At 38.5% G+C, this 48,352-nt stretch carries 50 protein-coding genes and 1 pseudogene; 11 read left to right on the top strand and 40 right to left on the bottom strand.

Features of this window, described 5'->3' with window-relative positions; all coding sequences use genetic code 11:
* Window positions 1-616: 616 nt before the first annotated feature.
* Window positions 617-967: a YuzC family spore coat inner layer protein gene (locus G8761_RS23240; RefSeq protein ID WP_166030330.1), complete on the top strand. Its 351-nt coding sequence runs from the start codon at window positions 617-619 to the stop codon at window positions 965-967.
* Between the two features lie 59 nt (window positions 968-1,026).
* On the opposite strand, the gene G8761_RS23235 is transcribed toward G8761_RS23240, so the two are convergent.
* Complete coding sequence (locus G8761_RS23235; protein ID WP_166030329.1) at window positions 1,027-1,773, bottom strand: HAD family hydrolase; 747 nt, start codon at window positions 1,771-1,773, stop codon at window positions 1,027-1,029.
* 150 nt (window positions 1,774-1,923) lie between these two features.
* Entirely contained in the window at window positions 1,924-2,385 is a 462-nt protein-coding gene (locus G8761_RS23230; protein ID WP_166030328.1) for an ATP-binding protein, read from the bottom strand.
* Between the two features lie 50 nt (window positions 2,386-2,435).
* On the opposite strand from G8761_RS23230, the gene G8761_RS23225 reads away from it, so the two are divergent.
* Window positions 2,436-2,633: a hypothetical protein gene (locus G8761_RS23225; protein ID WP_166030327.1), complete on the top strand. Its 198-nt coding sequence runs from the start codon at window positions 2,436-2,438 to the stop codon at window positions 2,631-2,633.
* On the opposite strand, the gene G8761_RS23220 is transcribed toward G8761_RS23225, so the two are convergent.
* The 5 genes from G8761_RS23220 to G8761_RS23200 form a co-directional block, all read right to left on the bottom strand.
* Window positions 2,630-3,058 (bottom strand): ASCH domain-containing protein, encoded by a 429-nt coding sequence (locus G8761_RS23220; RefSeq protein ID WP_166030326.1) that lies wholly within the window; start codon window positions 3,056-3,058, stop codon window positions 2,630-2,632. The two genes, G8761_RS23225 and G8761_RS23220, sit on opposite strands and share 4 nt — an antisense overlap.
* 10 nt (window positions 3,059-3,068) lie before the next feature.
* On the bottom strand, window positions 3,069-3,896 hold the full coding sequence (locus G8761_RS23215; protein ID WP_166030325.1) for an SPL family radical SAM protein: 828 nt from the start codon (window positions 3,894-3,896) through the stop codon (window positions 3,069-3,071).
* Between the two features lie 80 nt (window positions 3,897-3,976).
* Window positions 3,977-6,463, bottom strand: a complete 2,487-nt coding sequence (locus G8761_RS23210) for a bifunctional diguanylate cyclase/phosphodiesterase (protein WP_166030324.1) — start codon at window positions 6,461-6,463, stop codon at window positions 3,977-3,979.
* A 165-nt stretch (window positions 6,464-6,628) separates the two neighbouring features.
* On the bottom strand, window positions 6,629-7,420 hold the full coding sequence (locus tag G8761_RS23205) for an ABC transporter ATP-binding protein (protein ID WP_166030323.1): 792 nt from the start codon (window positions 7,418-7,420) through the stop codon (window positions 6,629-6,631).
* 221 nt (window positions 7,421-7,641) lie between these two features.
* Window positions 7,642-7,920, bottom strand: coding sequence for a hypothetical protein (locus G8761_RS23200; RefSeq protein WP_166030322.1), 279 nt, complete (start codon window positions 7,918-7,920; stop codon window positions 7,642-7,644).
* Window positions 7,921-8,211: 291 nt separating this feature from the next.
* Here G8761_RS23200 and G8761_RS23195 point away from each other — a divergent pair, with 291 nt between their 5' ends.
* The 4 genes from G8761_RS23195 (at window position 8,212) to G8761_RS23180 (ending at window position 12,252) form a co-directional block, all read left to right on the top strand.
* Window positions 8,212-9,246 (top strand): aldose epimerase family protein, encoded by a 1,035-nt coding sequence (locus tag G8761_RS23195; protein ID WP_166030321.1) that lies wholly within the window; start codon window positions 8,212-8,214, stop codon window positions 9,244-9,246.
* A gap of 938 nt (window positions 9,247-10,184) precedes the next feature.
* Window positions 10,185-11,081, top strand: a complete 897-nt coding sequence (cidR, locus tag G8761_RS23190; protein ID WP_166030320.1) for a cidABC operon transcriptional activator CidR — start codon at window positions 10,185-10,187, stop codon at window positions 11,079-11,081.
* Between the two features lie 265 nt (window positions 11,082-11,346).
* Window positions 11,347-11,865 (top strand): acyl-CoA thioesterase, encoded by a 519-nt coding sequence (locus G8761_RS23185; protein WP_166030319.1) that lies wholly within the window; start codon window positions 11,347-11,349, stop codon window positions 11,863-11,865.
* A 15-nt stretch (window positions 11,866-11,880) separates the two neighbouring features.
* The gene (locus G8761_RS23180) at window positions 11,881-12,252 is read left to right on the top strand and encodes a hypothetical protein (RefSeq protein WP_166030318.1); all 372 of its coding nucleotides are present in this window, start codon (window positions 11,881-11,883) and stop codon (window positions 12,250-12,252) included.
* A 201-nt stretch (window positions 12,253-12,453) separates the two neighbouring features.
* Here the strand turns inward: G8761_RS23180 and G8761_RS23175 are convergent, their stop codons facing one another.
* Window positions 12,454-12,663 carry a hypothetical protein gene (locus tag G8761_RS23175; protein WP_166030285.1) on the bottom strand — a complete coding sequence of 70 codons (210 nt, stop codon included), beginning with the start codon at window positions 12,661-12,663 and terminating at the stop codon, window positions 12,454-12,456.
* Between G8761_RS23175 and G8761_RS27420 the strand changes: the two genes are divergently transcribed.
* Together G8761_RS27420 and cspC are read left to right on the top strand one after the other, a co-directional pair.
* The gene (locus G8761_RS27420) at window positions 12,638-12,874 is read left to right on the top strand and encodes a CarD family transcriptional regulator (protein ID WP_338001022.1); all 237 of its coding nucleotides are present in this window, start codon (window positions 12,638-12,640) and stop codon (window positions 12,872-12,874) included. The two genes, G8761_RS23175 and G8761_RS27420, sit on opposite strands and share 26 nt — an antisense overlap.
* 1,220 nt (window positions 12,875-14,094) lie before the next feature.
* Window positions 14,095-14,295 carry a cold shock protein CspC gene (cspC, locus tag G8761_RS23165; RefSeq protein ID WP_010331195.1) on the top strand — a complete coding sequence of 67 codons (201 nt, stop codon included), beginning with the start codon at window positions 14,095-14,097 and terminating at the stop codon, window positions 14,293-14,295.
* Between the two features lie 390 nt (window positions 14,296-14,685).
* Here the strand turns inward: cspC and G8761_RS23160 are convergent, their stop codons facing one another.
* From G8761_RS23160 to G8761_RS23035, 26 genes and pseudogenes are all read right to left on the bottom strand, one after another.
* Complete coding sequence (locus G8761_RS23160; RefSeq protein ID WP_166030317.1) at window positions 14,686-15,912, bottom strand: Bcr/CflA family multidrug efflux MFS transporter; 1,227 nt, start codon at window positions 15,910-15,912, stop codon at window positions 14,686-14,688.
* 767 nt (window positions 15,913-16,679) lie between these two features.
* Entirely contained in the window at window positions 16,680-17,618 is a 939-nt protein-coding gene (gene mdh / locus G8761_RS23155; protein ID WP_166030316.1) for a malate dehydrogenase, read from the bottom strand.
* A 12-nt stretch (window positions 17,619-17,630) separates the two neighbouring features.
* Entirely contained in the window at window positions 17,631-19,235 is a 1,605-nt protein-coding gene (locus G8761_RS23150; RefSeq protein WP_166030315.1) for an amino acid permease, read from the bottom strand.
* A gap of 61 nt (window positions 19,236-19,296) precedes the next feature.
* Complete coding sequence (gene eutC, locus G8761_RS23145) at window positions 19,297-20,160, bottom strand: ethanolamine ammonia-lyase subunit EutC (RefSeq protein WP_166030314.1); 864 nt, start codon at window positions 20,158-20,160, stop codon at window positions 19,297-19,299.
* 11 nt (window positions 20,161-20,171) lie between these two features.
* Entirely contained in the window at window positions 20,172-21,533 is a 1,362-nt protein-coding gene (locus G8761_RS23140; RefSeq protein WP_166030313.1) for an ethanolamine ammonia-lyase subunit EutB, read from the bottom strand.
* Window positions 21,534-21,762: 229 nt separating this feature from the next.
* A pseudogene (locus G8761_RS23135) lies at window positions 21,763-22,011 on the bottom strand (BMC domain-containing protein); the annotation flags it as partial.
* A gap of 5 nt (window positions 22,012-22,016) precedes the next feature.
* Entirely contained in the window at window positions 22,017-22,289 is a 273-nt protein-coding gene (locus G8761_RS23130) for a EutN/CcmL family microcompartment protein (RefSeq protein WP_166030311.1), read from the bottom strand.
* On the bottom strand, window positions 22,289-22,927 hold the full coding sequence (locus tag G8761_RS23125; protein ID WP_166030310.1) for a hypothetical protein: 639 nt from the start codon (window positions 22,925-22,927) through the stop codon (window positions 22,289-22,291). The genes G8761_RS23130 and G8761_RS23125 overlap by 1 nt, the downstream gene beginning before the upstream one ends.
* Entirely contained in the window at window positions 22,924-23,571 is a 648-nt protein-coding gene (gene pduL / locus G8761_RS23120; RefSeq protein WP_166030309.1) for a phosphate propanoyltransferase, read from the bottom strand. The genes G8761_RS23125 and pduL overlap by 4 nt, the downstream gene beginning before the upstream one ends.
* Before the next feature lie 21 nt (window positions 23,572-23,592).
* Window positions 23,593-23,883 carry a BMC domain-containing protein gene (locus tag G8761_RS23115; protein WP_166030308.1) on the bottom strand — a complete coding sequence of 97 codons (291 nt, stop codon included), beginning with the start codon at window positions 23,881-23,883 and terminating at the stop codon, window positions 23,593-23,595.
* A gap of 50 nt (window positions 23,884-23,933) precedes the next feature.
* Window positions 23,934-25,451: an acetaldehyde dehydrogenase (acetylating) gene (locus G8761_RS23110; protein ID WP_166030307.1), complete on the bottom strand. Its 1,518-nt coding sequence runs from the start codon at window positions 25,449-25,451 to the stop codon at window positions 23,934-23,936.
* A 20-nt stretch (window positions 25,452-25,471) separates the two neighbouring features.
* Window positions 25,472-26,125: an ethanolamine utilization microcompartment protein EutL gene (gene eutL / locus G8761_RS23105; RefSeq protein WP_166030333.1), complete on the bottom strand. Its 654-nt coding sequence runs from the start codon at window positions 26,123-26,125 to the stop codon at window positions 25,472-25,474.
* A gap of 14 nt (window positions 26,126-26,139) precedes the next feature.
* Complete coding sequence (gene eutC, locus G8761_RS23100) at window positions 26,140-27,174, bottom strand: ethanolamine ammonia-lyase subunit EutC (protein WP_166030306.1); 1,035 nt, start codon at window positions 27,172-27,174, stop codon at window positions 26,140-26,142.
* Window positions 27,175-27,186: 12 nt separating this feature from the next.
* Window positions 27,187-28,551 carry an ethanolamine ammonia-lyase subunit EutB gene (locus G8761_RS23095; RefSeq protein WP_166030305.1) on the bottom strand — a complete coding sequence of 455 codons (1,365 nt, stop codon included), beginning with the start codon at window positions 28,549-28,551 and terminating at the stop codon, window positions 27,187-27,189.
* A 17-nt stretch (window positions 28,552-28,568) separates the two neighbouring features.
* Entirely contained in the window at window positions 28,569-29,993 is a 1,425-nt protein-coding gene (locus tag G8761_RS23090) for an ethanolamine ammonia-lyase reactivating factor EutA (protein WP_166030304.1), read from the bottom strand.
* A 93-nt stretch (window positions 29,994-30,086) separates the two neighbouring features.
* The gene (locus G8761_RS23085; RefSeq protein ID WP_166030303.1) at window positions 30,087-30,683 is read right to left on the bottom strand and encodes an ANTAR domain-containing response regulator; all 597 of its coding nucleotides are present in this window, start codon (window positions 30,681-30,683) and stop codon (window positions 30,087-30,089) included.
* Between the two features lie 6 nt (window positions 30,684-30,689).
* Window positions 30,690-32,126, bottom strand: a complete 1,437-nt coding sequence (locus tag G8761_RS23080) for a sensor histidine kinase (protein ID WP_166030302.1) — start codon at window positions 32,124-32,126, stop codon at window positions 30,690-30,692.
* A gap of 133 nt (window positions 32,127-32,259) precedes the next feature.
* Window positions 32,260-32,760, bottom strand: a complete 501-nt coding sequence (locus G8761_RS23075; protein WP_166030301.1) for a EutP/PduV family microcompartment system protein — start codon at window positions 32,758-32,760, stop codon at window positions 32,260-32,262.
* Between the two features lie 11 nt (window positions 32,761-32,771).
* Window positions 32,772-33,113: an ethanolamine utilization microcompartment protein EutS gene (eutS, locus tag G8761_RS23070; protein ID WP_166030300.1), complete on the bottom strand. Its 342-nt coding sequence runs from the start codon at window positions 33,111-33,113 to the stop codon at window positions 32,772-32,774.
* A 234-nt stretch (window positions 33,114-33,347) separates the two neighbouring features.
* Entirely contained in the window at window positions 33,348-34,361 is a 1,014-nt protein-coding gene (locus G8761_RS23065) for a histidinol phosphate phosphatase domain-containing protein (protein ID WP_166030299.1), read from the bottom strand.
* Entirely contained in the window at window positions 34,351-35,154 is an 804-nt protein-coding gene (locus tag G8761_RS23060; protein WP_166030298.1) for a DeoR/GlpR family DNA-binding transcription regulator, read from the bottom strand. The genes G8761_RS23065 and G8761_RS23060 overlap by 11 nt, the downstream gene beginning before the upstream one ends.
* Window positions 35,151-36,152, bottom strand: a complete 1,002-nt coding sequence (locus G8761_RS23055) for an ABC transporter ATP-binding protein (RefSeq protein WP_166030297.1) — start codon at window positions 36,150-36,152, stop codon at window positions 35,151-35,153. Before G8761_RS23055 ends, G8761_RS23060 begins: the two co-directional genes overlap by 4 nt.
* Before the next feature lies 1 nt (window position 36,153).
* Window positions 36,154-36,933 carry an ABC transporter permease subunit gene (locus G8761_RS23050; RefSeq protein ID WP_166030332.1) on the bottom strand — a complete coding sequence of 260 codons (780 nt, stop codon included), beginning with the start codon at window positions 36,931-36,933 and terminating at the stop codon, window positions 36,154-36,156.
* Window positions 36,934-36,935: 2 nt separating this feature from the next.
* The gene (locus G8761_RS23045; protein ID WP_166030331.1) at window positions 36,936-37,763 is read right to left on the bottom strand and encodes an ABC transporter permease; all 828 of its coding nucleotides are present in this window, start codon (window positions 37,761-37,763) and stop codon (window positions 36,936-36,938) included.
* Window positions 37,764-37,849: 86 nt separating this feature from the next.
* The gene (locus tag G8761_RS23040; protein WP_166030296.1) at window positions 37,850-38,680 is read right to left on the bottom strand and encodes an alkaline phosphatase family protein; all 831 of its coding nucleotides are present in this window, start codon (window positions 38,678-38,680) and stop codon (window positions 37,850-37,852) included.
* Window positions 38,670-39,767 (bottom strand): ABC transporter substrate-binding protein, encoded by a 1,098-nt coding sequence (locus G8761_RS23035; protein ID WP_166030295.1) that lies wholly within the window; start codon window positions 39,765-39,767, stop codon window positions 38,670-38,672. The genes G8761_RS23040 and G8761_RS23035 overlap by 11 nt, the downstream gene beginning before the upstream one ends.
* Before the next feature lie 1,008 nt (window positions 39,768-40,775).
* Between G8761_RS23035 and G8761_RS23030 the strand changes: the two genes are divergently transcribed.
* Window positions 40,776-41,546, top strand: coding sequence for a hypothetical protein (locus tag G8761_RS23030; protein ID WP_476638938.1), 771 nt, complete (start codon window positions 40,776-40,778; stop codon window positions 41,544-41,546).
* A 1,056-nt stretch (window positions 41,547-42,602) separates the two neighbouring features.
* Here G8761_RS23030 and G8761_RS23025 read toward each other — a convergent pair.
* The 5 genes from G8761_RS23025 to G8761_RS23005 form a co-directional block, all read right to left on the bottom strand.
* The gene (locus G8761_RS23025; RefSeq protein ID WP_166030293.1) at window positions 42,603-43,037 is read right to left on the bottom strand and encodes a S1 domain-containing RNA-binding protein; all 435 of its coding nucleotides are present in this window, start codon (window positions 43,035-43,037) and stop codon (window positions 42,603-42,605) included.
* A 431-nt stretch (window positions 43,038-43,468) separates the two neighbouring features.
* On the bottom strand, window positions 43,469-43,669 hold the full coding sequence (locus G8761_RS23020; RefSeq protein ID WP_166030292.1) for a hypothetical protein: 201 nt from the start codon (window positions 43,667-43,669) through the stop codon (window positions 43,469-43,471).
* Between the two features lie 86 nt (window positions 43,670-43,755).
* The gene (locus G8761_RS23015; RefSeq protein WP_166030291.1) at window positions 43,756-43,935 is read right to left on the bottom strand and encodes a hypothetical protein; all 180 of its coding nucleotides are present in this window, start codon (window positions 43,933-43,935) and stop codon (window positions 43,756-43,758) included.
* 100 nt (window positions 43,936-44,035) lie between these two features.
* The gene (locus G8761_RS23010; RefSeq protein WP_166030290.1) at window positions 44,036-44,308 is read right to left on the bottom strand and encodes a hypothetical protein; all 273 of its coding nucleotides are present in this window, start codon (window positions 44,306-44,308) and stop codon (window positions 44,036-44,038) included.
* Window positions 44,309-44,473: 165 nt separating this feature from the next.
* Entirely contained in the window at window positions 44,474-44,674 is a 201-nt protein-coding gene (locus G8761_RS23005) for a hypothetical protein (protein ID WP_166030289.1), read from the bottom strand.
* 477 nt (window positions 44,675-45,151) lie between these two features.
* On the opposite strand from G8761_RS23005, the gene hpaB reads away from it, so the two are divergent.
* Window positions 45,152-46,597, top strand: a complete 1,446-nt coding sequence (gene hpaB / locus G8761_RS23000) for a 4-hydroxyphenylacetate 3-monooxygenase, oxygenase component (RefSeq protein ID WP_166030288.1) — start codon at window positions 45,152-45,154, stop codon at window positions 46,595-46,597.
* Window positions 46,598-46,757: 160 nt separating this feature from the next.
* Here the strand turns inward: hpaB and G8761_RS22995 are convergent, their stop codons facing one another.
* Window positions 46,758-47,105: a hypothetical protein gene (locus G8761_RS22995; RefSeq protein WP_166030287.1), complete on the bottom strand. Its 348-nt coding sequence runs from the start codon at window positions 47,103-47,105 to the stop codon at window positions 46,758-46,760.
* A 455-nt stretch (window positions 47,106-47,560) separates the two neighbouring features.
* Between G8761_RS22995 and G8761_RS22990 the strand changes: the two genes are divergently transcribed.
* Window positions 47,561-48,004, top strand: coding sequence for an exosporium protein C (locus G8761_RS22990; RefSeq protein WP_166030286.1), 444 nt, complete (start codon window positions 47,561-47,563; stop codon window positions 48,002-48,004).
* Window positions 48,005-48,352 lie beyond the last annotated feature (348 nt).

Below are 48,352 nucleotides of genomic sequence, written 5' to 3'. Positions count from 1 at the left end.
ATAATATGTTGCTAGCTTCGTCAACCCCTTAAAAATAAGAAAGTTAATGAATCAGCGACATTTATTATCTTATCATACCTATTCGTTGGTGTCAACTTCTACGAAAAAGAAAAGAAATTGTTTTTCAACTTCAATTCGTTAACGAAGCAGCTAAATTAGAATACCACCTCAAAACACTCTCTTCAACCTGAAATTTTTCCCAATGAATTTGTATCAATACTTTATTATATAAGATATGAAACGCAGATAGGAAAGGGCAATACCTCTTCATCTGGTATCACCCTTTCCTTTTACAAGTTGTCTTTTGAATTATCATCCGTTATGACACGATCTCCTTTTTGTTCAATTAAATAAGAACCTAATTCCTGCTTTAATTGATCTTCAGATTTTTCTTCATACTTCTTGATAATACCATCCTCCCTTCACAACTTACTACCTCCTTCGTATCTACATTAAAAACAGACACTTACATTTCTTATACCTAATAATAAGAAATTTAAACAAGATAAGGATTTTTATCATCAAGATTTCATTTTATTTAATGTTTTATTTAACCTTGTCACTGTATGAAAAACGTAAGCATAAAAATAAAAGAAGAAGCAAGGAGGTGTTAAGGATGTACTACCATCAATATGTTTATTATCCAAATTACCTTTATCGGTTCCCCCCTCAATACCCGCCTATAAATATCGGCATATTTGAAAGCTCTATCAAAAGTATGCAAAAAATCGCCAGTGAAGCGGTGGTTTTACTTAACAGAATATCTGACCCTGGTTTTGCCCGCCGTATTATGAATGCAGCGCAAACGGGGAATAAAAAGGAAGTTGACCGGTTAATTAACTCGGCGGGAGTTAGTACTCCCATCACTATAAAATATACTCCTAGTGGAATTTTATTAACTCTTGTTTCAGTTGCAAAAGGGGGAAACTGCTGTTCATTAAGCATGCATTTAAAATGGGGGGATTAACCGGTTAATATTAATAGTAAATAAAAAACTGGATTCCGCAGTGGAAACCCAGTCAGTCATCAAACTACATTTTCGTTATATCTGCTATTATGAGTTTTAAAAATTCGTGGCAGATCCAGCAACGAATTCACCGTCAAGAATTCCCCTTTTGGAGCTATATCAATCTTTACGTTGTTATAACTCCATTCAATAGGTGAAGGAATATGAATGGCATTTATGCCATTTTCCAATGCCGGTCTTATATCTGTCTTTAATGAATTTCCAATCATCCAAGTCTTTTTGGGATCCGCCTTTATAGTTTGAAGAACTTGTCTTAAAGCCTCAGAATTTTTATGTTCATAAATAAATACTCGTTTACCAAAGTAAGCCTCCAGTTCTAATTGGACAATCTTACGATTTTGATTAGCTTTGTCTCCGCCTGTATACATAAATAAGTGGTGTCCATCCTGGCGCAAGGTATTCAATACTTCATACATATGAGGAAACGGCTGAACTTCTATCTCAAACACACCTTGCCCAATCCTTCTTAGTTCATCTACTTTGGTTTGTTCAACGGACTGATTATACTTTTCACTAAAATATAGATAAGTCGCAGCAAGGGACTCAGGAAAACGGGAAGAATGAAGTCCGTGTTCTGCAATACTTTTCATATCAATCTCGAGCTGCATTTGTTTAATTTGCTGAATAGTAAGCTCCGGAAACCACTGTTTCATTTGGGCAGCAAATTGATTAATGGTATCTCTAAAATATTTATTGCAGTGTATTAATGTATCATCTAAGTCAAAAATTAATGTAAGTTTCTCCATGTCTAAATATCTCCCTTTGATTTTGTAATCCGTGAGTACATATTAATACCCCTTTTTACGTCTTTTTAATTATGATATAAAAATTTAAGAATTTTAAAATTATTATAAATAAAAATAGACTGTTTACACTGTCTAATAAGAACTTTCGTTTTATATTTTTAATAAAATACTGTTTTCGTGTGATTTATTTAGTTTGTTCTTTGATTGCTTCTTATCATCAAAAATGGGAAAAGAAAGTGTAAACGTTGTCCCCACACCCACTTTACTTGCCAGATGAATAACGCCATTCATTCTTTTTATTATGTTAAAGGTTGTCATCATTCCCAGACCTGTATCTTTATCCCCTTTTGTACTAAAGAAAGGTTTTCCAATTTTCCTGAACTCTTCTTCACTAATTCCGATACCTGTATCAATTATATCAATTATTAATTTATCCATCTGATTATTTAAGCAAATAGTTAGAGTCCCTCCATCTTCCATTGCCTCTATCGCATTTTCGAATAAACAATTTACACTCTTGTCTATTTCTGAAGTTATATTAACAGTCACTGCAACGGAGAGGTTTTTGACGTTTTTTTTAATTTTAACTTGGGTGGAATAACTTAACGGCATATCTTGATATTTTAAACAAAAAATAAAGAAAGAAGATTAGGTGAATGTCTATGGTTTATAAAAAAATGAGTCAATATAAAGTCGCAAAAGGCCCAAAAGCTAAAGAATCTGGTCTTGAAGTAAGCTACGATAGAACAACAGGAAATCAGACAAATGGAAAAAACAGAAAAGTAAGAGAGACCTCCCTGCTTTTGCCTAATATAAAAAAAATGAAAAGGCGGCCTTTCCGCGTAAGGCCGCAAATCTAATTTAAATCATATTCCCATAATCCAAGTTTTCCTTTGGCAGGGATACATTCATTGAGCATCGTCATACCTTTGACCTGCCAGGCATAACAGCCTACACGGTAATCTCCAAGAAAGAAATCATTGTCCGAAACAATCTGGCCATCTTCCAGAACAGCCCATGTTTCATTGTATTCTGTTACCCTTAAACAATTTTCCAGCTCACATGTTGCTATAATTACCCCTGTAGGAAGACTTTCTACAGAGTAACCATGCTTTTTAAGCAAGTGTTGTATGGCTTTATGGGCACAAACTGCTTTATCAATTTTTTTACTTGTATGGATGGCAAGCGGCCCGCGATAATTTGTTCTCCACGTCCTTGTTTCAAACTTAGATTCTCTAAGAACAAAAAGGGTTGCCCAAGGCTGGATCATTGATAAAACCTTCATTGAATTCCTCCTAGTCAGGTTTAAACCCGCTTTTCGATACACCAAGTTCAATCGAAGTGTCTTTAATTTCTTCCTCAATCATTTTTAAAACTACTTTATATGCTGTGGGATTGTACCACTTCTCCAATCCCATATCTTCATATATTTTTCGTATGCCCAGTTTTTCTGTCCTTCTTCCTCCGCTTCCATCTCCCATCCAAAAATCATCAATGGTTATTCGGCCCGCTATCTCTTTCAGCTTTTCAGGAAAATCCTTTGAGCATGGAAGCAAGGGTGCAAGTGTTGCCTGTGTCATAATGCCTGCCTCAGTAATTTCTTTTAAAGACTTCATTCTGGCAGGGATTGGCGGAGCTGATGGTGAGAATGCCTTTCTCACTTCTTCCTTATCCGTTTCAATCGTCATCGATATTCTTATTTTCTCCCCAAATTGCTTAAATAAATCGATATCCCGCTTTACCAGGGGTGATCGTGTTTGAACGTGCAAAAAGTCCGGCATGTCTTCCAGCATGACTTGAAGTAATCTTCTTGTCAGCTTTGTTTTTGCTTCAAGCGGCTGATAGGGATCAGTCGAAGAAGACATAAATATCTTTAATGGCCCCTTTTTCTTCGCCTTTACTATTTCTTTTTTTAATAAGTCAGCAGCATTGGTTTTAATATCAACCCATGTTCCCCACTCTTGTTCTCTAAATAAGGAAATAGGCAGCTGTCTCACATAGCAATATTTACATCCAAATACACATCCGGCATATGGATTTAATGAATGAGAGAAATCATCTATAGCACCACTAGCAGGTGTTAATATGCTTTTTGAAACAATATCTTGCAGCTCCAGCTTCATCCTGATATCCCTCCTATTTTACTATTGCCCTAATTTCCAATGAAAAAAGGCATCTGCAGCACAGATGCACAATTTATATATTAGGATTCCATTGAAAGTGATTTGTTTAATAACCATTCAAAATCATTTAGATTTACAGGTTTACTCATTAGGTACCCCTGCCCTTGGTCACACCCGAATCTCTTCATTAACTCGAATTGTTCAGTGGTCTCGATTCCTTCTGCAACCACATCCATATTCAAGCCATGTGCCAAATCAATGATGGATTTCGTAAGTGCAGCATCCTGTCCATTCATAATAGCACTTTGAATAAAGGATCTGTCAATTTTTATAAAGTCAAAATTAAAGTTCTTTAAGTGTGTTATGGATGAATACCCTGTTCCAAAGTCATCCAATGACAGCTTAATCCCAAGCTCCTTAACAAAATCTACTGTTTTAAGGACTATTTTTTCATTTTTCATGATAGTAGTTTCTGTAATTTCAAACTCTAAGAACTTTGGATTAACTCCTGTTTCTTCTATTATATCGGAAAGTGTAGTTCGCCAGTTATATTTCAAAAAACTTTTCGAAGATAAATTAATCGAGATGGGCACCACACGAAAGCGGTGATGTTCCCAGCTTTTAATAAGCTTGCTTATATTTTTAATAACCCAATTCCCTATATCGATTATTAACCCTGTCTCCTCAGCCAAAGGAATGAAATCACCAGGAAAAATCATTCCCAGTTTAGGATGTTCCCATCGGATTAGTGCTTCAGCACTTACAATTTGATTCGAAGCCATTTCATATCGAGGCTGATAAAAGATTCGAAACTCATTATTAATTAATGCATTTCTAATATCCTGTTCCAGAAGCCATGGCTTTTGTGTTATTAGCTTTTTTGAGGACTGATAAACTTGGAAGTTATCTTTTCCTAATTCCTTTGCCCGGTACAAGGCAGCATCTGCATTTCTGATTAATGTTTCGGGATCCAATCCATCATTAGGGAAAATAGAGATACCGATACTTGATGTAATATAAAGCTCATATTCCTTTATTAAAAATGGCTTTTTAAATAACTCTAAAATCATTGTTCCCCAATCAATCAGATTAGAAGATTCTTTTATGTTTGATAAAATGATGACGAATTCATCTCCAGAAAGCCGCGCTGCAAATTGGTCTTCCTGGAGTAGTATTGTAAGCCTTTCAGCAATGCCTTTTAATACTTCATCTCCAACCAGATGTCCCATGGAATCGTTAATCCTTTTAAAACCATCAATGTCTAAATAAGCAAGCGCAATTTTCTCTCTTTTGGTTTTATTGCTCCCAATAAGTTCAGTTAGTTTTTGTTCAAACAGCCTCTTGTTCGGTAAATCAGTAAGATAATCATGATGGGCAAGATAATGCATTTTTTCTTCCGTTAATTTCTGTTCTGTAATATCAGAAATAATTCCATTTAATTTTATTAACTTTCCTTCATCATCCATCAAAGGAATTGTATAGGATTGCACCCATCTTATCGTTCCATCAGCATGAACAATTCGATATTGCTGATGAAAGGAAAGGCCTTTTTTAAAATCATCCTGCCTGGAATCGTAATGTGGTAAGTCTTCCTCAAAAATGATATTCTCCCAAAGAAAAGATTCCTCAATCATCTCAGCAGTGGTATAACCGCAAATTTTCTCAAATCCCTTTGATAAAAACTCTATTTTTTTCGTTTTTAAATCCTGGGACCAAATACCGACATCAAGATTATTATAGATATTATGGGATTGCTCTTTGTTTTCTTTGAGTTTTTCCTCAGCCAGCTTTCTGTCGGTTATATCATTAACAATACCAAGAATTTTAATTGGGTTATTTTTTTCATCAAAAACAACATCCCCTTTTTCGTATAGGATGCGTTCTTGACCATCGGTCCTTAAAATACGGTACTCAATTTGATAACTTCTATTTTCTTGAAGAGCTCGATTCACGTAGTTTTGTACACGGTTACAATCGTTCGGATGTACAATGTCTAAGAACTTATCAAAATCCGGCGATTGTTCTTCCCCCTGAACCATTCCTAAAATTCGGTAAACCTGCTTAGACCATATAGCTTTTCCAGTAACAATATCTTTTTCCCAGGTTCCAACATTCGCCGCTTCCTGAGCAAAATTAAAACGTGATAAGGTACTATTGATTTCACTCGTGTCCTTAGCAATTCCAAAGACCCCAATTACTTGATCATTTTCTATTATGGGGATGGTATGTATATTAAAATCTATATATCTTCCTTCTTTATGGAGAAGGGAAATATCAGAAATCTGAGGATTTCCTTTAATCGCCTCTTCAAATTTAAGGATAGTTTCTTTAGCGTTAGGTTTATCAATGTAATTAATAAACGAACCTTTTATTTCATCAGGCTGGTACCCCAATTTGTCTACCCTTTTATTAATCGATAAAATATTACCGCGCAGGTCCATTGTAAAAATAATATCAGGATGATGGTCAAATAATATCTTGTAAGCTTTATAATTATACAAATCTATTATTATATCTGTATCAGCGACATTATTTTTCTCAAATTTGCTTTTATTTGAAGGTTCCAAAAAATCATCTCCTTCCTGTTTGAGAAAGTCATATATTTATACTAATAATATTACAATACCGACAAAATTGGCGGTAAATAAAAAAATATTTTAAAACAAAAAAGCCTTGATAACTTTTTAGTTACCAAGGTATTTTTTAAATATATGAGGGGATTCGAATCCTTTTTAAAGGTCTACTTCCTGCAGCTTGGAAAGTAAAGGCCGGGAATTCCTCCAAAGCACTTCAACAGAAACGTTTAAAAATTGAGAAAGCAGTTTGCTGCTTATCATCTCGGTCGTGTCTCCAGAATCAAAAACTTGTCCCTCTTTTAACAAAATTGTTTTATTAAAAACGGGCAAAACTTCTTCTACATGATGGGTTACATAAATAATGGAAGGTCCGTTTTGATTCTTTGCAATCCGTTCGACCGATTCCAAAAATTCTTCTCGTGCAAGAAAATCAAGTCCATTTGTTGGTTCATCAAAAATAAGTAAGCCAGGATCAGCCATAAGCGCACGGGCAATTAGAATGCGCTGTTTTTCACCCTGAGAGAGAGATTCATAGTTGCGGTTCGCATATACCATGCATCCCAGCTCCTCAAGCAGAGAAATTGCCTTTTTTCTCATTTCATCCGTTGGTGTTTCGTAGAGTCCTATAGATGCAAAAGCACCGCTTAATATCACTTCGAAAGCATTGTAGCCTGGATGAAATTTTTCCTGAATGGAGGATGAAACAAAACCAATCTGCTTGCGGAGCTTCTCTCCCAGATACGTTTTTCCAAATTCCTTTCCAAGAACTGTGACTTTCCCTTTAGTTGGGAAATAGTAAGCATTAAGCAAGTTCAGAATGGCTGTCTTTCCTGCGCCATTTAATCCAAATAACACCCAGTGCTCACCTTTTTTAACTTCCCAATTAATGTTTTGCAAGATCCATTTTCCTTCTCGCATTAATGAGACATTCCTAAGTTGTAGAACCATCCTTAAACTCCCTTCTTATCAAGTTGTTTTTTAATATTTTTTAACTCTTCATAATTATTACACAATAAAAGTTTATATCAATAATAAACTTAGTTCCAAAAAAACTTACAGCAGCCATTCTCTCCAAAGGTCGAAAAAACCCACCATAATATTACGGTGGGCTATTATTGTTTAAAGTATTATAAACCTTTTACTCTATATAAATAGAAATCATCTAAACTTCACCATGCACCGCAATCCGCTTTTATGCTCGCCCCTATGGTAATGGTTCCATCTGTTACTAGAATTTCATTGATTTGAGGATTGTTCCAATTTACCCAGCCACTCACAGAAGTGTTCATTTTATATTCTTGGCCGCCTGTCTTAGCATAAAGATACATCTCAGGATTCTTAGCATCACCGCCCTGCAAAAACATCGATAAATTATAATATCCTGGTTCCAGGCCGGTAATAGTCTGCTCTACTTTGAAATCAACAGCATCCCCTGAATAAAAATGCAAAGAATAATTTCCCGATTTAGCATCTGAAACCTTTTCTTGATAATCAGTGTGTGGAGTGGTTCCGTTCAGATAAGTGACTGTCCACCTATTTCTATCGCTTCTTCAAACCCTGGGTTCATTAGATTTTTTATTGCACCTGCCTGGGGATAATAGTAAACTCAAACCATATAATTAAATTAATTAATTAAGTTTACTGCTTTTTTAACAGAAGAACTTATTTAACCCTTCCCACTTAAAGGGCAAAGCAATTGAAAAAGGTTTTAAAAATATAAGTAAGAAGGTGGCAGCTTAATGAATGTGGCTAAAGATATATTAGGACAATGGACTGAATATACCCTAACCAACCAAAACGGAATGGCCGTTAGTGTTTTGGACTATGGTGGAATTATTACAAAAATTCTTGTTCCAGACATTAGAGGAAATCTTGAAAATGTCGTATTGGGATATAAGGATTACGGCGAATACAAATCTGATTCAAATTACTTCGGTACTATTGTTGGACGTGTTGCAGGCCGGATTCGAGGAGCTTCTTTTCAACTGTATGAAAAGACTTATAACTTGCATGCAAATAACGGCAATAACCACTTACATGGCGGTCCAGAAGGATTTCACCAAATTATATGGAGCGTAACCCCTTTTCAAACAGAATCAGAAGTTGGTTTAAAGCTGTATCACCAAAGCTCAGATGGTGAAGGGGGCTATCCTGGAAATGTCGATATACTCGTCACGTACACTCTGAATAATAAAAATCAGCTTAACCTTAGCTATTGGGCAAGAAGTGACAAAACAACAGTATTAGCCTTAACTAATCATTCTTATTTTAATTTAACCGGAAACTTAAAAGATACAGTCAAAAATCACTATTTAACAATCGACAGCAGTCAATTTGTTGAATTAAATGAGGAGTTAATTCCTACCGGAAAATTATTAAACGCTGAAGGCACCCCCTTTGATTTCCGGAACTGCCGAAGACTTGGAGACGGATTTAACGATGAGTTTGATCAAAATAGAATAGTTGAGAGTGGATATGACCATTATTTTCTTTTTGATAATCAACTAATCAACAAAGTGGTTTTAAAAGATCCGAGCAGCGGCCGCGTGATGTCCATGGAATCCAATGAGCCAGGAATGGTTATGTACACTTCTAACAGCTTAGGTTCAGGACTTCAGTTATCTGAAGCAAAGTCTGAAAAACACCTTGGAGTTTGTTTTGAAACCCAAGCATCGCCTGCTTCCCTCGATATAAAGGAACTTCCGAGCGTAATTTTAAAAGCAGGAGAAGAATATAAGAAACAGACAAAGTTTACCTTTAGTCTTGAAAAATAGGAGGCTCCACCTCTTTTATCAAATGGGCCAAGTCAGACAAAATAAATACGGCCTGATAAAGGAACCCTTCTTGGTGTTTCATACTTTAGCTTTATGTTCAGGTTAATAGGAAATTTACCAAAGTCCGGGCTTCGAACAGAATCAATTGTTATGAGGGAAATATATCTTAATGGAGGAAGAATTCTTTCAATATTAACCTTTATTTTGATCTATTCTTTTGCAAAAGAGTTTATTCCTTACTACTTGCTCTTTGCTATTTTTATTCAGGGCATGTTGTTTAAGATAGTCATGATTGTAAAAAGAGATTGGAGTTTAGTAAACAAACCCAAACAAAAACGGTATAGAGATAACCCTGACACAAAAAGTCCTTGGTAACTTAGAGCTACCAAGGACTTTTTAATATGATCTAAGGAGTGATTTTCCCCCCTTCCCTTCCCTGTATACTTTAAATTCTGGCTCAATATAAGAATAGCGTTAGAGGCAGATTGAGGAGAGGAAACTAAGCAAAAGCTTCTCATTGTTTCGATTCTAATCAGAGATAATATTGCATTTTTGTGCAAACTAACTATGGGTTTCCTAAATCTTGATTAGAAACTAAATTGAAAAAACATTTTGTCCTTGTTTAAGGTATGGAGGTCGTTTGGAATCCTTACCTTATCAGGTAGTATGGAACTAAAATGAACAAATACAAATTTATTCGTCACCATTAAGCTATATAACACCCTAGACTTTCTCTCCCTTATATCATTCACTATTCTTTGTCGCTTCACAATAGTCTTAATGTTCTACCGAACCCGAAGATTTAATAAGTTAGCTTTTGTCTTTTTTGTTACTTGAAAAGTTTTGGTTTAATAATAAATTGTAGAAATTTATGATACCTTATAAATATATCCTTCTGGTTTTTATCCCTACAAATTGATTACAAGCAGGTGTACATATTGGATATCAAACATTTACAATACTTTATTGAGGTTTCAAATTTTAATAGTTTTTCCCGTGCGGCGGATAACTTGTTTATCACTCAACCAAGCATAAGTAAAATGATTAAAAGACTTGAAACTGAATTAGGAATTGAACTTTTTGAACGCTCTCGTAAGCAATTAACCCTCACCGATGCCGGTAAAATTATTTTGGAGCAAGCAAAATTAATTGATAAAGCATTTAAAAATTTAGAAACAGAATTAGACAACCTTACAGGACTTAAAAAAGGGCATATTCGTATTGGTTTGCCACCAATATTTAATGCGCATACTTTCTTGGAAATTGTTGGTGAGTATCACGAAAAGTACCCTGGGATTACTTTTCAATTAGTCGAAGACGGTTCAAAAAAGATAGAAGAAGATGTGGGCAACAATTCTCTTGATGTTGGTGTGATTGTTCTTCCAACTAAAAACGAAATCTTTGATCATTTCTCTTTTATGGAAGAAGATCTAAAGCTCATCATTCATCCTTCACACCCCTTAGCAGAAAGAGAGGAAGTCAATTTAGCTGAATTGGCAAATGAATCATTTATTTTGTTTAATAAGGACTTTGTACTAAACGACCGAATCGTTTATTCGTGTAACAGTGCAGGCTTTACTCCCCACATTATATCAGAAAGTTCCCAACAGTCTTTTATTGAGGAAATGGTTGCATCCAAGCTCGGAGTTTCACTTTTACCGGAAAGTGTTTGCCATAATCTAAATAAAAATGTAAGGTCAGTCAAAGTCGTAAACCCATCAATCAGTTGGAAGTTAGCGATTATTTGGGGCAAGAACCAGTATATGTCCTTTGCAGCAAAAGAATGGCTTCATTTCACTATAGAGCGGCTTTCAAAAATTTATCAAGAAGATTAATTAATCTCCGAATAGTATTTTCTTAAATTTTAATAGCTTTGTTTTTACCGAACGGTTCTGTTTAGAGAACCGTTTTTTTCATTCCTCAAAATATAAACGCGCAGAATATATGGAAGCATTTACATAGCCAAAAGCTATACCGAAGATGAAATATAACCATTTTACTAAACGAATAATGCGGCGTAGAATGACTTAAGAAAACCCTTTTAACACTATGGATATAGTAATTACATACTAGAATCCAATCATGAAAGGAAGCAACCAAATGAATGCAAAAAAAGTAAAAGAAAGCCGCATTGTTAATACTGCTCAAGTATTATCTTGCGATTTAAATAACTATAATACATTGTTTGGCGGCATTTTAATGCAAAAATTAGATGATGCTGCAACTTTATCAGCCCGCAGGCATTCCAGAGTTAAGGAATGTGTAACTGCCTCTACTGATTCAATCGATTTCTTATGCCCTATTCATCAAACGGATTCAGTATGTGTGGAATCGTTCGTAACATATACAGGAAAAACTTCAATGGAAATTTTTTGTAAAGTTATCGCCGAGGATATGCTGAATGGCGAGCGCAGAATCGCAGCTACTGCATTTTTGACTTTTGTAGCCTTAGATGAAAATAAGCGTCCTGTAGAAGTTCCAGGTATCATACCAGAAACAGAAGAAGAAAAATTCCTCTACAATACAGGTAAAGATAGAGCCGAAATGCGCAAACTGAGAAGGCAAAAAAGTAAAGAATTAGCTGCGTATATTTCATTGGAAAAACCATGGGACAAATAAGGGGAGGAAAAATTTATGATAACTTTATCTAGTATTGATGAATTAAAAGCAACAAAAGAAGCTATTGAGAAGTTAAAAAAAGACTTTCCTAACCTTTTTGAAAAACTTTTGGATACCGTTAATCTTACACGTGCATTCCAATTTAAATATCATTACATGGGATGTTTAATTATGAATGAGAATCCTGGCCAAGATGCCCCGAAATTTGTGTATGGCTCTGTTCTAAGATTATATAAAAAAGAAATACAAAAATTAAAAGACGATCAACACTTCCAAGTATTGAAACAGATTTTTTCTGATTTTAGAAATACTGGTTACGCCAAAATCAGTTTATTAATCATGGGTACGAAACCCGAATCGTTAGTGGGTCCTTCTTCTATTAGATAAATGGGACTTAAAATTTTTTAACTGCTATTAACAATCCTAATAAAGGAAGTTAATATATATTGTAATTAGCAATCCCCCTTTTATACACATTCTATCCCCATTATTCCGCTTTATAAGAAAAAGCAGGAACCATTTACATGGTTCCTGCTTTTGTTTTATTATCCCTATTTAACTCCCCATTAGCCAAATAAAGTGTATGGATTACTTTGGCTTTTTAATGAAGAATGATAGGGCAATATTCACCAGTGCTAAAACGAAACTGATCGTGAATACAACTGAGAAACTAGCTGCTGCCGCCATTGTTGGTTCAACCCCATGAGTTGCTAAGTAGCTATTCTGGTTCGCTAATAAAATGGAAACCATAACTGCCAGGGGGCGATGATGTGTGTATAACATTGGAGATTTGATCATTTATTCCGCACATGGTATTTGTAAAATTGATGATATATGCGAAAAAACCATTTCAGGCAGCACAATAATGTATTACGTACTGCACCCTGTAGAAAACAGTAAGCATTTAACGATTAGCATTCCTGTCAAGAATGATAAAGTCATCATGTTGGATCTTCTAAAAAAAAGGAAGCGCAAGAATTACTCGAATCCTTTAAAGTTCCGGGTATAAAGTGGAATGACAAGTCAAACATTCGATACTCTCTGTATAACAATATTGTTAATACAGGTAATCGGAAGGAAATCGTTAAGGTTGTAAATACGCTGCTGAGAAAAAATTGGATGCAGACCTTAATGGAAGAAAACTGTACGAACAAGATCGGAAACTTTTGGACACGGCCCCAAATTTCCTTTTTAAAGAAATGGCTATGTCCTTGAACATTACTTGGGAAGACATTAATGAAATGGTCTTAAAGCAGATCCAGAAGATGAAATAACTTTTATCCATGCTTTATTGATCATTATTATTTTTTACATAGTAAAAAGCGCCCATATTGTCCAGCATGCTGACAAAGTGGGCGCTTTTCACTAATAGCTAGATTCCCCAATCTAACTTTAAAAGATCTTTAAGAATTTCGACTTGCTCAATACCTATATTTTCTGCAATTTTATTCTCAAGCTCGGCTTTAAGCGCCTCGTTCTTTTCGTGCACGCTTCACCTAAAGCTGTTAACTGGATACACTTTTATTTCTTATTATTTTCTACATTTTGAATTTCAACTAATCCTTTTGCGGAAATGTTTTTAATAAACTTATGTATCGCTTGGCTAGAAATTTCTACATTCTTTGTTACATACGAAATCGTAGGCCGCTTTTTATATATCCTGGCCATTATATACCATTCAGAATTTGAAATATAAATCTCACTTTGCTGGTTCCATACTTTCTCTGCGATTTTTCGCACCAAATTATGACGCTCGCTCAAAAGGTCTATCAAATCTAAATTTTGAATTCAGAGTTTGAAATCATTCGATTCACTCCAATCATAACCTCCGCACCCTACTATACAAAATACGTTTTTGATGTCAATTTGGTTTACTCCAATGGCTTTATCCAGTAGAAAAATCAAGCCTATAAAGCTGAAGTTTATATAATTTCCTCTCTCAACGTTGGTTAGGGGATAGAGTAAATGTTGATCAGTGACGCATAAGAAAAAAGCACTGCTTTTCTTCAGAAGCTAGGGTTATAAGCCTTTTGTTTATACTCCATTATCACTCATTACAGAAATACTGCCAGGTTAGACTTGCAATCTCTTCCTTTTCCTGTTATTATAAAGAAGAATTATTTTTGTTCGGTGTAAAGGATTGTATGAGGATCGACTTTTCGTCTTTGAAAATCACTTTGGGCAAGGATAGTAATACATTGTGTGATAACGCACTAGGAGGCAACAAAAATGGAACAAGGTACAGTTAAATGGTTTAATGCAGAAAAAGGTTTTGGTTTTATCGAGCGTGAAAATGGAGACGATGTATTCGTACACTTCTCTGCAATCCAAAGCGAAGGCTTCAAATCTTTAGACGAAGGTCAAAAAGTAACGTTTGACGTTGAGCAAGGTGCTCGTGGAGCTCAAGCAGCTAACGTTCAAAAAGCTTAATCTTAAATGAATTATACAAACAGGCTTTCTCTATAGAGAGCCTGTTTTTTTATGTGTCTGTTTAAAAACACACAATAAAAAACCCTACTCAGCGTTTTGAGTAGGGAGATGGTACAGGTAATATAAAAAGATTTTAAAGCTTCAAAGGTTCGTTTACATTATAACATACTAACTGACCATAAGCTGAATGTATATGGTTATTTATTTTTCTTTTACAATATTTCTTCATTTCATTCTTTCTTATTTCTCCTCCCCCACACAAAAGCGCGCTTGCGATATTAACGCACACGGTCAAATCAGTAGACAACACCTGCTTGAAGGGATACTCAGTCTACTGTGTTTTGGCTTTTCCTTCTACTAGTATTTGAAGGTTCCTGGGGTTGTGTAATTTCATGCTTTCCGATTGACCATCAGGATTGTCTCCTGGGTTTTGTTTTTTCTTACTAGGATAAAATAACATAGGAAAGCCAAAACGCTAGAGCCAAAAATGACGGCTGCCATCGGAACTCCTGTGAATGCTCCTCCAATCCCCACAATTGGCGCTGCTAGAGAGCCCATTACAAATGGCAATAAACCTAATAAAGCAGAAGCACTGCCCGCCATATGTCCTTGTGACTGAATGGCCAAGGTGAAAGACGTCGTTCCAATTATACTAATGGAACATATAAAGAAGAAAACTGGGATAGCGACCCCAATGAGTGGGGCTTTTAATAAGAGTGCAATTAATAGCCATAAACCTGCTACATTGGCAAGGCTTAGACCTATTTTCAAAAAAGTCCCTTCAGAAATGGTGTCTGTTAACCTGCCAACCGACTGACTTCCAATAATCAAAGCCAAGCCATTGACACCAAACAAAAGACTAAATTGTTGAGGTGTTACACCGTAAACATTCTGATAGACAAACGGAATACCAGAAACATAGGCAAAAATGCCGGCAGTGATGAACCCTTGAGTAAATGCATAGCCCATGAACTCTTTATTTTTAAATAATATACCAAAATTACTCAGAACTTGAGGCAAATTACTAGGGACCCGCTTTTCAGTTGGCAGCGTCTCTTTTAATTTAAATGAAACGGTAAAGGTTAATGCAATTCCAATACATGCCAGTGCAATAAAAACGCCATTCCAATCATTAAAAGCCAGGATTGCTCCTCCGGCAATGGGGGCAAGAATTGGTCCGAGGTTCCCTACCAACACCATTAATGAAAAAAACTTTGTCAATTCCTTTCCGCTATAAAGATCCCTAACGATTGCCCTTGATATGACGATTCCGCCTGACGCTGCGAACCCTTGCACAAATCGTGACGCAATAAGGAAATAGATATTGGGAGCAATTGAGCAAGCCAGAGATGCCAGGATATACAAGCAAAGGAAGAACAATAAAGGCTTCTTGCGCCCCTTCACGTCACTTAATGGACCAATAAATAATTGCCCTAATCCAAGACCCAATAAGCAGGAAGTCAAACTAATCTGCACCAGTGAAGCCGTCGTATGAAATTCTTTTACAATGGTAGGAAAAGACGGTAAATAGGTATCGATTGTAAAAGGCCCCAAAATTCCAAGTGAGCCTAAAAGCAAGGCAAGCTGTAGCCGTTTCTTTCCAATAGAATTATTCAAGTTGCTCTCGCCTTCCCTAAACAGTTTTTTTTTCTTGCTCAACACCTAACAAAATTTCGAGAACCGAAATTTAACACCTTCCATTATAACCTGAACTCTCAATATTGGTAAACAATTTACAACCTACAAAAAATTCATGAGTTTACGTACATTTACTTCTATTTATATACAAGTAAGATTCGTTTTTAGAAACCGTTATCTCAAGAATCTCAGTTATCTCCATTTTCTAAACAACGCTTTAGAATGTCCCAGCTTATCTGGAAAGCTTAACAATACATATAAGTATCGAGATGCAAAGACAGAGCAAAAACAAAATGAACAAACAACTATGCCATAAAAGATATTTTATGCAGCTAATGTGCAATTTTACAAAATCGGTGATGACGCGAAAAGAAGTGGCCCAAAATAAAGTTGCAGAAAAATAGGGATAAATTAAAAACCATACAGTTAATAGAATACTGTTAAATCGAGGGTTTTGAGGCATCTCTTATAGAAAATAAGTCTATGCAATTTTTGTGCATTTGATGTGCGGTAAAATGGGTGTAAGTATGTCGTCAAATCATACTTTTGATTTTAACTTTCCTTAATATGACTAAAATAAGCAAATATCAGATGTAGTTGGTTTTCTCTATCATACCTTTACTCATGTTCTTTAAATATAAATAAAAGATATTTGAAGATGTTCATGAGGAAGTGCATTGCTTGAATGACGTAAAAAAAACCCTCAGACATTAGTCCAAGGGAACTGTAAAAAATACAATCAAGATCTAAGTCAGAATCTGCATTACATTTCGTACTGATTCAGCAGACTTATCTAATTTCTGCTTTTCCTGCTTGCTTAAAGGAATTTCGAAAATCTTTTCGACCCCTTCTCCTCCAATTACAGTAGGTATGCCGAGATAAAGATTTTTATATCCATATTCTCCTTCCAAGTAGGCAACAGCAGGGAGTATTCTTTTTTTGTCTTTAAGGAGGGCCTCAGCCATTTGAACAATAGATGCAGCAGGTGCATAATAAGCACTTCCACTTCCAAGAAGGTTAACTATTTCTCCCCCTCCTTTGCGTGTTCGTTCCACAATCGCTTCCAATCGATCTTTAGGAATCAACTTTTCTAGTGGAATACCTCCCGCATAAGAGTATCTTACCAAAGGAACCATATCATCCCCATGCCCGCCTAATACGAACCCGGTTACATCTTCAACTGAAACATTTAATTCTTGAGCGACAAACGTGTTAAACCTTGCAGTGTCCAGTACACCCGATTGTCCAAAGACACGATTTTTAGGGAATCCAGTAGTTTTAAAACATACGTAGGTCATCGCATCAACAGGATTGCTTAGTACAATGACAAAACTGTCAGGGGCATAATTCCGTATATTTTCTGATACTTCTTTAATAATTCCAGCGTTTATTGCCACCAAATCATCACGGCTCATTCCCGGTTTCCTGGCTACACCTGCAGTAATAATCACCAAGTCAGCATTGCGAATATCTGTATAATCCGAAGTCCCGGTTATGTTCGCGTGGAATTTTTGAATTGGGCTTGTTTCGAGCAAATCCAGGGCCTTTCCCAGGGTTGGGTTTGTCTGATTTGGCATATCAAGTAAGACCACATCCCCTAATTCTTTCTGTGCCAGCATCAAAGCAGTTGTGGCACCGGTAAAACCGGCGCCAATGACAGCAATTTTTTTTCTTTTAAATCCCATAGAATTTCTCTCCTATATTGTTTTGTTTTCCTGTACTTGAACATCTTTGCTGTTGAGCCGAATGTTAACATCCTCATACGTGCCTAGATGCGGTCCATTGTAAGAACGTCTTGCAAAGGCATAATACAGGAAGAAAACAATAGCCAATATCACTAAAAACGCCTTCCCTGTTGTGTAATGCATGGTATAGCTTCCAAACGTTACATCGTTAGGAGCGACGACAAATAAAATATCGAAAAATACGATCCATAACAAAGCAATAATATTCACTGGAACACTCCATTTTCCTAAATGCCAAGGTCCATCATCCTCTTCTGTCCAAACATTACGATTGATCGCACGAAGCTTAAGAAAAATAGGAATTAGGTAAGAAGTGTGCAAGCCCATTACTGAAATTGCGGTTACTGCTGCATAAACACCGGATTGAAGACCTAACAAAAGTGCTAAAAGAGCTGAAAGATAGATTGCTGGAGCAGGTGTACGAAATTTGGTTGATACTTTCCCCCATATTTTTGAAAAAGGAAGGCCGTTATCACGAGAGAAAGCGTAAATCATTCTGGAAGTTGAGGTTGTGGATGCCAGACCACAGAACCACATAGCTGCTGCTACCATCCAGGATAGGAATGATCCGAATTTAGTTCCCAGAGCCTGCTGTACTGCTGTTAGAAATGCATTCGGAGCAGCTGCTACCTGCACCTGATTTGTGATGGAAACGGTCACCATCGAAAGGAGCAAGAATCCGAATATCCCTGAAACCACAACCGACATGTATACACCCCAAGGAGCTCTAATGCGCGGGTCAATTGTTTCCTCACTGACGTGAGCGGATGCATCATATCCAGTAATCGTCCATTGTGCTTGAAGAAGCCCGAATAGGAATGCTACACCATAAGGAATATGGAGGCTATTAGCTTGGGTAGAAAAAGTTGTATCGAATAAATAAGAAATAGAATGATGACTTGGTGCAAAAAATGCCAATGCTGCCACAATTACCGCAACCCCTGCCATATGATAAACAGCTGAAACATCATTCAGCTTGGCAACAAGATGAATTCCGAAATGATTTAGAAGTGCATGACTTAATAATATCCCTGCACAAAGAAGATTTACTTCTGTATGAGTTGGATTTTCCCAAATTAAAGCTGAGGCAAATCCAGCCAGACCGTAATCTATTCCAGCCAGTGTAGCAATTTGGCCAATTGTATTAAGGATAGCGGAAAACCAGCCAGTTGTTCGATTACCAAGAATGGATGCCCAGTGATAAACTCCTCCTGATGTAGGAATAGCAGAGGTTAATTCCGCCAGCGAAGCCGACATGAACAAACAGAATAAAGTTACTAATACCCATCCTATCCCGATAATTGCGGGTCCTCCATTAGAAAAACCTAAACCATAAAGTGTGACTCCTCCAGTAAGAATCGAGATAACTGAAAATGAAACCGCAAAGTTGGAAAAACCACCCATATCACGAAGCAATTCTTGTTTATATCCGAACGCATTTAAATCGTCTCCAGCATTCCCCTTTGTACGTGATTTCTTGATTCCCTGATTGGCTTTCACAAAAATACCAAACATGGATATCAAGGTAACGACAATTAACAAAATACCGATTACCATGATTTATACCCCCTATATTAACCGTTTTTGAAAAGCACATTCACTTAATACTTCCACCGAATTAGTTCGTTTCAAGATAGCGTTTTTGTGAAAATTGAACTCCGCTGCACTTGGATATCAACATTTTTGCCAATAAGTCTGAGAGATAGGCTCCTGCTTCTACAGGAGACAGCCCACCTTTGTGAATATTGGATATAACGGTTCGGTCAGCCTCAACTGTTTTTTCATTTGGTCGATATACCATGTATGCACTAAGGCTTTCGGCAGTTGCCAAACCAGGCCGCTCCCCTATAAGAGAAATAATGAGATCACAATTTACAATTGAAGCAACATGATCTTGTACCCACACGCGTGACCTTTTTATGAACAGAGGAGGAGCAACTGTAATATTTTTAAGTTTAAGTCCTTGTATCAGCGCGGGAAGCAGATCTGGCATATTCGATTCCACGGCGGAAGAACTTAAACCGTCACAAACAAGAATCTGAACCTGGTTCCCCTTTTCAATGTTTTTCTCCAGCCACTCCGCTGAACAATCGCTTAATTTTCTTCCTGCGTCAAGATTCATTAAGTAAGTATCCATATCAGCAGCAATCGTTTTCAAGATTGGCAGATTAAATTGTTTTAAGATTTCCTCATTAACATCTTTCCTGACCGCATCCTGAGCAGCCGCATGATCGATCCGAAATCGAAGATAACTGGATGTCCTCATACGCGTTCCAGCCCTGCCAATTCCAATCCGGGCAGGTGTAATGGCTTGTGCCCGCACTATCGAGTCCCGGTTCCGGGGATTAAGCACACCTATTTCGGAATACTCTGAAAATTTTATGTTTAAAGAAGGACCTTCCCGCTTCTCGTTTGAAGAAGATTTCTGTGCTTCCAATGCTTTTATGACCATCTCCACAACTTCTTCAGTAAGAGTTTTCATCGTTCACCTCCTTAATCGAATATACTTAGATCTCCTGCAATTTCCGTAAGTTTGCCGTTTTCCATAATCCCCATTCGTTCCAGCCATTTTTCAAATTCACGTAATGGCCGTAATCCAAATAACTCCCGTAAGCTTGCATCATCATGGAAGCTAGTATCCTGGTAGTTTAACATCACATCGTCTCCACCTGGAACTCCCATATAAAAGTTCGCTCCCGCTAATGTGGTAAGCATTCCTGCCATTTCCTGGTCGTTTTGATCAGCGTACATATGATTTGTATAGGTAGGAGCAATTCCCATTGGCAATCCATGCATTTTCCCCATGAATAGGTCCTCTAAGTCTGCACGAATCATTTGTCTGCCGTCATATAACGTTTCAGGCCCTATAAAACCTGATACATTATTAACCATGAAAGGTTTCCAGTGCTTCGCAAACCCGTATGTTCGGGATTCAAGTGTTTGCATATCCACTCCCAGGTGGGCATCTAATGAAACCTCTGAACCCTGCCCTGTCTCGAAATACATAAGATTTGGACCAGTTGCAGTTCCATATCGTTTCATTAATTCGAAACCTTCGTCTAACAGGCTTTTAGACAGCCCAAAGGCTTCATTGCCTTTTTGGGTACCCGCTAAACTTTGAAACATAAGTGAAATCGGAACACCTTTCTTTAATGCTTCTATTTGTGTGGTAATGTGTGCCAAGACACAGTTTTGAGTAGGAATTTTCCACTTTTCCATAAATTCATGTGTCATATGAAGAAGACGAGAAACTGATTCAACTGTATCGATATTTGGATTGATGCCAATTACCGCATCGCCGGAACCATATGATAAGCCTTCTTTCAAGGAATACAAAATACCTTCAGGGTCATCATTCGGATGGTTCGGCTGACATCGAAAGGCCAATCTTCGCTCCTCCCCTATAATGGTATTGCATCGTGCCTGGAATCTCATCTTTTGCGAAGCCATTACCAAATCGATGCTTGACATCAATTTTGCAACTCCCGATATTACCTCACTAGTTAAGCCTTGTGAAATTCGCGACAGTTCTTGCAGGCCGGTTTGGTGGGATAAAATATACTCGCGTAATTCGCCAACAGTCCACTCCCGGATTTCACGGTAAATCGTCTGATTCAGATCATCGTAAATGACACGGGTAACTTCATCCGTTTCATAGGGAATGACTGGATTTTCAAAAAAGGTTTTTAATTGAATTTCACTTAAAACTACTTTTGCTGCCATCCGCTCAAGGGAAGATACTGCTGAGATACCAGCCAGTTTATCTCCTGTTTTCTCCTCACTTGATTTCGCTAGAACCTCTTTCAATGAGGAAAATTGAAAATGTCTGTTTTTAAGCTGTATAGACCAATTCATTCGTTATTCTCCTCTGTCGTTTCCAGTTGGTATTTCCCCTTCTTGTTCGGTCGTATCCAATACATGAGTTTATCTGTATCAAAAGGTATCTTCCGACTTACCCTGGAACGCTTCTTTTTTCTGATTTATTTGAACCTCTTCCTTTTAACCTAATTCGGAGTCTAAGGAAGGATGTAAAATAGGAGCAGAAGCCGTTGATTTTACATCACTTTTTTTTTACAATTATATCTACCTCGTCATCAGGCCGTGGGATTACGTGAGCAGAAATTAATTGTCCAACACGCTGTGCTGCTAATTTACCAGCTTCCACGGCAGCTTGCACCGCGCCAACATCACCTTCGACAAGGACGGTTACCAATCCCCCATCAATTTTTTCCTGTTTAATCAGTTGTACGTCTGCTGACTTAATCATAGCGTCTGCGGCCTCAATTGACCCGATTAATCCTCTTGTTTCAATCATGCCTAAAGCTTTTCCCATCTTTTTCACCTGCTTTCCACATCTATAGAATCAACTATCCCAATTATTACGGCATCAATTGGAAGATCCTCATCCTTAAAGATAAAGCGTGCGGCACTCCCTCTTGTAATTAAGACACGATCTCCAATCCCTGAACCGATACGGTCAGCTGCAATTAAAGGAGTATCCACAGGCAATCCTTGTGGATCTTCTAACTGTACAAATAAAAATTTAAGCCCTGTCAGGCCATCCTCTTTACGGGTTGCCCATACATTTCCAGTAACTTTACCGATATGCATTATGATTGCCCCTCTGGATCGACTCTTATTTGAATTCCTCTTTCTCTGGCTGTATCCTTTGCCAATTGAGTGATAACTGTTTTTGAAGAAACTCGTAGTTCCGATGACTCTATGTTCAGAATGTCGTTTTCCGTTAATAGTTTACGATCGTAAAGAATTTGAGAAGGACGTAAGGTTTCTATAAAACCAAACCAAACTCCAAATTCAACCAGCTTATTTTTGTACTGTAATAAATGCCCACGGTATCGATCGACACGTTCCGGAATGGAATGATTATCTTGTTTTAAAAGCCATTGAATTTCTTTCGAAGGCTCGAATAGAACATTGTCTCCCTGTCGCAAAGCTTTTGCCAGCAATCGGCTTCCTGGAGTATCCGTTAATCCCATCGCTCCTCTTACAAGCAAATCCTGATTAACATCCAAAAAAGCCAGATGCTGATAGTCAGTTTGCTCATAAAGACAGCTATCGGTATCACTACAGGTCTTGACCTGCCAGGAATCCTGCAGTGTTGAGATAATATACTCAATTTTTTCCGGCCTTTTTACCCCCTCATACACTATTAAAAGTTTGGGCTTATCGTTTAACCTGGCTATTACTTCAAGAATAATTTGCTCTAAGACCTGTTGATCGATTTTCATGGCGTTCCACTCGGTATATAAAGGATTCCCTGTTCTCCAGTCACACACATTGCGGCATTTGCCTCATCCGTGTCAATGTGCATTTCCAGTTGATAGCGGGGGGAAACCCGGATTAAAACTTGTTCGAATAGAATCGGACGTTTTCCTCGTACCTTCACTTGAGCGTATTGTCCATTTTGCAACTTAAAACGCTCCGCATCACTCGTTGTCATATGAATGTGGTTTTGGGCGATTATCAATCCTTCAGATATATATACACTCCCAAAAGGCCCGACAATTGTTGCCGGTGATGACCCCTTTATATTCCCGGATTCTCGTAAGGGTGGATTTAATCCCAGCTTAATAGAATCTGTTTTACTGACTTCAATTTGCGTATCACTGCGGACCGGACCAAGAATACGGACCCGTTCAATGCTCCCTTTCGGACCCGCGATGGTAACCGTTTCGTTTGCAGCGAATTGACCTGGCTGTGAAAGGTCAGCTTTTTTTGTGAGCTGAAAATTTGGTCCAAATAAAATTTCCAGATGCTCTTTACTTAAATGAACATGACGGGCAGAAACGCCAATCGGTATCGAAGGCGTTTCTATCCCCTGGATTTCCTTTATAACTTTTTCAACAATTGATTGAATGTCGTGGGAGTTCATGAATCTTCCCCCTCACTTTCCTTACTCTGGCTGGATTTGTGGTAAAATGCTTTCCAATTCATTATGCGGGCGAGGGATTACATGGGTAGATAAAAGCTCCCCAATTCTTTCGGCTGCTGCAGCCCCTGCGTCAACCGCTGCTTTTACAGCACCTACATCACCCCGTACAAGAACAGTTACAAGGCCTCCCCCAACATGAACCTTCCCAACCAAATGTACGTTTGCGGCTTTTACCATTGCATCTGCAGCCTCTACAGAAGCAACTAATCCTTTTGTTTCTATCATTCCTAATGCAGTAAGTTCTCTTGACATATTTGTTTCCTCCTAAGATTTGATTTTATTAGTTTTTTATATGAATCTAGTTAAATCTGAGCCAATACTTTTGACACCATTTGCGTAATGGTTTGCTGGTCTACTGAAGTACCTCTTCCGACACCTGCCAGAACCTTTTCTACGACTGACTGGATTTGATCACTGGTAAGGGAAGAGCTTTCCGGCTGAACAGTCGTTTGCGGCAATGGAACTTCGATTTCCTTTGTGCCATATGCAATACGTTTAATATTTATTAAATGTTCAGCACTAATATTGTCACTTGTGATGTTTCCGCCAAAAGACCCACAACCAAGCGTTAAAGAAGGTTTTAATCCTGTTGTTCCGCCTACAGCCCCGATAGAGGATGGTGTATTGACTAATATTCTGGATACAGGCATCTGAAGTGAAAATCTGCGAATGACCATTTCATCAGTAGAATGAATGGCCAAGGTATGGCCTCTGCCTCCTATTGATAAAAGCTGGTCACAAATTGAGGCGGCTTGCTTTTCTCCATCAACCGTATAAAAAGGAAACACTGGTGCAAGCTTTTCAATTGAAAGTGGAACGTCTTTTCCCACCTTTGTTTCTTCTGCAATTAGAATCCTTGTGTCCTCCGGAACGTCAATTTGAGCCATTTTTGCTATTACCAATGCGTGTCGGCCTACGATTTTCGGATTTAATTTTCCCGGTGATGGAGAAACAACAATTTCGAGTTTTCGTTTTTCTTCATCATTTAGGAAATAAGCACCGTGTTTCTTAAATTCCCGAATGACCATCTCCCGAATGTTTCGATCAACCACCAAAGCTTGTTCAGTAGCACATATGGTTCCGTTATCAAATGTTTTACTGTCTGCAATCCGTTTCACAGCCTTTTGAATATCGGCTGTTTTTTCGATGTAGCATGGGACATTGCCCGGACCCACACCATATGCGGGTTTTCCTGAAGAATAAGCTGTCCGGACAAGTGCTCCTCCTCCTGTTGCGAGGATCAGGTTCACATCACCATGCTGCATTAATTCCTGCGTAGTATCCATAGTTGGTTTTGTGATCCAGCCGATAATTCCATCAGGAGCACCTGCATTGACAGCAGCCTCCAGACAAATCCTGGCTGCTTCTACCGTGCATTTCGCAGCGGACGGATGCGGACTGAATACGATAGCATTTCTTGTTTTTAGTGCTATTAGGCTTTTAAAAATAGCGCTCGATGTTGGATTGGTTGTTGGCACAATCCCTGCAATTACACCGAAGGGGCTGGCAATCTCCATAATTTTTTCATTTTTATTCTCCCGAATCACCCCCACAGTTTTCATTTGTCGAATGGATTCGTATACTCCCATAGAAGCTACTTCGTTTTTGATTGCCTTATGCTCGGGTACTCCCATACTTGTTTCTTCTACAGCCATTTTGCCGAGTTCATCCTTTTTAGCAAAAGCTGCATTAGCGGCGGCTAACACAATCCGGTCGACTGCTTCCTGTGAAAATCCCTCATATAGTTTTTGTGCCTCTTTTGCTTTTTTAACCGCATCTCTCATCTCCTGGAGTGAGAGAAGGTCCTGATCCATTTGCATTTGTTCCCCTCCTTTCTGGGTTAATAATCGATTGGGTTCCGGGCGATCTCCAGAATGCTCTGCCTGAAAGCTTCTGCCGCTGCACGGCAGGCTGACTGGCTTCCAGTTAAAAGTCCTCCGCCGAAATTCGTTTCAGAAGGCGGACCGTAAAAGGCCGCCAATTGAACATCAGCTGCTTTTAATGCCGCATCTAGGCCATACATGGCCTCTAATGGCGGGGCAATTAAGTAGGCAAGCGGAGCACCTTCTTCAATGTTTGCAATCTTGGATAAATAACTTCCGGTTCTTGCCACAACATGAGCGTACATTGAATGTGTCCCTTCTGGATTAATGGCTTCAAAATATGCTTCATTTTCAATTACATTTTTTGCTGCCTCTACCCCGCTAATTACTTCATCAGGAGAAGGTCCAGCAATAATACCAATAAATTCCCCCGACAACGGACCTGATGCGTGACTTGCTCCCGCATAAAATGATCTGGCATAAACAACCTCTACATCCGCTTGTTTTGTCGCTTCGTCAAGAGCCGTATACCCCACATCATCAATGGTGCACGTCAATATTGCGAGGCTTCGCTGATACGGCTTTAGATTAAAAGGCTGAGCAAGTGCTAAATCTGCATTGGGGATGATACGAACAGCTAAAATTTCTGCTTTAACAGACCGAAGCTCCATCGATTCCATCCTTCCTAACCTTCTTTATGCACCAGTGAGACACCGCTCGCCTGGTACTTTAGAACCTTTTGTACTACACTGCCTAAATAAGCACCTGCCTCCACCGGTGGAATACCGCCTGTATGAATGTTTGAAATGACCATTCGATCGGCTTCGATTGTTCCTTTTCTTGGCTTGTAACAAAGATAGACACTAAGAGATTCTGAACTTATGAGCCCAGGACGTTCACCGATAAATAGAACTACCACTTCAGGCTCTAAAATCTCTCCTACTTCATCCATTGAAGCAACTCTGCCTTTCTCAATATAAAAGGGTGTTCCATAGCCAATCCCTAGCTGATCAAGCGACTGTAAAAAAGATAAATAAACATCCTCCAGGTTTTTTTCAATTGCCTGTGAACTAAGCCCATCCGAAGCAATAATCTGCACCTTCGATTTGAATTGGCATTTTTCCCGAATTGTCATTTTCGCTTGCTCGGACAATTTTCTTCCCAGGTCAGGCCGGCGGATATATTCCTCTTTATGGTCTGCCATCGTACTGACTGAAAAGAATTTAAGGGACTCAAGCAGTTCCTCCGGAACGTTTCCGTACACTGCATCTACAGCAGCTCCGTGATCCAAACGAAATCTCAGCCATGTTTCCGTTTTAGGACGAAGACCTGCTCTTCCGACACCTACTCTTGCTGGTGTTTTTGTCACCGAATCCTGCAATGCTTCTGCATTAAGTGGGGAGCTGACACCTATTCGAGTTTGCAATTCAGGAAGAATCGTATCCTCCACCGCCGTCTCGCTGCAGGGAATATTGGTTTCAGGAGATTCTGCTTGACCCCAAAGTTTCACTAGCTCATCTGAATTCAATGCTGAATATGGATCTGCTGCTTTTTCGGTACCCGCAGCCATATAGTGATTTTCAGATGATAAATGGTCCCATAGCTTCACCATTCCAGCGCCTGAGTCGGACGAAATGGGCGGTACCTCTTTTTCTTCCGAAGTATCTCCGATTTTTTCCAAAATCAGTTTTGTAATGGTCTCAATTAACTCTGTGTTCATCATCTCACCTCCTTACTTATGGAACAGGGTTAAATCTCCCGCACGGGATGTAAGCTTGCCATCTTTCATGATCCCGACATTCTCCAGCCATGCTTCAAACAATGGGGCTGGCCGGCGATTCATCGTCTGGCGTAATGTTGCCACATCATGATAACTAAGAGATTGATAATTTAGCATGCAATCATCTCCCATTGGAGTGGCGATAACAAAGTTTACTCCTGCAGCAGTAAGCAGCACCCCTAAATCTTCAATATCATTTTGATCGGCACGGATATGGTTCGTATAACAAATATCCACTCCCATTGGAATCCCATGCATTTTGCCCATAAAGTGGTCCTCAAGCCCTGCACGAACCACTTGCTTACAGTCGTATAAATACTCCGGTCCAATAAACCCGACAACTGTGTTCAAAATATATGGATCGTACCTCTTTGCAAAACCGTAATTTCTGGATTCAAGCGTCATTTGATCAATCCCAAAATGTGCTTCAGCAGAAAGCTCTGAACCCTGGCCTGTTTCAAAATATAAACGCTGTGGACCTGCAGATGTCCCTAGTTGCCGGATCATTGCATTTGCTTCATCCAATAATGATGCTGTGATGCCGAATGATTTATTGGCCGCTTCGGTTCCGGCGATACTTTGAAAAATCATATCAGCCGGAGCCCCCTGCTCAATGGCCTTCATTTGAGTAGTGACATGCGCAAGTACACAATTTTGTGTTGGGATATTCCAATTACCTATAAAATCATGGGTCGCATGCAGTAATCTTTTTACACTTTCAACGGAGTCATCAACCGGATTAATCCCGATTACTGCATCGCCAATTCCGTATGCAAGCCCTTCTTTTAAAGAAGCAAGCATTCCATCTACGCTGTCTGTAGGGTGGTTGGGCTGAAGACGGGATGCGAGTGTACCTTTATGGCCGATGGCTATATTACATTTCGTGACAATTTCCAATTTATTTGCGGCATGTATCAAATCTAGATTGGACATTAGCTTAGTGACTCCCGCAATCATTTCACTAGTAAGCCCACAGCTAATTCTCAGGAGGTCCTCACCTGTAGTTTTGTCATCAAGGATGTATTCCCGGAGCTCTGCCATTGTCCAATTTTGAATTCTGCGATAGGCTGGTTCATTTACTTGTTCCTCAATAATTCTTGAGACCTCGTCTTCCTCCGGTGATAGGAGAGGATGATTGCGAATATCGCTGATGGTGAGCGATGCTAATACTTGTTTTGCCGCAATCCGCTCCTGGACAGATTCAGCTGCTATTCCTGCCAAACGGTCTCCTGACTTTTCTTCATTGGCTTTGGCAAACAACTCTTTCAAGTTATGAAATTGGTATACCGTGCCTATCAAACGAGTCTTCATAATCATGAAGCTATACCTCCTTCCTACGAATGAAATGCGAGCGTTTTAATAACAACGGGAACCACTTCTGATTGCAGCTTATTGCCTATATCGAGGTAATCCCCTTGTTCGACAAGGATCTGGTCAATACAGATTACATCCCGATCAGACTGCATTGCCAAAAGGGTTTGCCCTAGGACCTTAGCCAGGTCATCCTGAAGGACAATGACAATGGGATTGGTTTGGTTTGGCTGCAGCCTGTAGGCATCAATCAGCCAATTCCCCAATTGCTGGACATCACGAAAGCGAAGAAAAGGAAGATCCGTTAAATATAAGACAAAGTTTTTCCCTTCAAGTGCCGGGTCATAAACTTGAATGGCTTGCTGGATCGCGTTTTTAACTTTTTGAGATCCATCCTCGAGATTTCGATCCATTCCAATTTGATAGACAGGCAGATTTTTCAATGGCAGGCGGGCAGGATCCACTTGTATGGTTGCCCCACTGATATGTGTAGTTTGCGTTCCGGCACCAAGAACAGTTGCCCGAACGGTTTCAGCTGGCGGAATCCACTCCCAGTCCTGGAGTTCTGGATTATCTTGAAGAGCTTTTGCAAGATGCACTCCGATATCCGCGTAAGAATCAGATGAGGGTTCATGTCCATAAATGCACTCACTTACACCTCCGGAAAACATGATTTGATCTATGGGAACCTTCCAATCAGGAGGATGTCCGAGAAGCAAGACCTCGTCATCTCTCGTCATTTTCCGCTGCAATATATGGACCAAAATACGGGCCATTGCTTCTGTTACGGGACGTATAAAGTCAAATGACACGCCGTCGCCAGTTGCAAGGGTTATTCCTAATTGCATCAATAATTTACGTACAGGTGGGGAAATATTCTTTACCCTGTCATTATCAAACTCAATCAGGCGTCCCCCGATATTCAGTGTACAGGTTCCTCGTAATAATCCTGCCTGGTAGACTGCAATATTAGCCGTTCCACCACCAATATCGATGTTAGCAATCGTTTGACCCGTCTCCTTCGAGCGTTGGAAGGCACCCGACCCTTTTCCTGCTATAATTCCTTCCAGATCAGGTCCGGCAGTTGCAACTAAAAACTCACCTGCCTGTTCGGATAAAAGATGCAGCATTTCTTCTGCATTTTGCTTTGTTGCTGTCTCTCCTGTTATTATGACGGCACCTGTCTGGATATCTTGCGGCCGCACACCAGCTTTTTTGTATTCCTGCTCAACAAGTCCTAAAACAGACTTCATATCAATCAAAGTTTCGTTTAAAAGCGGAGTTCGATAAATGGAGCTTTTGTATATAATTTCTTTGTCAATAATCTCAATACGAGGTACATGGGAGGACCCTGCAGTATTCATAAGGGTAAACCTGCTCAAAATCAGCTTAGTCGTGCTTGTTCCAATATCAATACCAGCGCTAATGATTTGCTCATTCCTCTCCATACTTCCACACCCCCTCTTAAAACAAAAAAACGCCTAAATAGCGATCGGATGATCGTTATTCAGGCGCCTTTGCCTATTTTTATGCTTTTATCATTAAACTGCAGTGACATCGGTTTCCAATCGTCTATGGATAATAATCGAATCCGCCACTACCTTCATCGATTTACCATTGTTCATGCTATAGGATCGTAAAATTTTAAACGCTTGCTCCTCACTTACCTGGTATACTTCCATAAGAATTCCTTTGGCCCGCTGAATCAGCTTTTGATCTTCGATTTTCTCTTCCATTTTTTTAATATCGTTTGCCATCGTTTTTAATCGGCTCGCTTGGGCTAATGCAATTTCAACAGCTGGAATAAGATCTCGTTCCGATACGGGTTTTACCAGATATCCAAGGATATGTGCATTCTTGGCCTCTTCCACCAGGTCACGCTCACTGTATGCAGTCAGCAGAAGAACTGGGATCTGGTACGCCTGATAGATGATACGGCTTGCTTTAATACCATTCATCCTGGGCATTTTGATATCCATTACAATTAGGTCAGGTCTGTGAAGGGCGGCTAATTCAATCGCTTTATCCCCTGAATTCGCTTCTGCTACTACATGGTAGCCGGCTTCTATTAACATTTCCTTAATATCCATGCGTAAGATTGACTCATCTTCGACAACCATTATTCTTAATTTGCCCATGTCTATTCAATCCTCTCTATTAGGGAATGTCACCCATGCCTCCGTCCCTTGCTCGCAATTCTGTAAAAATTTAAACTCTCCATTCAAGTCATAATTTGTAAGGTTTTTTACAATTTCAATCCCTAAATGATCTGTCTCTATGTCATTGTCCATCCCATTCCCATCATCAATTACTCCAAGTTCAATAGATCGGCCATTTTGCTTAAAGTGTATCGTGACATTGCCGGTGGAACGTTCAATAAAAGCATGCTTCATACAATTTTGAATCAATTCCGTTACAATCAGAGCCAAGGATACTGCTTGAGACGAATGGAGCTCAATTTCCTCTTCAGTACATAAGTGAATTGCAACAGAGCAGTTGGGCTGATAAGGATAAAACACTTGTCCTGTTGTTATCTTTTTGATTATGTGCACCATATTTACCTTTTCAAGCCCGCTGCTGGAAAGCACATCATGTACTGCAGCAATACTGGTAATACGGTTTAGACTTTCCTGGTATAAAAGTTTTGTTTCCTCCGGTACACCGCGTCTCATTTGCATGCGGAGCAAGCTAGCTACCGTTTGTAAATTATTTTTGACCCGGTGGTGAATTTCCTTAATCACTACCTGATTCACCATCAGTTGTCGCTCCTTATCGCGTAAATCTGTGATATCGCGAATATAGAGCAGCATTCGTTTGGAATCCGCCTTTTTATTCAGTAAACAGATTGAACGGAGAATAAAAACCTTTTCCATGCTCCTCACTTCGCGTTGCGTAATCCCTTGATGGGTAAAATCCGCCTTATCAATAAACGGTAAAATCGCAAGTATGTTTTGATTCGTTAAATTCGTTTGCTGAATAGGATTGTGTTCCTTTATGAGGCCTATTGCAAAATTATTGGCATACTGGATGGCACCATCTTCCCCTAAAAGGATTAATGCCTCTTCCAAATAATCAGGTATCATTTGGTCCTTCAAAACGATGTCCCATGTTCGCCCAAATTCAGCGGTTGTTTCTGATAACAAAGCAAGCTCGTGTTCTTGCTCAACTTGCTGAGTAATGTCTGTCTCCAAAATTAATAAAGCTATTACAGAGCCTTCATCATTTTTAATTGGAGTAACATTTTGACAGACATGCGACCCTTCATGTGTCAAAGCACGATTCATCATTGCCGGCTTCCCGCTATGATAGGCTTTGTAAACTGCTGGCTCATACGAGTATAAGATTTTTTTTCCAACAACCCGCCCCTGGTATAGTGAAGGAACCGTCGTCGGAACCGCTTCCGCGACCACAATGGCTGTTTCAGGGTCCTCAGTTGCACAATCAATAAAAACATTCCCTTGGGCAAGATCTGCAATCATCTGTAATGACTTGCTTTTTTCTTCGAGAATCTCGATATCTTTCTCAGGTAAAGAAGTATACATTTTGCAAAGCCTTGATATTTCCCGTTTAAAATTGATCATGTGATGATGCCCCTTTATGAAAAAAGGCACCAATCTACATAGATCTTCTATGCGGATAGGCGCCTTTGCCTAAAATTCCTATTAATTTGTTAGGAATATTATACAAAATATTCTGTTATTTGAAAAGGCTTACCTAATAAAAAAGACACAAGCTTTCCACACTTTCGCAATACTCCTTCATTTCTTTATAGGAATTACACGAAACCAAGCCTTTAATCTCTTCAATTCCTTGATGTTTATAAGAGGATGTAACGACGATAGGTCCCTGAACCATTGATTTCTTTAATTTAGCCACGGCTTGTTCAATATCAGCCTTCTCTGAATCTGCCTTTGTAACTACCCCAATTGCTAATTTTGGAATTCCTGAAGAAAAACCAGGAGGAAACGTTATTTTTAGATTTGTGGGGTCTTGAATAAATAATACATGCGTTACTTCCAGTGCCGTTGCCATAATGGATTTATAAAATAGAGGATTTTCCGTATATTCACCTGGTGTATCGACAATCCAGTCATAATAATGAAGGGATTGTGTTTTCACAGCCTCCACTTTTCGTCCCAATAAGGCATTTGTAAGGGTGGATTTGCCTGAACCAATTGATCCAATCAACATAGCACGTTTCGAAGTCGTAAACATAACCCCACCTCCTATGACATCGTAATAGCAGCAGGAGTATAGCCAAGTGTTTCTGATAAGAATTGATTGATTCTCCTCATCGCCATCTCAACTTCAGATACACTGCCTATTAAAACCAAGCTTCCCGTAAAACGATCCAAAAACCCAATTGACACATTGGCAGCCTTTGTGGCTAAATCTCCGGCAATTATGACAGTTTCACTTGGAGTCAACGTTAAAATGCCAATAGAACCTGATTTTTGTATCCCTAACTTTTCAAATAACTCTACTTCTGGATTAGCAATCAAATGGCTTAATGTTATTTGTTTACCAGGGACAAATTCTTGAATAAATCGCTTTTTTTCCTCAGTCATGTATAGTACCTCCTAAAAAAGAAAAAGCCCCATTCCAAGAGGAAAAGGGCTTCGTTGCCTTAGTTATTTTTTCATTATTATATCATAGTTGAGGATAATCTGCTTACTTTTTTGAATTTTCATAAAACAAAACTGTGCAATGGGCCGTCTGTAAAACAGAGGCAGGTGGTAGGTATGGGTATATTTAACCCAAAAAGGCTCCCTCCATAAGAAGCACCCTTGAAGAATGTTAATTTAGTTTTCTTTCATTAAACCAATCGCCTTCATCTCCCGCCGTCTCTCTTTAAAGGTTGCAATTTCCTTTATCCCTTTTTCTAGAAGGGTTTGTGTATTTTGATCAATAAATACTCCAATATCATCTGGAAAATGAGAGTCAGATGAAGTCGTAAAACTCACACCGGCATTTACTAAAACATTCAAAAAGGCCGGGCTAGGACACATTTCTTTTACAGGATAACGGTAATAAAGACCGGCATTTATCTCTGTAGCCGTATCTGTTTCTATTAGTGCTTTTGCTATTCTTTCATAATGAGGTAAAAGCAAGACTTCGTCTGGACGGTAATTAAAAACCTTCAGGTTATCCAAATGAGCTACAAATTGGAATATTCTGCTGCGGATTGCCCTTTCCACTACGCTAAAGAAGTCTTTATATAAATCTATTAATGGGTATTTATTAAATTCTTCCTGGGTATCAGGATTATCAAATCCCCACCCATATATATAATGAATAGAGCCGATTATGTAATCCCACTCATAATTGCCAAGAAGGTCTTTCAGTTCCTCTTCGCTCCCTGGAAAATAGTCTGCTTCAATCCCCAGGCGAAGAGTGATGCCTTCATCTGCCCATCTCTTCTTGGCTTTAGAAATAGCTCTAACAAAATCACCCATTGATTCGGTCATAACCTGATTGAGCCAAATTCGCTGCTTTGTGCCAATTTCCGAATCGCTCAGGTCTAGATTTTTTTCAAAATAAGCCCTGGTCTCCTTAAAACGGTATAAATGATCGACTATTCCTACTTCGCTCAGGCCTTTTCGTTTCGCTTCTATTAAATAAAGATCAATCCACGAAGCGTCGTATGCCCCTTTTTCCATTCTCTTAGCTAAACGTTCCATGCTTTTCTCCAGCCACCCCTGAGTGTGGGGCATTTCATCCAGCGGCAGGAAATAGTTTAAAGCCTGATTTGTCCGGTCCATCCAGCGGAATGAATAGGGGCCTTCTTCAAGATGTAAATGATAGTCAACCTTCATGTTTTTCGCCACCTTTGACTGTAATCCATTGAAGCATGGTATCCATGTCCTTTTCTTTCCAAAAGTTTGGCATGTCTTGATTGCAAATCACATTGTCTATTGTTGTTAATGGACATATTTTATAGAAGGATTCCTGATTGATTTTAGAAGAATCGGAGAGTAAAAAAACCTGGTTCGCCCTCTCAACCATCGCAGTTGAAACAAGGCATTCCTCCAAATCATAATCGCTTACATCCGTTAGGGTGAATCCTCCACACGATAAAAAGACTTTGTCAAAACGAAAAGAATCAAGCATCTTGCAAGTCAATGCACCCACAATCGATTTTTGTTCAGGAATCGTAACTCCGCCAAGTACGATGACTTTACCTTCAAATTCCTTATTTTCTAACCGGTGGTTCAATATATCTGCGGCAGGAAGTGAATTGGTTACAATAGTTACACCCTGAACATCCGAAATCGAATAGGCAAGATGGACCGTCGTGGTTCCAATATCAATCATGATGGTATCTCCATCCTTGATAAACTCGGCTGCTTTGTGTCCTATTGCCTTTTTATCCGAGGCTCTTACATTCATTTTTTTTGAGAAATGTGGTTCATTCCTTGTTTGCTGATGCTTAACTGCACCGCCGTGTACCCGCTGCAGTTTTTTCTCTTTTTCCAAAAGATCAAGATCTCTCCTGATTGTTTCAGGGGTAACCCCTAATTCTATTGCCAGGGAAGCTACCAGTATTTTGTTCTTCTGCTCTAGTTGATTTAGAATGTAATCATGGCGTTCGGTTACCAAGAGGCTCATGCCAGAGAAATCACATCCTTTTTATCAATATATAGAGTTTTCAATGTTCCTTCCTGTATGTCCTCATTCGATTTGTGCAAGTGTTCCGCTGTTACGGAAACACCATTCGAAAAAAGTTCATAACGGGTTACGTTTCCTAGCATCATCACCTTATCAACTTTACCAATAATCTCCAGACCATTATCAATCATTTGTGAGGTGAATGCCTCAGGCCTTACTGCATACAGTTTGTGCGGGAATTCCGTTCCTCGAGTTAAAAGCGATAACTCTTCCCCTTTGAAAACATTATAGTTTCCGATAAATCTTGCAACAAACTCGTTTACAGGCTTCGTATAAATTTCATGAGGCGTACCGCTTTGTGCAATATAGCCTTCATTTAAAATATAAATTCGGTCACTTACAGCCATTGCTTCCTCCTGATCATGCGTTACAAGCACCGTTGTCATGTTTAGTTCCTTCTGGATAGCACGCAGCTGTTTTTGCAGATTTTTCCGTATCTGTGCATCGAGGGCACTTAATGGCTCATCAAGGAGTAATACCTTTGGTCCCGTAACAATGGACCTGGCTAAGGCCACACGCTGCTGCTGGCCTCCCGATAATTCCCTTGGATAGGAATTTTCCTTGCCTGATAATCCTGTCAATTCCACCATCCGAGCGACTTTTTTCTGAATGGCCGCCTTATCAAGTTTTTTCATTTTTAGGCCAAAAGCTATATTTTCAGCGACAGTCATATTCGGAAAAAGGGCATATGATTGGAAAACCATTCCGATTTTCCGGTCCTTTGCTTTTACATGAGTCACATCTTTTCCATCTATTTTGATTACACCTTGCTCGGGGTCGATTAAGCCAGCAAGAATGCGCAACAATGTAGTTTTTCCGCAACCGCTTGGTCCCAGTAGGGTAACAAATTCACCTTGTTTAAATGAGAGGTTGATGTCATGCAGCACCGTTTGCCCTTTGAAAGACTTGTTAATTTTTTCAACAGTTACATAAGTCATATTACACCGTCTCCTTTTTTGACCGAGTCACTTTTACAATTACGACTGAAAGAATGCAGATTAAAATAAAGTAGCAGACTACAATCGCACTTGCTATATGTCCGCTAACATTTAATTTTTTATATAAAAAGACCTGAATGGTTTCAAAGCTTCCTCCTACCAAAAGGTTAACCAGCACAAATTCCCCGAATAATATTGAAAATGACAGCAGTGAGGAAACCAGAATGCCAGTCATAATGTTTGGCAAAATGACTTTCAGAAACGCGGTGAATTGGCCAGCCCCTAAAATTTCTGCTGCCTCCATAAGCGATACTGCATGAATGTTCCTTAAGCTGTTTCGTGTTCCCTGATACATATAAGGAAGAATGCCGACAAAATAGGCACCCACTGTTACAACTACCATAGAAATTCCACTGTTCGCATAAGCTCTAATTAACCCGACAGCAATGATGACTCCTGGCATCGCGTAGGTCAGAACAATTAAGGATTGTATAAACTTCTCAAGCCTTGGTGCATACACAACAATCGAGAATATAGTCGGTACCATGATGACAAGTGAAAGGACCGTCGCGCCAAATGAAAGGATAAGTGACCGTCCCATTGCTTTTAAAAATACTGAATCACCAAACAATTCTTTGTACCAGTGAAAGGTTAAGCCTTCAGGCAAAATGGTCTTATGCCATTGTGTGGAGAATGAGTAAATTAGTGTTCCAAGAAGCGGAACGATCAAGTAGAGAAGGACTGCCCCGATCGTCAGATAATGATAAAATGGACGTTTTATTTTCAAGATAAATCCCTCCGAACCTTGCGGGTTAACCACTCATTTATGAGCATGGCGGCTACTAGGGTTATTCCCAATAACACCGCAATGGCACTGCCGAGTTCTGGTTTTGCAAAAATATCTCCGGTGGTTAATGCTCCAATTCGTATTGTGAGCAGATTATAAGTGCTTCCTGTCAAAGCATAAGCGGATGCATATGCTCCCATCGCATTGGCAAACAGTATACTGAACGTACCTGCAATACTCGGCAGGATAACTGGTACTCCAATCCGAAGCCAAAACTGCAGCGGGCTAGCACCCAGCAGGGAAGCCGCTTCTTTCCATTGCGACTGTATCCCCTGGTAAACCGGGTAAAGAAGCATAACCGCCAAAGGAAGCTGAAAGTAGATATATATAAGAACGAGTCCTGACCAGGAGTAAACATTAAAGGAACTAAGCGTTTCCCAGCCGAAATGCTTAAACAGCAAGGTAAACAAACCGCTGTTTCCTAAAAGAACAATAAAGGCAAAAGCCAATGGTATTCCTGCAAAATTGGATGTTAAGTTTGCAAAAATCAACACACGGTTTTGAGTGTTTTTAGAAAAACGCGTTATCGAATAGGTTGCGAATATGGCGAAAAGGATAGCTATTAAACTTGAGAGAAACGAAATCAGAATACTATTTTTAAAGGCTTGGTGGTAATAAGCATTTCGAAAAATTTCTGCATACTGGTTCAAAGAAAGTCCTGTTCTTCCATCTGCTTGAAAGCTTCCATATATCATAAAAATCAACGGAACAAACAAAAACAAAACAACCATCAAAAGAAACGGCAAGAGACTAGACAAAAGCATTCCATTTATTCGTTTCAATTGGAAAACCCCTTTTTTATCTGTTTGAATCAATAATGTCTAACCCTATTAAGACAAAAGGCGCCTTCTTAAGAAGACGCCTTTTTCAAGTTGGGAAGGGACAGTTTTTGCATAACTTTAGACGGCAGTATATTCAATAGCTCGCATGCTAAAGGCGCAACCTGCAGCTGAGGAATTACTTCTTCATAAATACCTGATGACAGTTTGTCACTGATTATGAATAAGGGAACATCCCGGTCAGCTGTTGTCGTGCCGCCATGCTGCCCGTCATTATTCATGCCATGATCAGCTGTTACAATGATTTGATAGCCCGCATTCATCCATTTTGGAAGTATATTTGCCAAAACAACATCTGCGGCAATGGCACGATTCCGATACTCTTTTGAATCAGCTGTAAACTTATGGCCATCATCATCGATATTCATTGAATGGACATACAGGAAATCCGGTTCATACCTATCCAGCAAAAAATTGGCATCCGAAAATAAATGTGAATCCGGATAATGGTCTTCCCAATAGAAAATGCCCTGCTCAATCGGTTTATCGGTGTCTAACTGTATTCGGTCTGTCATCTGGTTAAACGGGGCAGAATTATAGAGCTCACTCACCCAGTAATAAGATGCTGTGGCATTTTTTAATCCGTTTTTCTTGGTTAGGTGAAACAAACTTTCTTCATGAGACAATCGAATTGTTTGATTTGATGTAATCCCATTTTCATAAACAGGTGTACCCGTTAATAGCACCTCATATAGAGGTCGGGATAAGCTTGGCAGTTCAGACTTCACCTTAAACCGTGAGGCTTTTTCCATTTCAATCAGATGCTGCATATAGCCCATTTGTGAAACAGCCGTATCAAAACGCATACCATCGAGCATAATAAAGGCAAGTTTATTTGACATTTATTAACACTTTCTCCTGCCATAAAGAAAGCAGCTGCTGCATACTTTGTTCCCATGCTTTCGCATCTTTGACAGGTTTAACATTTTTGTACATATCATTTGGAAGTAATTTTGCTTTGGCATCTTCCGGCAATTTTACATTTTCACGAATTGGGCGGGCATAACCACGGGCCAGGTTCGCTTGTCCTGCGTCTGAAAAAATATACTCACGTGCAAGCTTTGCAGCGTTGGGATGCTTTGCGTATTTGTTTATAACTGATGCATAACCTGAAATTACGGAAGCTTCCTTCGGGATCACAACGTCAAATCGGGTTTTATCAACTTGATCTCGATAACCAAGCCCATTGAAATCCCAAACGACTGCTACATCAACTTCACCTTTTTCTAGTGCTGTTAACTTTACATCGTTAGTTTGAAGACGGCCTTGCTTTGCAAGCTTCTCAAAGAAATCTACACCGGGCTTAATATTTTTTTCATCCCCGCCATTTGCAAAAGCTGCAGCCAATACTCCGAATTGGGCCTGGCTTGCTTTTAAAACATCTCCAATGGCTACTTTATAAGTGCCATTTTCAAGATCCTTCCATGACTTTGGTGGGTTTTTTACATTGTTTTTATCTGTAATAAACGCGATTGTACCGGTATAACCGATCATCCAGTCTCCATCTTTATCTTTTGCCCAGGCAGGAACATCATTCCAATACGATGTTTTATATGGAAGTGTTAAGCCTTTTTCTTTTGCTAAAGGACCAAAGGCAGCTCCTACATCGCCGATATCCGCAGTTGCATTTCCTTTTTCAGATTCAAATTTTGCTAACTCTTCCGCACTAGACATATCTGTATCAGTATGTTTAATCCCATATTTTGAGTTGATATCTTCCCAAGTCCCCTTCCAGTTTGCCCAAGAATCCGGCATACCTACAGAGTTTACCTCGCCTTCTTGTTTTGCTTTCTTCGTCACATCTTCAATTGAAAGTTTATTAGAAGTTTGAGTATTCTTCGGTTCTTGACCTTTGCTTGAACATCCCGTAAATATAGATACAGATAAAACTCCTACAGTTGCCATTTTAATAATGGAACTTTTTCTCATTGGAACATTCCTCCAGAGTTTGTTTTTTGTTTGTTTTATGTTTATTTATATTTGTTTTACAAGATTAATATTACATACCAAAAGTAAATAAGTTATTAAAAAAATGTAATGTTTCTCTCAAGGTTGCGTGAAGATTGTAAATCCTTCTCTTCAATATAAAAAGCCTGCAGATTTAGCTGCAAGCTTTAAAAGTCTTTATTAAAATGATAGGTTAAATTTAAAAGAATATAATTTACTGTTAAGTACTTTAGGGGTATCCATTAATAGTTATAATATGAACTGTCCCCCTTTTATCAAAAAAAATTATTTATGTTATGAGAACTGAATCTCACATTCCAACTATGGATTATGTTACAACCACCCCAAAACTAAAAACCCGGTAAGACAGATACCAATATTCGATGAAGTAATTAAAGAGCTTTTATTACATAAATCCAACCAAGATAAAGATAAAGCAAAACTAAAAGATCCTTATCAAGATCAAGATTTAATCATTTCAACAGGATTGGGAAATGTTCAGGATCCGTGTAATCTACTAAGGACAATGAAAAGATTAATTTCCACCTCAGGAGTCACATCTATACAAATTTAATGACATCTGGCACACACATGCCTCCATTTTGATTTCTAGTGGCATAGACGTTGTAAAAATCTCGGCAAGATTAGGACCCGCAAATTCTAAGCTTACATTAGAGATTTACGCTCATCTTTTACCTAACATTCAAAACGATGTTGCTGATGTATTTCAGGAAACATTAAATAAACATCAATGTGAGCAACATGTAAGAACAAATTTCCTTGTCAAAATAAAGTTAAAGAAAAATAGAGATAAAATAAAAATCAATACAGTAAATAGAATGCTGTTAAATAAAGGATTTTGAAGGCTCTTAGAAAATCTAAATCAATTAAAAACAATACAGAAAAATAAGTCTGTGCAATTTGTGTGCAATGGATGAGCATTAAAACCAAATTAGGTATGTGGTCATTTCGAATAAAATATCTGAGTCAATGGATGCCCATTATTACGGGACGAAATTCCACATGAAAGTGATGACATTTGACAGTTGCCAAGGTGAAGAACGTGATATCATTTATTACACAATGGTGGAAAGAAAAGGCGAAGACAGCCTGAAATACATTTTCCCGGTCAGTTTTACGGATAACGAAGAAAACTTGAAAGCCCAGAGGCTCAATGTCGGATTCAGCCGGGTAAAGGAAAAGGCGGTATTTGTCCTTTCAAAGCCCGTGAATGAAATCCGCGGCGAAGCCGGAAACACCCTCCGTACCTTCTATCAGTACCTGGAAAACAAAGATCATGCGAGTCTGAGAGGCAAAATTGATCTGAAATCGACAAAGGAAGAAAAAGTACTGCACTGGATTACGGAGACCTCCTTCTATCAGGAAAGTCAGGAGCATGTGGAGATTATTCCGCAATTTGCAATCGGTGCCTACATGAAGCAGATCGACCCAACGGCCGTCATCCCTTCCTACCGGTGCGACTTTTTGATCCTTTACGGAAACAAAAGCACGATTATCGAGTACGACGGGTACGAGTTCATTTTCAAGGAAGGGGCGGACCGGTTCAATTACGAAAGTCTTTATAGTGATGATGATATTGAAAGGCAAAAAACGATCGAATGTTACGGCTACGGGTTCATCCGTCTGAACAAATTTATCGCCCGGGAGAATCCGGTCGGATATCTAGACCAGGCACTCAGGAAGCACTTTGCTAGCGCAAAAATCACCAGCTCGTTCTTGAGGGAAGCCAGTGAGGTTTAAAAAAATCGAAAAAAAAAAAATGAAATCATGCGAAAAGTGTGGGGAATTAAAAGATCTTCAAGACTTTTATAATCCTAAACTAAAGACCGGGTATGGCCGGGTCTGCAATGCCTGCAAGAAGAAATCAGTTAAATCGGGGAGTGCTAGAAAATAAAAAAGAACCCAAAAAAGTTAAGATATTTCTAAAACACTAATAAACATTTAATTCATATTTAATGTCAGACATTATTAGGAATAAATTAAAAGGATAGATGAACAGTAGAAATATGCTCTATCTATCCTTTTTATGTACAACAAATGACCTCATCTACAACAACAAATATAATGTTGTTGTACTAAAGCCCCGGTTAGCATCCATGAATCGCACAGATCAGCGATTCACCACAGAGAATGAAAATAGACTGTGCAGACTATACTGTTTAATGCTGGAGAAGAAGGTCTTTGAACTATGGTGCCTACAGCCCATCCGTTAGTCTGACTCCAACTACCACGGTGTACCACCGACTGTCACACCCTTGATGGATAGCACTCATGGGAGATTAATCCTAATTCTGGTTGTTGCTCCAGCTGCACTTATTTTACTCCAACGAGAAAGGCCTGAATCCAAGCCATGTACCACTAATTTTATATCTAACTTTTATGAGGCCCAGCCTCTTTTTAAAAACTGGTTTTTCTGGGTCTATTTTGTATGCCTTTTTTCAGTTTTTATTTTCATGGGAGTTTAATTGTAAATTTCGAAAGGAACTTCATCATGAAAACTCCGGAGTAATTAATTTATTATAAAAAACAGGTGCATTACCTGTCGTTGGTAATACACCTGGTCATTGAGTCCTTAATTCTGGAACTTTCTTCTTATCTAAACGGTCTTTTAAGAACACTTGAGGTATTTCTAATTCTCTTGATTTTTTAAAATCTCTTTGCATGTTTAACAATAAAAGTTTATCTTATTTCTTAGTAACCATAAAGAATCATGACAACACAATAAAGAAGGATATCCGGATTATAGGCTCACCTTTATCCTATATGATGAAAAAATGAAAACGAAAACGCAGCAAGTTAACCACGTCTTCCTCCTCTTCCACCTCGTTTTCCTTCAGTATTACGTTTTAAAGAAGTTAAGCTCTCTTCACTTCTCTTTAAGAATTGAGACATTTTATCTTCAAAGGTTTCTCTTGGTTTAAAGTTTCCTTTAGAAAGATCATTCCCTCTTCCTTGAGCAGGGCGAGGACGTTGCTTGTAAGAAGATTGCCTTTCAGGTTTATCTATGGTTTGCTTAATGGATAAGGCAACCTTTCCTTCTTTCTCACTTAACACTTTTACATCAACCATATCGCCAATTTTCAAATGATCATTTACATCTTTTACATAGCTATCAGCAACTTCACTGATATGCACAAGACCTGTTGTTCCTCCAGGTAATTCTACGAATGCTCCAAAATTAGTGATACCAGTTACTTTCCCTTGAACCTTACTTCCTATTTCTATTGACATTAAAATAATGTGCCTCCTCAATATGTTATAAACAGTTTATTATAACAAAGGAATAGTTGTAATATCAAATTAGATAGTTTATAGATAGGATCGAAGCATCCATATCTGACTTCAACTAACGCCCCCGTTACTTGAATAAGGTTATCCTTCATATAGCCAATCAAAATCATCGTGAAGTATTTACTCTCGTTCTTCTAAGGTTAAATAGTAATCAGAACAAACAATATCTAATTCTTTATAATTAACACCATAATCAATACCTAAATAAATATGCCATATGGCTTTATTTTCCTTCACTTTTGCAGATATCTTGTCAATTACACTCGATTTGTTTAACACCGCAGAACGATAAAATTCACTCCATTCATCCCATTCAAAACCATACGGAATATTAGCATAGACAACATTTTGAAGTTTAAAAGTGCCTTTCTTTACAAGATAGGTAAATCCGTCTTACGAGATATAGGCTTTAATTTTTTGAAGGTAATACTTTTTTTACGATGGTTGATACTGAATTCCTCAATTACTGTATCGTATAATTCTTGGTCATCATTGTTCCTATAATTTTCCATCGAAACCACCACCATTTTTACTTGTAATTCGTTACGAAAAGAAATTATTCCTTCTTCCACTATACTGCTCCGTTTGTTATATAAGAAAAAAGATGCTGCCTTAGCAACATCTTAATAAACGTAAGCCCCCGTTAGTCGAATAATATCTATACAATCCAGGTAAGGAGAATAGCAATTAATAAACTTTGATCAAAAAGCATTCCGTAAACTTTTTTCCCTCTCTTTGACCTGTTTGATAAGAGTTTATTTACTACAAAACTAATGGGTGTAACTATTGCATAAGTAAAAACCAATGTTAAAACAAACTCATATAACATTAATCTCATCTCTCCTCAATTGTTAGTTCATATATTATCCCCATAAAAATCCTTGTTGCACTAACCTGCTCCTTTAGTTCAATAAAATAAGCCGCCCTATAGGACGACTTCAATCTTTTGGTTGATTCCTGACTTGCGATTCTGCCTTAGTTATTCTGTATTTCGCCTGTTCTAAATCAAAATTTTGCTCGATTCTTAAAAGTGTATCAATTAATTCATCATCTGCTTCTTGTGCAATGCGTTCTAACCTTTTAATGATTCTCTCTGTTGCCTGCAAATTGATTCCATCATTACGTATTGTTATCGTTTGTATAAGATATGATTTAATCCGATCAATGTCTCTCAGTATATCTGTCAATAACTTAAATAGCTCTTTATTCACTACCCTCCACCCTTTTTTGCTCTGGACTGTGTTATTTCCTTTACCCACGACGCCAATGGCTTATGCAGAGATGACTGTAGCATCCATTATTTACCATTACTTTCACGGAGCTTATCCTATAATCAATAAAACAGGCGACTTAATGAAAATACACTATTAGTCTTATTAAACTAACCTGCCCATTAGTTCAATAAGAAAAGCCGCCAAAAACAGCAGCTTCAACTTCAACTCTTGCAACCTGTTATAATAAAAGGGTGTTTCTTCATTTCGAAGAAGCACCCTTTTATTTTTTCTTTTCGATTTTCCCAATAAACCTATTGTAGCTGCTACCCCAATTCCTACTCCAAACCAAGCCGCTATACTCAATCCATTCACCTTCATTTAAACTAAAAAGTTTCCTTTTGTATCTATATGCATTTAGAGAACTAAAGTTTTACTAACCTGCCTAGTCAGAGAAACAACCCCAAAGATCGCATCAGCCAACTTCACCTTTAGCTCTAACACTCGTTACTTCGCAACATCCGCCGTATCCGCCATAACCATATCCAAACATTCATTTTTCTCCTTTTGGACTCATTCTTTACAAAATTTTTTAGAAATTTATGGAGGGAAGCGCTCTTTAATTAAAATTTTCTGAGGAAAGTATGCGGACGAAAAATACATCAAACCACACCTACCACCATCCTAATGGGAGAAAGCAAATTCAGGATGTATATTGTACATTTTCCTTAATTTAAAACAAGGCTTTTCCATTATGAACAAACAACCAACTTATCCAATAAGATGATACTAGCTTAGCGAGTCGATTTTTCGGGGTGTTTCACCAAAGGGAGCGAATAAAAAATGGGAACCATTAGCGGAAAAAATTTTATTGATCGTTTAAATAAGTTAGAAAACGAAATTTGGTTTGATGGTGAAAAAATTAAGGGGGAAATTTCTGAGCATCTTGCTTTTAAAGGAATTCTTAAGGCAAAAGCTTCCCTTTATGATTTACAAAATGACCCCTTTCTAAAAGGGGAGATGACTTTCTTTTTACCTGGTAAAGAAGAACCAATTGGGATTTCCTATCTGCAGCCAAAAACAAAAGAAGATTTGAAGAGAAGAAGAAAGATGATGGAATACTGGGCAAGAAACACACATGGAATGATGGGAAGAAGTCCTGATTATATGAATACTGTAGTGATGAGCTTTGCCTCCTCTGCCTCTATTTTAAATGGTAGGGAAAATTGTTTCCCTGAAAATATTGAAGCCTTGTACGAAAGGGCTATGGAAAACGACCTCTCATTTACTCATACATTTATTACCCCACAAGTAAATCGTTCCCAAGTGTATTTGGGATTCACCAATGAGCCCATTTCTGCGAAGGTAATCGATCGAAATGAAAAAGGACTGGTGATAAAAGGTGCCCGCTTGCTTGCCACTCAAGGTGGTTTGACGGATGAAGTTTTAGTTTTTTCTGCTCCTAGAGTGTTTTTTGATCCCAGCGAGGCATTTGCCTTTTCCATTCCATCTAATACGGAAGGATTAAAATTTTTCTGCAGGGAATCTTTTGTGGGGGGAGAATCTTCCTTTAATTATCCCTTAAGTTCAAGATATGAAGAAATGGATTCAATTGTTGTCTTTGACAATGTATTGGTACCATGGGATCGGGTATTTTATTACGACAATGTAGAGGCAGCAACCGATTTTCTGGCTGAAAGCTCTTTTTACCAATTCGCCTATCATCAAGTGGTAACCAGACAGATTGTAAAAACTGAGTTTATTCTTGGAGTGGCTATACTACTTGTCAATACGATTAATGTTGGGGAATATCAACATATTCATGAAAAACTGTCCGAAATCATAATTGGTCTTGAAACCATGAAGTCCCTCTTAGAAAAGGCAGAAAATGATGCTGAATTAGATCAATGGGGATATATGCGTCCAAGTATGATACCATTACAAGTCGCCAGTAACATTTTTCCAAAGGTTTATCCTCGTTTCAGCGAAATTATACAAACCATTGGTGCAAGCGGAATGATTTCTTTACCAACAGAAAACGCCTTTGGTTCTGAAATTAGACCAGAGCTCGACCAATATCTTCAAGCAGATGGTATGAATGCTTTGGACCGTGTGAAACTATTTCGTTTGGCATGGGATCTTACAATGAGTTCCTTCGGTACAAGGCAAACCCAGTATGAAAGATATTTTTTTGGTGACCCTGTTCGATTATCCAGTAACCTATACAGAAACTATCAAAAGGAGCAACATGTTGAAGATATTATCAAATTTTTAAATCTAAAAAATTAAGGTTGTCTGTACAAATTTTCATTATGCAGTTTCCTTCTTCCATAAATCAAAAACCTTCACCATTCCCAACAAGAAACAGGCGATTCTACTCTTGTAGAACCCCCTGTAATAGAAGTTGTATTTCTTAATTGGACTCTTTTATCCGCAAATTTTAATAATGTTAATGGTACGGGTACGATGAATAAGGGTAAGGGTATCCGCCAATACCTGGTCCACCTAAACCAAGACCTGGATAATAACCAAGTCCAGAGCCTGGTCCACCTAAACCAAGACCCGGAGCAAAACCAACACCAGAACCAGGTGCCCCTATACCTGGACCACCTAAACCAAGACCTGGACCAAAACCAGCACCAGAGCCTGGTCCGCCAAAACCAAGACCTGGAGCAAAACCAACGCCAGAACCAGGTGCACCTATACCTGGACCACCAAAACCATGACCATGCCCTGGACCATGACCATGACCAATCCTTTCATATGTTGGACTATAAGCATTATAATTAAGAATCACTTTCATCCTCCTCCTTTAACTTACATTAAGAATATGCATATTGGGGATAAATTCCTGGGTATTCGTCCTGATTCTTAAAATATTATATGACAAATGCGGATAGGGTAATTTTTAAGCTAACCTGCCCCCTTAGTGGAACAAGAAAAGAGTCGCCGCAGCGACCCATTTAATAAACATAAGCACCCGTTACTTTTAGTGTAATACTTCACAATTTCAACTATTAGTAAATCGTCTTTTGACCTCTAAATTTCCCTATTGTTATTTGAATAGTATTTCTTCTTTTTTATTGTATATTACAAATGGGCTTATTTTTTTGTAACATCAGCAGAAACATATTAGGAAAAGAAAGTTTTTTATCCTTTAAGGCAATAAAACTTAATATTTTTAACTGTTTGTCCAATCTAACTATCACTTAACCACATACTTTATACTATTAAAATCAAGGGGGTGAGATAATGTTTCGTATTATTGATTATCAAGCAACAGAACCAATTCGTAAAGTTAACAATAATAACCAAGTTGCAATTCCTCATTCTCCTAAACGTATTGTACTAGCATCTATCCGTATAACTGTACCTCGAAGGAATGCAAATAAAAATAGTGTAGAATTAATTGCGACAGTAGGCGTTCAAGGGGTAAGTGGTACATCACAAGTTTTATTTAAGATCTTTCGTGATGGAAAAGAAATCTTTAGAGCTCAAGAGGGAGTAGAATCGGATCCTACATCAGAGGTTAATTATATTGTGACAATCCAAGCTATTGATATGAATGTAGGACAGGGAACACATCTTTATCAAGTGACCGCTGAAAATATTACAAAAGGCACAGAAGCAGCTGTTGTAGGACCAATCTCGTTTAGTGGTTTAGCAGTAGCTCCTGATGACTGGGATCGTGATTGATAGTTCAAATACAGCTTAGACTTCTAATAATCGTAAGGCTATTCTATATCCCTTTTGTTAAGGGGTATAGTTTTTTATTTAAGTCTCTTAATCGATTGGATAATTGAAACATTAAATTGTCCTATCCTAATTCAACTAAACTGATCCGTTAGTCGATCAACAACAAAAAGTAGCTGCCGCCGCAACTGAATTTTCAACTCAAGCCCCCGTTACTTCAACAAGAACCGTCTATATGCTTCAATTGTTAGTTTAAATCTAATTTATGGTAGAGTGCCCTAGCAACTTAATATCTCCTTTCATATGATATAGCAAGTCCAATATAGAAAGGAGGTATTTTGCAGTGGAATT

The sequence above is a fragment of the Neobacillus terrae genome (assembly GCF_011393025.1).
Lineage (GTDB): Bacteria > Bacillota > Bacilli > Bacillales > Cytobacillaceae > Neobacillus_A > Neobacillus_A terrae.
Note: the sequence above shows the minus strand (reverse complement) of the source record. Positions and strands in the feature narration are given on the sequence as shown.

What these genes read in the sequence shown, in the direction of transcription:
- G8761_RS23240 (WP_166030330.1), top strand. Translation starts at nt 617, where the DNA reads ATGTACTACCATCAATATGTTTATTATCCAAATTACCTTTATCGGTTC.
- G8761_RS23235 (WP_166030329.1), bottom strand. Translation starts at nt 1,773, where the DNA reads ATGGAGAAACTTACATTAATTTTTGACTTAGATGATACATTAATACAC.
- G8761_RS23230 (WP_166030328.1), bottom strand. Translation starts at nt 2,385, where the DNA reads ATGCCGTTAAGTTATTCCACCCAAGTTAAAATTAAAAAAAACGTCAAA.
- G8761_RS23225 (WP_166030327.1), top strand. Translation starts at nt 2,436, where the DNA reads ATGGTTTATAAAAAAATGAGTCAATATAAAGTCGCAAAAGGCCCAAAA.
- G8761_RS23220 (WP_166030326.1), bottom strand. Translation starts at nt 3,058, where the DNA reads ATGAAGGTTTTATCAATGATCCAGCCTTGGGCAACCCTTTTTGTTCTT.
- G8761_RS23215 (WP_166030325.1), bottom strand. Translation starts at nt 3,896, where the DNA reads ATGAAGCTGGAGCTGCAAGATATTGTTTCAAAAAGCATATTAACACCT.
- G8761_RS23205 (WP_166030323.1), bottom strand. Translation starts at nt 7,420, where the DNA reads ATGGTTCTACAACTTAGGAATGTCTCATTAATGCGAGAAGGAAAATGG.
- G8761_RS23195 (WP_166030321.1), top strand. Translation starts at nt 8,212, where the DNA reads ATGAATGTGGCTAAAGATATATTAGGACAATGGACTGAATATACCCTA.
- G8761_RS23185 (WP_166030319.1), top strand. Translation starts at nt 11,347, where the DNA reads ATGAATGCAAAAAAAGTAAAAGAAAGCCGCATTGTTAATACTGCTCAA.
- G8761_RS23180 (WP_166030318.1), top strand. Translation starts at nt 11,881, where the DNA reads ATGATAACTTTATCTAGTATTGATGAATTAAAAGCAACAAAAGAAGCT.
- G8761_RS23175 (WP_166030285.1), bottom strand. Translation starts at nt 12,663, where the DNA reads ATGATCAAATCTCCAATGTTATACACACATCATCGCCCCCTGGCAGTT.
- cspC (WP_010331195.1), top strand. Translation starts at nt 14,095, where the DNA reads ATGGAACAAGGTACAGTTAAATGGTTTAATGCAGAAAAAGGTTTTGGT.
- mdh (WP_166030316.1), bottom strand. Translation starts at nt 17,618, where the DNA reads ATGGGATTTAAAAGAAAAAAAATTGCTGTCATTGGCGCCGGTTTTACC.
- G8761_RS23150 (WP_166030315.1), bottom strand. Translation starts at nt 19,235, where the DNA reads ATGGTAATCGGTATTTTGTTAATTGTCGTTACCTTGATATCCATGTTT.
- eutC (WP_166030314.1), bottom strand. Translation starts at nt 20,160, where the DNA reads ATGAAAACTCTTACTGAAGAAGTTGTGGAGATGGTCATAAAAGCATTG.
- G8761_RS23140 (WP_166030313.1), bottom strand. Translation starts at nt 21,533, where the DNA reads ATGAATTGGTCTATACAGCTTAAAAACAGACATTTTCAATTTTCCTCA.
- G8761_RS23130 (WP_166030311.1), bottom strand. Translation starts at nt 22,289, where the DNA reads ATGCATATCGGTAAAGTTACTGGAAATGTATGGGCAACCCGTAAAGAG.
- G8761_RS23125 (WP_166030310.1), bottom strand. Translation starts at nt 22,927, where the DNA reads ATGAAAATCGATCAACAGGTCTTAGAGCAAATTATTCTTGAAGTAATA.
- pduL (WP_166030309.1), bottom strand. Translation starts at nt 23,571, where the DNA reads ATGAACTCCCACGACATTCAATCAATTGTTGAAAAAGTTATAAAGGAA.
- G8761_RS23115 (WP_166030308.1), bottom strand. Translation starts at nt 23,883, where the DNA reads ATGTCAAGAGAACTTACTGCATTAGGAATGATAGAAACAAAAGGATTA.
- G8761_RS23110 (WP_166030307.1), bottom strand. Translation starts at nt 25,451, where the DNA reads ATGCAAATGGATCAGGACCTTCTCTCACTCCAGGAGATGAGAGATGCG.
- eutL (WP_166030333.1), bottom strand. Translation starts at nt 26,125, where the DNA reads ATGGAGCTTCGGTCTGTTAAAGCAGAAATTTTAGCTGTTCGTATCATC.
- eutC (WP_166030306.1), bottom strand. Translation starts at nt 27,174, where the DNA reads ATGAACACAGAGTTAATTGAGACCATTACAAAACTGATTTTGGAAAAA.
- G8761_RS23095 (WP_166030305.1), bottom strand. Translation starts at nt 28,551, where the DNA reads ATGATTATGAAGACTCGTTTGATAGGCACGGTATACCAATTTCATAAC.
- G8761_RS23090 (WP_166030304.1), bottom strand. Translation starts at nt 29,993, where the DNA reads ATGGAGAGGAATGAGCAAATCATTAGCGCTGGTATTGATATTGGAACA.
- G8761_RS23085 (WP_166030303.1), bottom strand. Translation starts at nt 30,683, where the DNA reads ATGGGCAAATTAAGAATAATGGTTGTCGAAGATGAGTCAATCTTACGC.
- G8761_RS23080 (WP_166030302.1), bottom strand. Translation starts at nt 32,126, where the DNA reads ATGATCAATTTTAAACGGGAAATATCAAGGCTTTGCAAAATGTATACT.
- G8761_RS23075 (WP_166030301.1), bottom strand. Translation starts at nt 32,760, where the DNA reads ATGTTTACGACTTCGAAACGTGCTATGTTGATTGGATCAATTGGTTCA.
- eutS (WP_166030300.1), bottom strand. Translation starts at nt 33,113, where the DNA reads ATGACTGAGGAAAAAAAGCGATTTATTCAAGAATTTGTCCCTGGTAAA.
- G8761_RS23065 (WP_166030299.1), bottom strand. Translation starts at nt 34,361, where the DNA reads ATGAAGGTTGACTATCATTTACATCTTGAAGAAGGCCCCTATTCATTC.
- G8761_RS23060 (WP_166030298.1), bottom strand. Translation starts at nt 35,154, where the DNA reads ATGAGCCTCTTGGTAACCGAACGCCATGATTACATTCTAAATCAACTA.
- G8761_RS23055 (WP_166030297.1), bottom strand. Translation starts at nt 36,152, where the DNA reads ATGACTTATGTAACTGTTGAAAAAATTAACAAGTCTTTCAAAGGGCAA.
- G8761_RS23045 (WP_166030331.1), bottom strand. Translation starts at nt 37,763, where the DNA reads ATGCTTTTGTCTAGTCTCTTGCCGTTTCTTTTGATGGTTGTTTTGTTT.
- G8761_RS23040 (WP_166030296.1), bottom strand. Translation starts at nt 38,680, where the DNA reads ATGTCAAATAAACTTGCCTTTATTATGCTCGATGGTATGCGTTTTGAT.
- G8761_RS23035 (WP_166030295.1), bottom strand. Translation starts at nt 39,767, where the DNA reads ATGAGAAAAAGTTCCATTATTAAAATGGCAACTGTAGGAGTTTTATCT.
- G8761_RS23030 (WP_476638938.1), top strand. Translation starts at nt 40,776, where the DNA reads ATGGATGCCCATTATTACGGGACGAAATTCCACATGAAAGTGATGACA.
- G8761_RS23025 (WP_166030293.1), bottom strand. Translation starts at nt 43,037, where the DNA reads ATGTCAATAGAAATAGGAAGTAAGGTTCAAGGGAAAGTAACTGGTATC.
- G8761_RS23015 (WP_166030291.1), bottom strand. Translation starts at nt 43,935, where the DNA reads ATGAGATTAATGTTATATGAGTTTGTTTTAACATTGGTTTTTACTTAT.
- hpaB (WP_166030288.1), top strand. Translation starts at nt 45,152, where the DNA reads ATGGGAACCATTAGCGGAAAAAATTTTATTGATCGTTTAAATAAGTTA.
- G8761_RS22990 (WP_166030286.1), top strand. Translation starts at nt 47,561, where the DNA reads ATGTTTCGTATTATTGATTATCAAGCAACAGAACCAATTCGTAAAGTT.